This is a genomic window from Cupriavidus sp. 05L411, assembly GCF_056398045.1.
This window is the reverse complement of the sequence record NZ_JBFTOQ010000046.1, coordinates 1-55,994: the sequence shown is the minus strand read 5'-3', so window position 1 is coordinate 55,994 and position 55,994 is coordinate 1. Positions and strand designations below refer to the sequence as shown.

Annotated in this window: 53 protein-coding genes and 1 tRNA gene; 11 read left to right on the top strand and 43 right to left on the bottom strand. The window is 65.8% G+C overall.

Going from position 1 to position 55,994, the window contains the following annotated elements; genetic code table 11:
* Nucleotides 1-158 precede the first annotated feature (158 nt).
* Both argA and AC1DQR_RS33340 read left to right on the top strand, forming a co-directional pair.
* On the top strand, nt 159-1,595 hold the full coding sequence (gene argA, locus AC1DQR_RS33345) for an amino-acid N-acetyltransferase (protein WP_174423289.1): 1,437 nt from the start codon (nt 159-161) through the stop codon (nt 1,593-1,595).
* Nucleotides 1,596-1,705: 110 nt separating this feature from the next.
* Nucleotides 1,706-1,981 carry an oxidative damage protection protein gene (locus tag AC1DQR_RS33340; RefSeq protein ID WP_043347409.1) on the top strand — a complete coding sequence of 92 codons (276 nt, stop codon included), beginning with the start codon at nt 1,706-1,708 and terminating at the stop codon, nt 1,979-1,981.
* A gap of 100 nt (nt 1,982-2,081) precedes the next feature.
* Here the strand turns inward: AC1DQR_RS33340 and rpiA are convergent, their stop codons facing one another.
* Entirely contained in the window at nt 2,082-2,768 is a 687-nt protein-coding gene (gene rpiA, locus AC1DQR_RS33335) for a ribose-5-phosphate isomerase RpiA (protein WP_416049054.1), read from the bottom strand.
* Between the two features lie 174 nt (nt 2,769-2,942).
* Between rpiA and tal the strand changes: the two genes are divergently transcribed.
* The gene (gene tal, locus AC1DQR_RS33330) at nt 2,943-3,881 is read left to right on the top strand and encodes a transaldolase (protein WP_416049055.1); all 939 of its coding nucleotides are present in this window, start codon (nt 2,943-2,945) and stop codon (nt 3,879-3,881) included.
* 61 nt (nt 3,882-3,942) lie between these two features.
* On the opposite strand, the gene AC1DQR_RS33325 is transcribed toward tal, so the two are convergent.
* From AC1DQR_RS33325 to rnr, 3 genes are all read right to left on the bottom strand, one after another.
* Nucleotides 3,943-4,701 (bottom strand): SIR2 family NAD-dependent protein deacylase, encoded by a 759-nt coding sequence (locus AC1DQR_RS33325; protein ID WP_416049056.1) that lies wholly within the window; start codon nt 4,699-4,701, stop codon nt 3,943-3,945.
* Between the two features lie 17 nt (nt 4,702-4,718).
* Nucleotides 4,719-5,462, bottom strand: a complete 744-nt coding sequence (gene rlmB / locus AC1DQR_RS33320) for a 23S rRNA (guanosine(2251)-2'-O)-methyltransferase RlmB (RefSeq protein WP_043352050.1) — start codon at nt 5,460-5,462, stop codon at nt 4,719-4,721.
* A gap of 88 nt (nt 5,463-5,550) precedes the next feature.
* Nucleotides 5,551-8,142, bottom strand: a complete 2,592-nt coding sequence (rnr, locus tag AC1DQR_RS33315; protein ID WP_174423294.1) for a ribonuclease R — start codon at nt 8,140-8,142, stop codon at nt 5,551-5,553.
* Between the two features lie 69 nt (nt 8,143-8,211).
* Here rnr and AC1DQR_RS33310 point away from each other — a divergent pair.
* The 3 genes from AC1DQR_RS33310 (at nt 8,212) to AC1DQR_RS33300 (ending at nt 9,873) form a co-directional block, all read left to right on the top strand.
* Nucleotides 8,212-8,298: transfer RNA gene (locus AC1DQR_RS33310), tRNA-Leu, on the top strand.
* Nucleotides 8,299-8,756: 458 nt separating this feature from the next.
* Nucleotides 8,757-9,191 carry an Rrf2 family transcriptional regulator gene (locus AC1DQR_RS33305; RefSeq protein WP_416049057.1) on the top strand — a complete coding sequence of 145 codons (435 nt, stop codon included), beginning with the start codon at nt 8,757-8,759 and terminating at the stop codon, nt 9,189-9,191.
* 70 nt (nt 9,192-9,261) lie between these two features.
* Nucleotides 9,262-9,873 (top strand): NAD(P)-dependent oxidoreductase, encoded by a 612-nt coding sequence (locus tag AC1DQR_RS33300; protein WP_416049058.1) that lies wholly within the window; start codon nt 9,262-9,264, stop codon nt 9,871-9,873.
* Nucleotides 9,874-9,939: 66 nt separating this feature from the next.
* Here the strand turns inward: AC1DQR_RS33300 and oxlT are convergent, their stop codons facing one another.
* From oxlT to ndk, 19 genes are all read right to left on the bottom strand, one after another.
* A complete protein-coding gene (oxlT, locus tag AC1DQR_RS33295; RefSeq protein ID WP_416049059.1) occupies nt 9,940-11,229 on the bottom strand; it encodes an oxalate/formate MFS antiporter in 1,290 nt (429 codons plus the stop codon).
* Between the two features lie 148 nt (nt 11,230-11,377).
* On the bottom strand, nt 11,378-12,943 hold the full coding sequence (locus tag AC1DQR_RS33290; RefSeq protein ID WP_416050350.1) for a gamma-glutamyltransferase family protein: 1,566 nt from the start codon (nt 12,941-12,943) through the stop codon (nt 11,378-11,380).
* A 197-nt stretch (nt 12,944-13,140) separates the two neighbouring features.
* A complete protein-coding gene (locus AC1DQR_RS33285) occupies nt 13,141-13,908 on the bottom strand; it encodes a GntR family transcriptional regulator (protein ID WP_477134542.1) in 768 nt (255 codons plus the stop codon).
* A 19-nt stretch (nt 13,909-13,927) separates the two neighbouring features.
* Nucleotides 13,928-14,488, bottom strand: a complete 561-nt coding sequence (locus tag AC1DQR_RS33280; protein WP_043347431.1) for a phosphoribosyltransferase — start codon at nt 14,486-14,488, stop codon at nt 13,928-13,930.
* Nucleotides 14,489-14,640: 152 nt separating this feature from the next.
* Nucleotides 14,641-15,981 (bottom strand): adenylosuccinate synthase, encoded by a 1,341-nt coding sequence (locus AC1DQR_RS33275; protein WP_174423299.1) that lies wholly within the window; start codon nt 15,979-15,981, stop codon nt 14,641-14,643.
* Between the two features lie 114 nt (nt 15,982-16,095).
* Entirely contained in the window at nt 16,096-17,259 is a 1,164-nt protein-coding gene (locus AC1DQR_RS33270) for an ATP phosphoribosyltransferase regulatory subunit (RefSeq protein ID WP_416049061.1), read from the bottom strand.
* Between the two features lie 234 nt (nt 17,260-17,493).
* On the bottom strand, nt 17,494-18,402 hold the full coding sequence (gene hflC, locus AC1DQR_RS33265; RefSeq protein ID WP_150992386.1) for a protease modulator HflC: 909 nt from the start codon (nt 18,400-18,402) through the stop codon (nt 17,494-17,496).
* Between the two features lie 11 nt (nt 18,403-18,413).
* Entirely contained in the window at nt 18,414-19,820 is a 1,407-nt protein-coding gene (hflK, locus tag AC1DQR_RS33260; protein ID WP_174423301.1) for an FtsH protease activity modulator HflK, read from the bottom strand.
* 104 nt (nt 19,821-19,924) lie between these two features.
* Entirely contained in the window at nt 19,925-21,172 is a 1,248-nt protein-coding gene (hflX, locus tag AC1DQR_RS33255) for a GTPase HflX (RefSeq protein ID WP_416049062.1), read from the bottom strand.
* Nucleotides 21,173-21,467: 295 nt separating this feature from the next.
* Nucleotides 21,468-21,707 carry an RNA chaperone Hfq gene (gene hfq / locus AC1DQR_RS33250; RefSeq protein ID WP_006157757.1) on the bottom strand — a complete coding sequence of 80 codons (240 nt, stop codon included), beginning with the start codon at nt 21,705-21,707 and terminating at the stop codon, nt 21,468-21,470.
* Between the two features lie 207 nt (nt 21,708-21,914).
* Entirely contained in the window at nt 21,915-23,258 is a 1,344-nt protein-coding gene (gene der, locus AC1DQR_RS33245) for a ribosome biogenesis GTPase Der (RefSeq protein ID WP_416049063.1), read from the bottom strand.
* A 225-nt stretch (nt 23,259-23,483) separates the two neighbouring features.
* Nucleotides 23,484-24,671, bottom strand: a complete 1,188-nt coding sequence (gene bamB / locus AC1DQR_RS33240; protein ID WP_416049064.1) for an outer membrane protein assembly factor BamB — start codon at nt 24,669-24,671, stop codon at nt 23,484-23,486.
* Between the two features lie 104 nt (nt 24,672-24,775).
* The gene (locus tag AC1DQR_RS33235; protein WP_416049065.1) at nt 24,776-25,408 is read right to left on the bottom strand and encodes a tetratricopeptide repeat protein; all 633 of its coding nucleotides are present in this window, start codon (nt 25,406-25,408) and stop codon (nt 24,776-24,778) included.
* Nucleotides 25,409-25,493: 85 nt separating this feature from the next.
* Nucleotides 25,494-26,774, bottom strand: coding sequence for a histidine--tRNA ligase (gene hisS, locus AC1DQR_RS33230; RefSeq protein ID WP_416050351.1), 1,281 nt, complete (start codon nt 26,772-26,774; stop codon nt 25,494-25,496).
* Nucleotides 26,775-26,921: 147 nt separating this feature from the next.
* Nucleotides 26,922-28,214 carry a flavodoxin-dependent (E)-4-hydroxy-3-methylbut-2-enyl-diphosphate synthase gene (ispG, locus tag AC1DQR_RS33225; RefSeq protein WP_043347462.1) on the bottom strand — a complete coding sequence of 431 codons (1,293 nt, stop codon included), beginning with the start codon at nt 28,212-28,214 and terminating at the stop codon, nt 26,922-26,924.
* A gap of 50 nt (nt 28,215-28,264) precedes the next feature.
* The gene (locus AC1DQR_RS33220; protein WP_416049066.1) at nt 28,265-29,269 is read right to left on the bottom strand and encodes a helix-turn-helix domain-containing protein; all 1,005 of its coding nucleotides are present in this window, start codon (nt 29,267-29,269) and stop codon (nt 28,265-28,267) included.
* Nucleotides 29,262-30,041, bottom strand: a complete 780-nt coding sequence (gene pilW, locus AC1DQR_RS33215; RefSeq protein ID WP_416049067.1) for a type IV pilus biogenesis/stability protein PilW — start codon at nt 30,039-30,041, stop codon at nt 29,262-29,264. Before pilW ends, AC1DQR_RS33220 begins: the two co-directional genes overlap by 8 nt.
* Nucleotides 30,038-31,192: a dual-specificity RNA methyltransferase RlmN gene (gene rlmN / locus AC1DQR_RS33210; RefSeq protein ID WP_477134541.1), complete on the bottom strand. Its 1,155-nt coding sequence runs from the start codon at nt 31,190-31,192 to the stop codon at nt 30,038-30,040. Before rlmN ends, pilW begins: the two co-directional genes overlap by 4 nt.
* 53 nt (nt 31,193-31,245) lie before the next feature.
* Entirely contained in the window at nt 31,246-31,671 is a 426-nt protein-coding gene (gene ndk / locus AC1DQR_RS33205) for a nucleoside-diphosphate kinase (protein ID WP_006157747.1), read from the bottom strand.
* A gap of 341 nt (nt 31,672-32,012) precedes the next feature.
* Between ndk and AC1DQR_RS33200 the strand changes: the two genes are divergently transcribed.
* Nucleotides 32,013-32,714, top strand: a complete 702-nt coding sequence (locus AC1DQR_RS33200) for a Bax inhibitor-1/YccA family protein (protein ID WP_006157746.1) — start codon at nt 32,013-32,015, stop codon at nt 32,712-32,714.
* Between the two features lie 105 nt (nt 32,715-32,819).
* On the opposite strand, the gene rlmD is transcribed toward AC1DQR_RS33200, so the two are convergent.
* The gene (gene rlmD / locus AC1DQR_RS33195) at nt 32,820-34,154 is read right to left on the bottom strand and encodes a 23S rRNA (uracil(1939)-C(5))-methyltransferase RlmD (RefSeq protein WP_477134543.1); all 1,335 of its coding nucleotides are present in this window, start codon (nt 34,152-34,154) and stop codon (nt 32,820-32,822) included.
* 298 nt (nt 34,155-34,452) lie between these two features.
* Here rlmD and AC1DQR_RS33190 point away from each other — a divergent pair, with 298 nt between their 5' ends.
* Nucleotides 34,453-35,322: an endonuclease/exonuclease/phosphatase family protein gene (locus AC1DQR_RS33190; protein WP_416049068.1), complete on the top strand. Its 870-nt coding sequence runs from the start codon at nt 34,453-34,455 to the stop codon at nt 35,320-35,322.
* A 21-nt stretch (nt 35,323-35,343) separates the two neighbouring features.
* Here AC1DQR_RS33190 and AC1DQR_RS33185 read toward each other — a convergent pair whose 3' ends face one another.
* The 5 genes from AC1DQR_RS33185 to surE are packed head-to-tail and all read right to left on the bottom strand — an operon-like array spanning nt 35,344 to nt 39,914.
* The gene (locus AC1DQR_RS33185; protein WP_477134540.1) at nt 35,344-36,192 is read right to left on the bottom strand and encodes a 3'-5' exonuclease; all 849 of its coding nucleotides are present in this window, start codon (nt 36,190-36,192) and stop codon (nt 35,344-35,346) included.
* Nucleotides 36,189-37,367, bottom strand: coding sequence for an RNA polymerase sigma factor RpoS (rpoS, locus tag AC1DQR_RS33180; RefSeq protein ID WP_150992413.1), 1,179 nt, complete (start codon nt 37,365-37,367; stop codon nt 36,189-36,191). The genes AC1DQR_RS33185 and rpoS overlap by 4 nt, the downstream gene beginning before the upstream one ends.
* 6 nt (nt 37,368-37,373) lie before the next feature.
* Nucleotides 37,374-38,228: a peptidoglycan DD-metalloendopeptidase family protein gene (locus AC1DQR_RS33175; RefSeq protein ID WP_416049070.1), complete on the bottom strand. Its 855-nt coding sequence runs from the start codon at nt 38,226-38,228 to the stop codon at nt 37,374-37,376.
* An 8-nt stretch (nt 38,229-38,236) separates the two neighbouring features.
* A complete protein-coding gene (locus AC1DQR_RS33170; RefSeq protein WP_416049071.1) occupies nt 38,237-39,133 on the bottom strand; it encodes a protein-L-isoaspartate(D-aspartate) O-methyltransferase in 897 nt (298 codons plus the stop codon).
* Between the two features lie 28 nt (nt 39,134-39,161).
* Nucleotides 39,162-39,914, bottom strand: coding sequence for a 5'/3'-nucleotidase SurE (gene surE / locus AC1DQR_RS33165; RefSeq protein WP_416049072.1), 753 nt, complete (start codon nt 39,912-39,914; stop codon nt 39,162-39,164).
* Nucleotides 39,915-40,147: 233 nt separating this feature from the next.
* On the opposite strand from surE, the gene AC1DQR_RS33160 reads away from it, so the two are divergent.
* Nucleotides 40,148-41,122 (top strand): NADPH:quinone oxidoreductase family protein, encoded by a 975-nt coding sequence (locus AC1DQR_RS33160; protein WP_416050353.1) that lies wholly within the window; start codon nt 40,148-40,150, stop codon nt 41,120-41,122.
* Between the two features lie 108 nt (nt 41,123-41,230).
* Here the strand turns inward: AC1DQR_RS33160 and AC1DQR_RS33155 are convergent, their stop codons facing one another.
* Nucleotides 41,231-42,289, bottom strand: a complete 1,059-nt coding sequence (locus AC1DQR_RS33155) for a porin (protein ID WP_416049073.1) — start codon at nt 42,287-42,289, stop codon at nt 41,231-41,233.
* A 262-nt stretch (nt 42,290-42,551) separates the two neighbouring features.
* On the opposite strand from AC1DQR_RS33155, the gene AC1DQR_RS33150 reads away from it, so the two are divergent.
* Together AC1DQR_RS33150 and AC1DQR_RS33145 are read left to right on the top strand one after the other, a co-directional pair.
* Complete coding sequence (locus tag AC1DQR_RS33150) at nt 42,552-43,250, top strand: response regulator (protein ID WP_416049074.1); 699 nt, start codon at nt 42,552-42,554, stop codon at nt 43,248-43,250.
* Nucleotides 43,247-44,686 carry a sensor histidine kinase gene (locus AC1DQR_RS33145; RefSeq protein ID WP_416049075.1) on the top strand — a complete coding sequence of 480 codons (1,440 nt, stop codon included), beginning with the start codon at nt 43,247-43,249 and terminating at the stop codon, nt 44,684-44,686. Before AC1DQR_RS33150 ends, AC1DQR_RS33145 begins: the two co-directional genes overlap by 4 nt.
* A gap of 121 nt (nt 44,687-44,807) precedes the next feature.
* On the opposite strand, the gene AC1DQR_RS33140 is transcribed toward AC1DQR_RS33145, so the two are convergent.
* The 13 genes from AC1DQR_RS33140 to AC1DQR_RS33080 all read right to left on the bottom strand — a co-directional run.
* Nucleotides 44,808-45,536, bottom strand: coding sequence for a hypothetical protein (locus tag AC1DQR_RS33140; protein ID WP_416049076.1), 729 nt, complete (start codon nt 45,534-45,536; stop codon nt 44,808-44,810).
* A 9-nt stretch (nt 45,537-45,545) separates the two neighbouring features.
* On the bottom strand, nt 45,546-45,995 hold the full coding sequence (locus tag AC1DQR_RS33135) for a DUF2975 domain-containing protein (RefSeq protein WP_416049077.1): 450 nt from the start codon (nt 45,993-45,995) through the stop codon (nt 45,546-45,548).
* A 145-nt stretch (nt 45,996-46,140) separates the two neighbouring features.
* Nucleotides 46,141-46,932: an ABC transporter permease gene (locus AC1DQR_RS33130; RefSeq protein ID WP_043347500.1), complete on the bottom strand. Its 792-nt coding sequence runs from the start codon at nt 46,930-46,932 to the stop codon at nt 46,141-46,143.
* 63 nt (nt 46,933-46,995) lie between these two features.
* Nucleotides 46,996-47,808: an ABC transporter ATP-binding protein gene (locus AC1DQR_RS33125; RefSeq protein WP_150993113.1), complete on the bottom strand. Its 813-nt coding sequence runs from the start codon at nt 47,806-47,808 to the stop codon at nt 46,996-46,998.
* Between the two features lie 198 nt (nt 47,809-48,006).
* The gene (locus AC1DQR_RS33120; RefSeq protein ID WP_416049078.1) at nt 48,007-49,053 is read right to left on the bottom strand and encodes an ABC transporter substrate-binding protein; all 1,047 of its coding nucleotides are present in this window, start codon (nt 49,051-49,053) and stop codon (nt 48,007-48,009) included.
* A gap of 232 nt (nt 49,054-49,285) precedes the next feature.
* Nucleotides 49,286-50,323 carry a Bug family tripartite tricarboxylate transporter substrate binding protein gene (locus AC1DQR_RS33115; protein WP_416049079.1) on the bottom strand — a complete coding sequence of 346 codons (1,038 nt, stop codon included), beginning with the start codon at nt 50,321-50,323 and terminating at the stop codon, nt 49,286-49,288.
* Between the two features lie 110 nt (nt 50,324-50,433).
* On the bottom strand, nt 50,434-51,414 hold the full coding sequence (locus tag AC1DQR_RS33110) for a hydroxymethylglutaryl-CoA lyase (RefSeq protein WP_416049080.1): 981 nt from the start codon (nt 51,412-51,414) through the stop codon (nt 50,434-50,436).
* Nucleotides 51,411-52,607: a CaiB/BaiF CoA transferase family protein gene (locus AC1DQR_RS33105; protein ID WP_416049081.1), complete on the bottom strand. Its 1,197-nt coding sequence runs from the start codon at nt 52,605-52,607 to the stop codon at nt 51,411-51,413. Before AC1DQR_RS33105 ends, AC1DQR_RS33110 begins: the two co-directional genes overlap by 4 nt.
* Before the next feature lie 207 nt (nt 52,608-52,814).
* Nucleotides 52,815-53,720 carry a LysR family transcriptional regulator gene (locus AC1DQR_RS33100; protein ID WP_043347514.1) on the bottom strand — a complete coding sequence of 302 codons (906 nt, stop codon included), beginning with the start codon at nt 53,718-53,720 and terminating at the stop codon, nt 52,815-52,817.
* 52 nt (nt 53,721-53,772) lie between these two features.
* Nucleotides 53,773-54,387: a recombination mediator RecR gene (gene recR, locus AC1DQR_RS33095; protein ID WP_150993105.1), complete on the bottom strand. Its 615-nt coding sequence runs from the start codon at nt 54,385-54,387 to the stop codon at nt 53,773-53,775.
* The gene (locus AC1DQR_RS33090; protein WP_416049082.1) at nt 54,384-54,701 is read right to left on the bottom strand and encodes an antibiotic biosynthesis monooxygenase family protein; all 318 of its coding nucleotides are present in this window, start codon (nt 54,699-54,701) and stop codon (nt 54,384-54,386) included. The genes recR and AC1DQR_RS33090 overlap by 4 nt, the downstream gene beginning before the upstream one ends.
* An 18-nt stretch (nt 54,702-54,719) precedes the next feature.
* On the bottom strand, nt 54,720-55,052 hold the full coding sequence (locus AC1DQR_RS33085; protein WP_006157727.1) for a YbaB/EbfC family nucleoid-associated protein: 333 nt from the start codon (nt 55,050-55,052) through the stop codon (nt 54,720-54,722).
* An 82-nt stretch (nt 55,053-55,134) separates the two neighbouring features.
* Nucleotides 55,135-55,994 (bottom strand): DNA polymerase III subunit gamma/tau C-terminal domain-containing protein (locus AC1DQR_RS33080; RefSeq protein WP_477134539.1); only part of this gene is annotated, 860 nt, incomplete at its 5' end.

The following is a 55,994-nucleotide window of genomic DNA, read 5'->3' as shown; positions in this document are numbered from 1 at the left end:
GGCCGGCGCGCGCGCCGGCCTGGCGACAGGCTGCACTGCGGGCTGGGCTGGCGAAGGGGCGGCCTTGGGCGCGGGGCGGCCGGCATCGGTTTTCCGATCCGGCGACAAAGGTTTGGCGGGGCGTTGTGCTGACATTGGCCGGGATTATAATCCGCGGCATGAATGCAAGAACCGACACGCCAGCCGACGCGCCCGCGCCGTCCGAAATGGACGAGCCCCTGCCCGTCACCGACCCTTCCACGCTGCCCGCGCCCGCTACCGGCGCCGACCCCGTCGAGCGTGGCGCCCCCGACCACCAGCAGTTCGTCGACTGGCTGCGAGCGGTTGCGCCCTATATCCACGCCTTCCGCGGCAAGACCTTCGTGATCGCCTTCGGCGGTGAGTTGGTCAAGGCCAACATCCTCAACGCCCTGGTCAATGACGTGGCCCTGCTGCACGCCATGGGCATGCAGATCGTGCTGGTGCACGGCTCGCGCCCGCAGGTGGAAGAGCAACTGGCGCTGCGCCACGTCGAGTCGCAATTCGCCGACGGCGTGCGCGTGACCGACAACGCGGCGCTGGAGTGCGCCAAGGAAGCCGCCGGCGAACTGCGCCTGGATATCGAGGCCGCCTTCAGCCAAGGCTTGCCTAACACGCCCATGGCTGGCGCCCAGTTGTCGGTGATCTCCGGCAACTTCGTCACCGCCCGCCCGCTCGGCATCGTCGACGGCGTGGATTACCAGCACACCGGGCTGGTGCGCAAGATCGACGGCGAGTCGGTTCGCATGTCGCTGTCGCACGGCAAGATCGTGCTGCTCTCGCCGCTAGGCTTCTCGCCCACCGGCCAGGCCTTCAACCTGTCGATGGAAGACGTGGCGAGCGCCACCGCCATCGCCCTGAAGGCCGACAAGCTGGTATTCATCACCGAAGTGCCCGGCGTGCAGGACCCGGTCGGCAAGCTGATGCCGGAAATGTCGCTGCGCACCGCCATCGAGCGGCTGCAGAACAACCACCTGCCGCCTGATGTCTCCTATTACCTGGAACACCTGGTCAAGGCGCTCAAGGGCGGTGTGCCGCGCGCCCACCTGATCCCCTTCCAGCTGGACGGCTCGGTGCTGCTCGAGCTGTTCCTGCACGACGGCGTCGGCACCATGATCTCCGACACCGACCTGGAAAGCCTGCGCGAAGCCACACTGGACGACGTCGGCGGCATCCTGCAGCTGATCGCCCCGCTGGAGCAGGATGGCACGCTGGTGCCACGCGGGCGCCACCTGATCGAGCGCGACATCGCCAACTTCTCGGTGATCGAGCACGATGGCGTGCTGTTTGGCTGCGCCGCGCTCTACCCCTACCCGCGCGAAGGCATGGCCGAGATGGCCTGCCTGACTGTGTCGTCCGAAGCCCAGGGCACCGGCGACGGCGAGCGCCTGCTCAAGCGCATCGAGCGCCGCGCCCGCAGCCTCGGCCTTGACCGCCTATTCGTGCTCACCACCCGCACGGAGCACTGGTTCCTCAAGCGCGGCTTTGTCCACGCCACCGTGGACGACCTGCCGGAAGACAAGCGCAAGCTCTACAACTGGCAGCGCAAGTCGATGGTGCTGATGAAGAAGCTGTGACGGCGGTGGGGGTAGCCTGAAGGCCGGCCCCTGCTTCGTTACAATAGCGGCACCGCAACGGCCGGCCCCTCGCCGCGCCGGCCACATCACACGACAACAAGGAGTTCCCCATGGCCCGCATGGTTCAATGCGTCAAGCTCAACAAAGAAGCCGAAGGGCTCGACCTGCCGCCGCTGCCAGGCGAACTCGGCAAGAAGATCTGGCAAACCGTGTCGAAGGAAGCCTGGGCTGGCTGGCTCAAGCACCAGACCATGCTGATCAACGAAAACCGCCTGAACATGGCCGATGCCCGCGCTCGCCAGTATCTGCTCAAGCAGACCGAGAAGTACTTCTTCGGTGAAGGCGCGGACCAGGCACAGGGCTACGTGCCGCCGCCGGCTGCCTGATCTGGCTGAGCGCGGCTTCGCGCCGCGCGGTGGAAAACAAAAAGGGTGCCTGTTACGGCACCCTTTTTCATGCAACGATCCTCCAGCGGGACCGGCAGACTCAATAATCGCTGCGCTTCACGCCCTCCGGCGTGCCCAGCAACAGTACGTCCGCGCCGCGCAGGGCAAACAGCCCCACCGTGACCACGCCCGGCATGTGATTGATGGCTTCTTCCATCGACTTCGGATTGCTGATCTTCAGGCCTGCCACATCCAGGATCACATTGCCGTTGTCGGTCTTGAAGATACCGCCTTCCTTGGTCATGCGCAGGCGCGGCTGGCCGCCAAATGCAGCCAGTTGACGGGCGACCGCAGCGCGTGCCATCGGGATCACTTCCACCGGCAGGGGAAACGCGCCCATCACATCCACCAGCTTGCTACCGTCGGCGATGCAGACGAAGCGCTTGGCCACCGAGGCCACGATCTTCTCGCGCGTCAGCGCGCCGCCACCGCCCTTGATCATGGCGCCGCTGGCGTCGATCTCGTCCGCGCCGTCGACGTACACGGGGATCTCGTCGACCTCATTCAGGTCCAATACCTGGAAGCCGTGCTGCTGCAGGCGGCGCGTGGACGCCTCCGAGCTGGAGACCGCGCCGGAAAAGCGTTCCTTGAACGCCGCCACCGCATCAATAAAGAGGTTGGCCGTGGAGCCCGTGCCCACGCCCAGCACCGCACCCGTCGGCACTACCTCTTTGACATAGTCGGCCGCGGCTTGCGCCACCAGCGCCTTGAGTTCATCCTGTGTCATGACAACAGCCCATCTGCTTTGGGGGAAACCGCATAGTGTACCGGAATGCCGTGACATCCCCGGCGTGGGCGCGAGCCGACGGTACAATGACCCGAGGCATGCATCAGCGCGGCGCCCGGGGCCTGCCGTTTTGGTCCTGCGCCATCACCAACCCTTAAAAGCAACTCACTGACCATGAACCAGCTCGATCAGCTCAAGCAGTTCACCACCGTGGTGGCGGACACCGGCGATTTCCAGGTGATGAAGCAGTACACGCCGCAAGACGCCACCACCAATCCCTCCCTGATTCTGAAGGCCGTCCAGAAGGCCGAGTACCGCCCCCTGCTGGAAAAGGCCGTGCGCGGCAATGAAGGCACCGACGCCGTGATGGACGCCCTGCTGATCGCCTTTGGCTGCGAGATCCTGGCCATCGTGCCGGGCCGTGTGTCAACCGAGGTCGACGCCCGCCTGTCCTTCGACACTGAAGCCACACTGGCCAAGGCCCGCCACCTGATCTCGCTGTATGAGCAGCGCGGCGTGGCCCGCGAGCGCGTGCTGATCAAGATCGCCTCCACTTGGGAAGGCATCCGCGCCGCCGAAGTGCTACAGCGCGAAGGCATCAACTGCAATATGACGCTGCTGTTCTCGCTGGCACAGGCCGTTGCCTGCGCCGAGGCCGGCGCGCAACTGATCTCGCCCTTCGTTGGCCGCATCCTGGACTGGCACAAGAAGCAAGCCGGCGACAAATGGGACGCCGCCGCCAACGCGGGCGACAACGATCCCGGCGTGCGTTCCGTGCGCCAGATCTACGACTACTACAAGAAGTTCGGCCACCCCACCGAAGTGATGGGTGCCAGCTTCCGCAGCACCGAGCAGATCCTGGCGCTGGCCGGCTGCGATCTGCTCACCATCAGCCCGGACCTGCTGGAGCAGCTCGCCGCCAGCGAAGGCACCGTGGAGCGCAAGCTGTCGGTCGACCAGGCGCAGGCCGGCAATATCGCCCGCATCGAGTGTGGCGAGGCGGCTTTCCGCTGGCAGCTGAATGAAGACGCGATGGCGACGGAAAAGCTGGCAGAGGGGATCCGCGCATTTGCGGCGGATGCGGTCAAGCTGGAGGCGTTGATTACGGCTTGAGAGGGGGAATTGAGAGGGAGAAAACAGGAACCGCCCGGGAATCCAGGCGGAGGGCCGCGGTTCAGGCTGGTGTCGCGCTCACACTGTCCCACAGCAAGGGCAAGACCACGCCGGCCGGGCCGCGCAGCACGATGTCGGCGGTCTGATCCAGCGCCGAGGGTTCAGGATTAACCACGATGACGTGCGCGCCGTGATCCTTGGCGGCGCCGGGCAAGCCGGCTGCCGGATAGACCAGGCCGGAGGTGCCCACCACGATGCACAGATCGCACTGCTCGGCCGCGTGCTCGGCGCGATAGCGGGCCACGCGCGGCAGTTCCTCGCCGAACCACACCACGCCGGGGCGCATCATGGCATTGCAAAGGGAGCAGCGCGGCGGCATGCCCGGCACGGCGGTCGCCGGGTCGCAACGGCCGCAGCCGTCAAGCCACTTGTTGGCGAACAGGTTGCCGTGCAGCTCGATCACATCGCGGCTGCCGGCGCGCTGATGCAGGCCATCCACGTTTTGCGTGACCAGGGTCACGGCCTTCTGCGCGGCGAGCGCCACCAGGGCGATATGCGCCGGGTTGGGATCGGTGGCCGCCACCAGCTCGCGCCGGTGCAGGTACCACTCCCAGACCAGCGCGGGCTGGCGCCGGTAGGCGTCTTCCTGGGCCAGCTCCTCGGGATTGAAGCGCGACCACAAGCCGGTCATGGCATCGCGGAACGTGGGCACGCCGGACTCGGCGGATACGCCCGCGCCGGTGAGCACCATGATATTGGTCGCTTCGCCGATCAGGCGGCGCGATGCCGCGAGCGCCTGCGCGTCGATGTACGCCGTCATGGATGCCGCCCCAGCGCTTAGCGCTTCAGGCGGCGCTGGCGCACCGCCTCATACAGGCACACGCCGCTGGCCACGGAAACGTTCAGGCTTTCCACGCCGCCGGCCATCGGGATGCTCACGAGCTCGTCACAGGTTTCGCGGGTGAGGCGGCGCATGCCCTCGCCTTCGGCGCCCATCACCAGGGCAACCGGTCCCTTGAAATCGACGTCATAGAGCGTCTTTTCCGTGCCGTCGTCCGTGCCGATCACCCAGATGCCGCGTTCCTGCAACTCGCGCAGCGTGCGCGCCAGGTTGGTGACAGTGATGTAGGGGACGGTCTCCGCCGCGCCGCTGGCCACCTTGGCCACCGTGGTGTTCAAACCCACGCTGCGGTCCTTCGGAGCGATCACGGCGTGCGCGCCAGCGCCATCGGCCACGCGCAGGCAAGCGCCCAGGTTGTGCGGATCGGTSACGCCGTCGAGCACCAGCAGCAAAGGCGTGCCCTCGATGCCGTCGAGCAGTTCGTCAAGATTGAGGGCCAGCGCCACATCTTCGGCGCGGGCGACGACGCCCTGGTGACGGTCGGTGCCGGCCATGCCGCGCAGGCGCTCGGCATCCACCGGATGCAGGCGGACTTTGAGGCTTTCGGCAAGGCGGATGAAGTCCTGCATGCGGCGGTCACGCCGCGCGGATTCTACGTAGACATCGGTGACGCCAGCGGCGTCCTGGCGCAGGCGCGCGGTGACGGCGTGAAAGCCGATCAGGAGTTTTTGTTTAGCCATGGCGAGATTGTACATTCCCGCCGGAGCTTGCCCCGTGTCCGCAGCCATGGCGCCGGAACCGGGCAAGCCGGTGCCGGCGCCATGGCCGTCAGGTGCGCTTGCGCGAGGCGCGGCTGCTCTTGCCGGCCGGCTTGGCGCCGCCCTTGTGCGTCGAGCCCAGATGCTGCGGCTTGGGCTTGGCGGCCCGCTTGGCCGGCTTGCCGCCGGCCTTGGCGCCCTGCCCCACGTGCGGTTTGACCGGCGTCATGACAGCTTCGAACACCGGCTGCTCTTCGATCACGCGGTCCAGCGTTTCGTCGAACGACTCTTCCGGCTTGGAGCTGCCACCCAGCAGCGCGGCCAGCTGACGGCCCTTCTTGCGCGCGGGCACGGCGTGCGCGGCGGGCACGCGCGGCGCGGCATCGACGGTCGGGGCGCGGCCACGCAGATTCTTGGCTGAGGGTTCCTGCACCAGGCGGAAGTCGATCTTGCGCGCATCGAGGTCCACGCGCGAAACCTGCACGCGAACGCGGTCGGTGAGGCGATAGCGGATGCCGGTACGCTCGCCGCGCAGCTCATTGCGCGCTTCGTCGTACTGGAAGTAATCGCTGCCCAGCTCAGTGACATGGACCAGGCCCTCGACATAGAGCTCGTCGAGCTGCACGAAGATGCCGAACGAGGTAACCGAGCTGATGGTGCCCGAATACTCGCTGCCAAGCTTGTCGCGCATGAAGTAGCACTTGAGCCAGGCTTCCACATCGCGCGAGGCTTCATCGGCGCGGCGCTCGTTGGCCGAGCAGTGCAGGCCGAGCTCGTCCCAGATGGCTTCGTTGCGCTGGGCGCGCGCGGCGCTGCGCTCTGCCTTCTCGGCGGCGTCCTTGGCCTGCATGCGGCGTGCCTTGGGCGCGATCGCGGTGTTCAGCGCGGTGCCCGGCGCAAATGCCGGCCGGTACTTGGTATGGGCCAGCACGGCCTTGATGGCGCGGTGCGTGAGCAAGTCCGGGTAACGGCGGATCGGGCTGGTGAAGTGGGCGTAAGCCTCGTACGACAAGCCGAAGTGGCCGATGTTGTCCGGGCTGTAGACCGCCTGCTGCATCGAGCGCAGCAGCATGGTCTGCAACATCGGCGCATCGGGACGGCTCTTGATCTTGTCCATCACGTCGGCGTAGTCGCCCGCTTGCGGCTTGTCGCCACCGGCCAGCGAAAGCCCGACGGTGCGCAGGAACTCGCGCAGGTTCTTCAGCTTTTCCTCGCTCGGGCCGGCGTGGATCCGGTACAGCGTGGGATGCTTGAAGCGTTCGAGAAAATCGGCGGCGCACACGTTGGCGGCCAGCATGCATTCCTCGATCAGGCGGTGGGCGTCGTTGCGGGTGCGCGGCAGGATCTGCTCGATCTTGCCCTGCGCATTGCAGACGATATAGGTTTCGGTGGTATCGAAGTCGATCGCGCCACGCTCACGCCGCGCCTTGAGCAGGACCTGGAACAACTCGTACAGGTTCTGCAGGTGCGGCACCAGGTCGGCACGCTTGTGCGCCTCCGGGCCCTTGGTGTTGGACAGCACCGACCAGACCTCGTTATAGGTCAGACGCGCCGCCGAATGCATCACGGCGGGATAGAACTGATAGCCCTTGAGCTCGCCCTTGGCGGTGATCACCGCATCGCACACCATGCACAGGCGGTCGACTTGCGGGTTCAGCGAGCACAGGCCGTTGGAGAGCTTTTCCGGCAGCATCGGGATGACGCGGCGCGGGAAGTACACCGAGGTGGCACGATCCAGCGCATCGGCGTCGAGCGCCGTGCCTGGGCGCACGTAGTGCGACACATCGGCAATCGCCACCACCAGGCGCCAGCCCTTCGAGCGGCCGATCTTGACGGGTTCGCAGTAGACAGCGTCGTCGAAGTCGCGCGCGTCCTCGCCGTCGATCGTCACCAGCGGCACGTCGCGCAGGTCGATGCGGTGCTCCAGGTCGGACTCGCGCACCTCGTCGGGCAGGCCGGCGGCTTCCTTGGCGCAGGCATCCGAGAATTCATGCGGCACTCCGTACTTGCGCACGGCGATTTCGATTTCCATGCCGGGATCGTCGAAGTCGCCCAGCACTTCCACCACACGGCCCACGGGCTGTACGTAGCGATCGGGGTAGTCGATGATCTCGACGCTGACCACCTGGCCGACTTGCGCCTTGCCTTGCGACTTCGGCGGGATCAGGATGTCCTGGCTGATGCGCTTGTCTTCGGGCGCCACCACCAGCACGCCGCCTTCGCTCAGCAGGCGGCCGATCACGTAGCGGTTGGCGCGCTCGAGGATCTCGACGATCTGGCCTTCGGGCCGGCCGCGCCGGTCGTAGCCGATCACGCGCACCTGGGCGCGGTCGTTGTGCATGGCCTTCTGCAGCTCGCGCTCCGGCAGGAAGATGTCGTCATCGCCATCGTCGCGGATCAGGAAGCCGAAGCCATCGCGGTGGCCCTGCACACGGCCGACCACAAAGTTAGGCTGGTTGGCCAGCTCGTAGCGGCCCTTGCGGTTGAGTTCGATCTGGCCGTCGCGCTCCATGGCGGCGAGGCGTTTCTGGAAGCCGTCGTGTTCTTTGCGCGTGACAGCGAGCGCCTTGGCGATATCGCCGCCCGACAAGGGCGACCCCGACGTCCGCAGGACGCCAAGGATTTCTTCCCGACTAGGGATCGGATAGTTATTCTGATTCAATTTTTTCTAGAATTATTTGACAAACGATTTGCGGTCGCTATAATGAGCGCTTCGGTTGTTTCGACGCCCGCCCAGGTGGCGAAATTGGTAGACGCACTAGGTTCAGGTCCTAGCGGTGGCAACACTGTGGAGGTTCGAGTCCTCTCCTGGGCACCAGATCAAACGGAAAACCCGCAGCGCTTTCGAGCCCTGCGGGTTTTTTGTTTTCCGGCGTCTGATCTTGCAACTTGGCACTCCCGATTCGATATTGGCGCGACAGCGCGACTTAACAATTGACTAAATACCAGTCGCAGCAACGACCGCTCCGGGGCGTGGAATCCGCTCTTGCCTGTAGAGGCAGAGGCATCCACACGGCCTGGCGCTCACACGAACTGCCAGGGCGCGGCCGGAGCAGCAGCCGACTGCTGCGCTGCGGGTGAGTGTATCAGTTTCAGTGGCGCTCCCGGCATTCTTCCACCATTCACACGCTGGAATGTCGCGTTTTCCGACGTTTTCAGGCGCAAACCACCCTATTGCTGCAGGCGCATGCCACACCGGCATGCCTGCGTGGCCCGCCAGTCGCTTGACAGCGATGCCATCTGTAACTAAGATAGTTTCATATTGCCTCGCCCACCATGACCACCAGCAGCCGATTCGCCGTTGCCGTCCATATCCTCACCTTGCTGGCCAGCGCCGCAGAGCCCTTGCCGTCGTCGCTGATCGCGGGCAGCGTGGGCACGAACCCGGTCCTGATCCGCCGCCTGGTCAGCCAGTTGGCCGAGGCGGGGCTGGTGAGCACGGTGATGGGGAGCAACGGCGGCGCCTCGCTGGCGCGTGCGGCGGCATCGATCACGTTGCTCGATGTGTTCCGTGCGGTGGAGTCGGCCACGCTGATCGCCCCGCACCACAGCGTGCCCAATCCGGCGTGCATGGTGGGACGGGAAATTACCGGCGCGCTGAAGCACGCCGCGGACCGCGCCCAGGCCGCGATGGATGGTGCGCTGGCCGAGATCACGATTGCCGGCATGCTCGCCGATGTGGAGCGCGCAGCCCGGCAACGCAAGTCGTAAAAATTTTTATCCCGATATGTAACTAAAATAGTTTCATATCGATATTCAACAGCGCAACAAAGGAGTCAACATGAAGATCGCAATCATCGGCGCCACCGGCCGTGTCGGCACCCGCCTCATCGACGAAGCCCTGAGCCGCGGCCACACGGTCACCGCCATCGCACGCCAGGCCGACAAGCTGGCCGCGCGGCCGGGCCTCGCCACGATCAATGCGGATGTCGCGGACACCAAGGCCCTGGCGGCCGCGCTCGCCGGCCAGGACGTGGCAATCAGCACAGTGCGTTTCCTGCAGACCACGACGAAACAGATCACCTCCGCGGTCAAGGCCGCCGGCGTGCCCCGCCTGCTGGTGGTGGGCGGCGCGGGCAGCCTCTTTGTAGCACCAGGCGCGCAACTGGTCGATACGCCGCAGTTCCCGGAAGCCTATAAGGCGGAGGCCCTGGCCGGACGCGACTTCCTCAACGCCCTGCGCAACGAGACAGCGATCGACTGGACCTTCCTGTCCCCCGCGGCCCTGTTCGAGCCGGGCACGCGCACGGGCAAGTTCCGCGTGGGCGAGGAGACGCTGCTCTCCGACGCCAGCGGCAAGAGCTGGATCTCGATGGAGGACTATGCCATCGCCATGATCGACGAAGTGGAAAAACCGGCGCACTCGCGCCAGCGCTATACGGTCGCTTACTAAGCCGGACACGGGCAGCAACTGCGGGGGCCGCGGCAAGCCGCCCTCGCCGTCTTCTGCAGGCCCGGGTCAGCACCCCGGCCGCGCCAGATAGCCGCGACGCCAGGGCTTTAGCACCGCAATGGCAAGCAGCGCGGTCACGATATCCAGCGTGATTGCCACGCCGAACACCGGCATCCAGCTGCCCAGCCTCTCGTGCATCAGCGCCGCCAGCGGGCCGCCGAAGATCGAGCCGATGCCCTGCGAGATGTACAGCCAGCCGTAGTTGGTGGTGGCGTAGCGCGTGCCAAAGGTATCGGTCAACGTGGAAGGAAATAGCGAGAAGATTTCGCCCCATCCCAGGAACACCACGCCCGACAGCAACACGAACAGCACCGCGTTGTCCCGGGTGAGCAGCCACAGCGCCATGGCCACGGCCTCCAGCGCGAAGGCGAAGCACATCGTGTTCTCGCGCCCCCAGCGGTCCGACACCCAGCCGAACAACGGCCGCGTGAGGCCGTTCGTAAAGCGGTCGATGGTCAGCGCCAGCGGCAAGGCAGCCATCCCGAACACCACGGCGCCGGACACACCGAAGTCCTTGGCGAACGAGGCCATCTGCGAGGTGACCATCAGCCCCGACGTGGACATCATCGTCATCATCACAAATAGCAGCCAGAACAGCGGTGTGCGCAGCATCTGGCGCGTCGGCACATCGGCCACGCTGGGCGCCGCCACCGCACGCGGGCACGTGGGCGCGAGCTGCTCGCCGGCAGCCGGCGCGCGCAGCCCCTGCGAGGCGATGAAGCCGATCACCGCGAACAGCAGGCCGAACTGCCACAGCGTGGTTTCCAGCCCCTTGCCAGCCAGGGCCGACGCGATCGGGAAGGTGGTGAGGATCGCGCCCATGCCATAGCCGGCCGCCACCAGGCCCACCGCAAAGCCGCGCCGGTCCGGGAACCAGCGCACCATCTGGCCCACTACCCCCACATAGACAATGCCCGTGCCCAGGCCACCCACCACGCCGTAGCTGAGATACAGCATGCCCAGGCTGTGCACCTGGGCTGCCAGCACCCAGCTCAGGCCAGACAGGACCGTGCCGAGCGCAATCAGCCGGCGCGGACCAAAGCGCTCGATCAGCACGCCCTGGAACGGTGAGAAGAACGTCTGCAACACGATCAGCAGGGAGAAGGTGACCTGTAGCTCGGAGAGCGGCACGCCGAGCTTGGCCGCGAGCGGCTTGGTGAACAAGGTCCACACATACTGCGGGCTGGAGATCGCCATCATGCACGCGACACCCAGCGCCAGCTGGATCCAGCGCGTACGCGCCAACGGCAAGGCAGGCGACATGCCGAGTGCCGGGTTATCTGCAACTGAACGCATCGAACCACTCCTTGGAACGGATTTCGAGGAAACCGCAGGCTCTTTGCCAGAGCCTCGGGGAACCAGGCCCGGCGGCAAACCGGGGACGGCCCGCCCAGACCTGGAGAAAACCGAGCGTCGCCGCACCGGCACGCGCACGGTGGCGTGCCTACCAGCTGGCCACCGCGCCGTCGCTGCGCGGATCGAACCCGCCTTCATAGAGCCCGTCCGCATGCAGCACGATCGCGCCGGCATGCCCCATGGCCTCGTCGTAGGGCTTGAGCATTTCCACCTCGTGGCCAAGCGCGCGCAGCGCGTCGCACGTGGCCGCGGGAAAGCGCGCCTCGAGCTTGAGGGTGTCGCTGGTCTGGCCCCAGGTCCGCCCCAGCAGCCAGCGCGGCGCGTCGATGGCGGCCTGCGGATTCATGCCGAAATGCACGATGCGCGAGAACACGGCGCTCTGCGATTGCGGCTGGCCGTCGCCGCCCATATTCCCGTAGACCAGCGTGCGTCCATCGGCCAGGCGCGCCAGCGCCGGGTTGAGCGTATGGAACGGCTTGCGCCCCGGCATCAACGGATTGCGCGCGGCCGGATCCAGCGAAAAGCTGCAACCACGGTTTTGCCAGTTCACGCCCGATGCCGGCAGCACGATGCCGCTACCGAACTCGTGATAGATGCTCTGGATAAAACTGACCGCCACGCCATCGCCGTCAACCACGCCCATCCACACGGTATCGGCCGGCCCGAGGCCGTTGCCCCACAGCAGCACGGCGTCCGGGCGGATCCGGGAAGCGGCGCCGTCCAGCCAGGGCGGCGCCAGCAGGTCTTGCGGCTCGATTTCCATGTAGGCCGGATCGGTGATATAGCGGTCGCGCACGTTGAATGCCTGCTTGGTGGCCTCCACGCAGGCGTGCACAAATGGCGCGCCGCTGGGGTCCATACCCCTATCCAGCAAGCGGTCCAGCTGACCAAGGATCAGCAGCGAAACCAGGCCCTGGGTCGGCGGCGGCATGTTGTAGATCGTGCCGAACGAATGGGCCAGCGACAGCGGCGTCTTCCACACCGCGCGGTGCGCGCGCAGGTCATCGAGCGTCAGCGGGCTGCCCACGTCCGCAAGATCGCGCGCCATGCTTTGCGCGAGTTCGCCCTGGTAGAAATCATCCAGCCCAGCCCACGCCAACTGCTCCAGCGTGGCCGCCAGACGGGGTTGCCGGAACCGGCTGCCGGGGGCCGGCACGCCGTTGGCGAGGAAGGTTTCGGCAAAGCCAGTGATATCGGCAAGTTCGTCCCTCTTGTCGGCGATGCATGCGGACTGGCTGTGCGTCACGGGCACGCCGTCGCGCGCGTAGGCGATGGCATCGGCCAGCAGCCGCGACAGCGGCAGACGCCCGCCGAGCGCTTCGTGCGACCAGGCCCGCGCCGCTCTCCATCCGGAGATCGTGCCGGCCACAGTGTTGGCCGCCATGCCGCCCCGGAAAGGAATCGTGCTCAGGCCGGCGTCACGATAGCGCGCAATGCTGGCCGCTCCCGCGGCGGCGCCGCAGGCTTCCAGCCCTCGCGGTGCCTCGCCCGGCCGGGCGATCAACCAGAAGCTGTCGCCGCCGATGCTGTTCATATGGGGATAGGCCACCGCGATGGTGGCTGCCGCGGCGATCATTGCCTCGACGGCATTGCCGCCCTCGCGCAAAACGGCCAGCGCGCTCTGCGATGCCAGCGCATGAGGCGCCACGGCCATGCCTCGGCTGCCGCGGATGGGATTCAGGTAATGGCTCACGGGACGTCCTGTGATTTATGTATACATAATCGTACTCACAGGAGTCGTTGCAACATGCGTGCCACGGCGCATGGCCATCACGCGGTGCATTAAGAAAGCCACAAAGAACAATGGCCGCCCTGCGGGCGGCCATTAGCGGCGGGTCATGCAAGCCGGCGTCAGCCGAAACGCCTGCGCCGCTGCGGTGCGTTGCGCACCGCCTGCTCGGTGGGCAGCACAAGACTGGTGCGGGCCTTTTCGAGCCGCTCGGTGGTGAGCCGGCTCACCTCGGCACGGCCATCCTCGATATGCGCGGCCAGCAAGGAAACCGCCCGCGGCGCATCGTGCGCGGCCAGGGCATCCAGGATGGCGGCGTGTTCGTCATAGGCGAGCGCGACACGATCGCCGTAGGCGAAATCCATCCGGCGGATGATGCGGATGCGGTCGGTGACCTGCTGGTGAACCGCGGCAGCCTCCGGGTTGCCAGCGGCATGCATGAGCGCCATATGGAAGGCTTCGTCCAGTGCGGCCACCGTGTTGCCATCGGCAAGGCGCTCGGCGCGCGGCACGCGCCAGATAGCATCCAGATTGCCCAGGCCAGCAAGGTCGACTTGCCGCGCGGCAGGTTGCTGGCACAGCCGCGTCACCGCGTGGGTCTCCAGCACGGTGCGCAGTTCATAGAGCGCCTCGAAGCGGCCCAAGTCGAGCGGCACGACTTCCCAGCCATTGCGGAAGTAGCCGCGCACCAGACCGTCGCCCTGCAGGCGCTGCAGGGCCTCGCGCACCGGCGTGCGCGAGATGCCGAGCCGCTCGGCAACGTCGTTCTCGGTGAATCGGTCGCCGGGCAGCAGGCGAAAGGCAAAGATATCGTCGCGCAGGCTGTGATAGGCCACCTGCGAACGCGATGCTCGCGCGGCAGCACCCTGCCCGCTCGTTTGCTTGCTCATTTGCCCGGATCGCCCGGAATCAGGCCTGCGAGCTGCCGGCGGCGTGCTTGCCGCGCTTGAGCCAGGCCGCCAGGTTGTGCGGACGCAGCGTGTCGTACTCTTCGAACGGCTGGTGAATCCAGGGATTTGTCGGCAGGAAGGTCACGTGGTAGTCCGGCTTGACCTTGGAGCAGGCCTTGTACCACAGCACGGACGAACGCACTTCCGTCACGGCGGGATAGCGCTCCTGCAGATGGCGGCCCACGCGCTCCAGCGTGACACCAGAATCCACCAGGTCATCGACCAGCAGGATCTTGCCGGAGAGGTCGCCCTTGGTCATGGTGATGTACTGCGCGATATCGAGGTCGCCCTGCTGTGTGCCCGCTGCCTCGCGGTAGCTGCTGGTGGCCAGGATGGCGAGAGGCACGTCGAAGATACGGGACATCTGGTCGCCGACGCGCAGGCCACCGCGGGCCAGGCACAGGATCTTGTCGAACTTCCAGCCCGACTCGTGGACGTTCAGCGCCAGGCGCGCGATCAGGCTGTGGTAATCGTCCCACGAGATCCACAGGTTCTCTTCGTCGTTCGATGGCAGGGTCATGATTGTTTCAGCTCTTCGGCTTTAGGCATAAGGTCTGTCGACCGATAAAGTTTCGGCCCGCTTGCGCGGGCCGATTTGCTCTTGTGCAGCTGCCGTCCTTTATCGGGCGCGGCTTCGTTCAGCCGCGCGGCGCCCTTACTGGCAAGACAGCATCAGGCTACGTACGGGTGACGCAGCAGGATGGTTTCGTCGCGGTCCGGGCCGGTCGAGATCATGTCGATCGGGATGCCGACCACTTCCTCGACGCGCTTCAGGTAGGTGCGAGCCTGTTCCGGCAGCGCATCCCAGGCCTTCACGCCGAAGGTGGATTCGTTCCAGCCCGGGAATTCCTCGTACACCGGCACGCAGCGCGCCACGGCATCCGAGCCGCGCGGGAGGATATCGACGGTCTTGCCGTCCAGCTCGTAGCCCACGCACAGCTTGAGGGTTTCCAGGCCATCCAGCACGTCGAGCTTGGTCATGCAAAGACCCGACACACCGTTGATCTGCACCGAACGCTTGAGCGCGGCGGCATCGAGCCAGCCGGTACGGCGCGGTCGCCCGGTCACCGAGCCGAATTCCTTGCCGACGTTGGCCAGGCGCACACCCACCGGGTCCTGGCGCTTGGGGTTGTCGTTGTCGTACAGCTCGCTGGGGAACGGGCCTGCGCCCACGCGGGTGCAGTAAGCCTTGGTGATGCCCAGGATGTAGTTCAGGCGGCCCGGGCCAACACCAGCGCCGGCGGCGGCCGCACCGGCCACGCAGTTGCTGGAGGTGACGAACGGATAGGTGCCGTGGTCGACGTCGAGCAGCGTGCCTTGCGCGCCTTCGAACATCAGGTTGCCGCCGGCAGCGTTGACCGCGTAMAGCTCGGCCGACACATCGGCCACCATCGGGGCCAGGCGCGGCGCGTAGGCCAGCATTTCGTCCAAAGTCTGCTGGAAGTCGACCGCTTCCGCGCCCAGGTACTGGGTCAGCATGAAGTTATGCAGGTCGAGGTTCTCGCGCAGCTTCTCGGCGAAGCACTTGGGATCGAACAAGTCCTGCACGCGCAGCGCGCGGCGGGCCACCTTGTCTTCGTAGGCCGGGCCGATGCCGCGGCCGGTGGTGCCGATCTTGTCGGCGCCACGGCGCACTTCACGGGCCTTGTCGATGGCCACGTGGTACGGCAGGATCAGCGTGGTCGCTTCGGAAATGCGCAGGCGGTTCTGCACCTGCAGGCCGGCGGTTTCCAGTTCCTCGATCTCACGGAACAGCGCCTCCGGCGACAGCACGACGCCGTTGCCGATGTAGCAGATCGTGCCTTCACGCATGATGCCCGAGGGGATCAGGCGCAGGATGGTCTTCTTGCCGCCGATGATGAGCGTATGGCCGGCATTGTGGCCGCCCTGGAACCGCACCACGCCCTTTGCATGATCGGTAAGCCAATCGACGATTTTTCCCTTGCCTTCGTCACCCCATTGGGTGCCGATCACGACGACATTGCGTCCCTGGCTTACTGCAGAAGCGGACATGTTGATTTTGGTCAGTGGGTTAAAAACGTATTTTACTCTCGTTGCAGGTCAACTCCCCGATTTTGGGGAGATCGGCCTGCAACGCGGGGGAATTCCGCGGCCTGGCGCTTGCGCTCAGGCTCCGGCGCTGCGTGGAATCACCGTCCAGCCGCCATCCTGGCGGACCAGTTGGCGGTCGCAGTTGAACTCATCGAGCTGGTGCGTGTGCCCCGGCAGCGACTGGATGACGATCTCGCCGGCGGCGCGCAGCGCGGTAATCGCGGCACGCAAGGCAGGATCCGCATCCCACGGCGCGAAAATGGCAAAAGCACGCACTTCCAGCGGAGAAAGCGAGGCAACTTCGCGCAAATCCAGCGAAAAACCAGTTGCCGGCCGCGCGCGGCCAAAGGCCTCGCCGACCTTGTCATAGCGGCCACCGCGTGCCACGTAGTTGGGCAAGCCAGCCACATAGGCAGTGAACATCACGCCACTGTGATAGTGGTAACCGCGCAGGTCGGACAAGTCGATATTGACGCTCGCCCCGCTCACTTCCGCGGCCAGTGCCGCCAGTTCGTCCAGCGCACGGCCAATCGCCGGGCTCGCCGGCAGCGTCGCGCGGGCGCGCTCGATCACCTCCACGCCGCCGTACAGCGTCGGCAGCGCCAGCAGCGCATCGCGCTCGGCCTGCGGCATGCCTTCGGTCAGCTCGCGCAGCGCCGACACATCCTTGGTTTCCAGGGCCGCAAACAACACGTCCTCGATCTTGCGGCTGGACGGCAAGCCGTCCAGCAAGGCCTCCAGGATGCCCGCGTGGCAAAGGTCGAGGCGAATCTCGGTCAGGCCGGCAACCTGCAGCGCGGCCAACATCAGGGCCTGGATTTCCACATCCGCTTCCAGGCCGGCATGGCCGTAGATCTCCGCGCCAACCTGGATCGGCTCGCGGGTCGCGCGAAAGCCGGCCGGGCGAGCGTGCAGCACATTGCCGGCGTAGCACAGGCGGGTCACGCCGGAGCGGTTCAGCAAGTGGGCGTCGATGCGGGCGACTTGCGGGGTAATGTCGGCGCGCAGGCCCATGGTGCGGCCGGAGAGCTGGTCGACCAGCTTGAGCGTGCGCAGGTCGAGGTCGTGCCCGGTCCCGGTGAGCAGCGATTCCAGGTATTCCAGCATCGGCGGCATGACCAGCTCGTAGCCGTAGGTGCGGAACAAGTCCAGCATGCGGCGGCGCAGTTCTTCGATCTTGCGGGCCTCCGACGGCAGCACGTCGGCGATGTTTTCAGGCAGGAGCCAGTGATTGGACATGGTAAATCTCTTCACTTCACACAGTTGCCGGGGGCCTTGAGCCACCCGTTGAAATTCGATCCCGCCGCGCGCTGTGCCGGGAGTGCCAGCCGCAAGCGGGGAGCCGGTCACCTGGCATGGCGGATGAGACGGCAGCGACGCCCCTCAGGAGCCTCTCTTGCCGCCCCTCCAGCCGGACAAAACCCCGGCAAGCCGGGGTTTTGTCGAAGCGCCTGGCGGATGGAACCGCCTAGCTTAGCGACGGCTCGCCGGAGGCGCTGCCGCCGGCGCCGCTGCGCCGCCCGACGACCGCATATAGCGGAAGAAGTCGGAATTGGGCTCCAGCACCAGCACGTCGCGCTTGTCGCGGAACGTATTGCGGTAAGCCTCCATGCTGCGCCAGAACTGCGCGAACTGGGGATCTCGGCCAAACGATTCGGCGTAGATCTGCGACGCGCGGGCATCGCCCTCGCCCTTGATCTTCTGCGCATCGCGGTAGGCTTCCGCCAGCACGACTTCACGCTGACGATCGGCATCGGCGCGGATCTTCTCGCCCTCGGCCGCGCCGGTGGAGCGCAGCTCGTTGGCCACACGCTTGCGCTCGGCTTCCATGCGGCGATACACCGATTCGCTGATTGCGGGCAGCAGGTCGACACGCTTGAGGCGCACGTCGATGATCTCGACGCCAACGGACTGCGCGTAGTCAGCCATCGCGGAGCGGATATTCTGCATCACCTTCTCGCGCTCGCCGGCCACCAGCTCCGCCACCGTGCGTTTGCCGAATTCCTCGCGGGCAACGGAGTCGATACGCTGAGTCATGCGGTCCTGCGCGCCGCGGATGTTGCCATTGAAGGCCACGTAGAACTTGCGCGGATCGGTGATGCGCCATTTGACGAACCAGTCCACCACCATGCTCTTCTTCTCGGCCGTGAGAAAGCGCTCCGAAGCGGCCACGTCGATCGTCAGCAGGCGGCGATCCATGAAAATCACGTTCTGCAGCGGCGGCGGCAACTTGAAGTGCAGGCCCGGCTCGTTCACCACCTGCTTGATCTGGCCAAAGGCGAACACCACGGCGTACTGACGCTGGTCCACCACGAACACCATCGAGGAGCCGATCGCCAGCGCGATGAAGAGGCCGATTACTACGGAAATCAGTCGGTTCATGTCGGGTCTCCTCAGCGCGAATCGCGGTCACGGTTGCGCAACAGCTCGCGCGACCGGTTATCGCCGCTGGCATCGGGCGCGGGAGACGTGCCGCTGCCCGCGGCAGGGGCCTGCGCGGTGCCGGAAGCCGGCGCGCGCGCATCCACCGCCGATTGCGACATCAGCTTGTCCAGCGGCAGGTAGAGGAGATTGTTGCCCTGGCGTGAATCCACCAGCACCTTGGTCGAATTGGTATAGATCTGCTGCATGGTCTCGATATAGATGCGATCACGCGTCACCTGCGGGGCCTTGGCATACTCGGCCTGGACCTGGCGGAAACGCGAGGCATCGCCTTCGGCCTGGGCGGTCACTCGCGCCTTGTAGGCTTCGGCTTCTTCGTTCAGGCGCGCGGCGGTACCCTTGGCGCGCGGAATCACGTCATTGGCGTAGGCCTGGCCTTCGCTGATGGCGCGTTCGCGGTCCTGGCTGGCCTTGTTGACATCGTCAAAGGCTGCCTGGACCTGCTCGGGCGGCTGCACGCTCTGCACGTTGACGGAAATCACGCGGATGCCGGTCTTGTACGCGGTCAGGATCGACTGGATCGACTTGGCCAGGTTCTGGGCAATCTGTTCACGGTTCTCGTAGAGCACCGCGTCCATCTTGTTGCGCCCGACGATCTCGCGCACCGAGGTCTCGGCAGCCTGGGTCACCAGTTCTTCGTCGCCACCACGGTCGGTCTTGTTGTAGAACAGGAATTCGCTCGCGTCCTGGATGTCGTACTGCACCGTGAAGCGGACGTCGATGATGTTCTCGTCCTGCGTCAGCATCGACGCGTCCTTCAGGTTGCTGTCCTTGATCGAGGTGGAACGACCCACTTCAACCGAGCGCACACCCGACAGGTTGACGATTTCAGCGGACTGGATCGGGTATGGCAGGCGCCAGTTGATACCCGGGCCCGTCGTGTACTTGAACTTGCCGAACTGGAGGATAACGGCGGTCTGGCCTTCCTGCACCATGAAGAAACCGCTGGCCAGCCAGATGCCGACCGCTGCGATCACCACCACGCCCGCGCCGATCCCCGAGCCTTTGCCCGGCGTGCGCGCACCGCCGCCAAAGCCCTGGTTGCCGCCACCGCCGTTGTCCTTGCGGCCAAGCAGGCCATTCAGGCGACGGTTGAAATCGCGCCAGAGCTCGTCGAGGTCGGGCGGACCATCCTGAGGCGGACGCTGGTTTTGCTGGCGATTGTTGTCGCGGCTATCCTTGTCCTTGTCTTTGTCCTCGTCATCCGGGCCGCCCCTACCCCATCGGGGATCGTTCAAAGACAGGATCGCGCGCAAACGCTGCCAGGCCGTTCGCGACGGTGCATGGCCGCCGTTGCGGCCACCTGCGCGGCTGCCAAAGGCATGGCTCGATTCAGAATTCCGGGGAAACAGGGGCATGAAGTGCACGGGTCCGGGATAGTTGGAACAAGGGGATTCTAACAGTCATCGACGCCACTTTTACCCATTTGGGGCAATCTGGCTGCGATTTCCGTCGAACTGGCTCACTGCGTGTCGGGTTCTTCCGGATCCACCCGGGTGTCATCGCCGTCAAAATCGCTGTCGAGATCGTCGTCCGGGTAAGGCTGTGCGCCTGCAAGGCGCGGATCCAGCGGGGGGCGCTCTGGCGGGCGCTCGGCCAGCCAGCGCGCCACTTCCACCAGCGCCTCGCGCAAGGCATCCAGGCCAATGCCGTCGCGCGCGCTGACGAACACGCGGGTCGGCACACCCTCCTCGTTGCGCTCCACGCGGGGGCCCTGCTCGAGCAGTTCCGGCGACGCGTCGATCTTGTTCATCACCACGATCTGCGGGATGTCGTCGGCATTGATTTCGGCCAACACACGGTTGACCTGCTCGACCTGCTCATGACGCACCGGGCTGGAAGCATCGACCACATGCAGCAGCAGGTCCGCGTGCACGGTCTCCTCCAGCGTGGCGCGGAACGCGGCCACCAGCTGGGTCGGCAGGTCGCGGATGAAGCCCACGGTATCCGACAGCACCACGTTGCCCACGCCTTCCAGGTACAGCCGGCGCGAAGTGGTATCCAGCGTGGCAAACAGCTGATCGGCAGCGTAGGCCCGAGCCTTGGTGAGGGCGTTGAACAGCGTCGACTTGCCMGCATTGGTATAGCCGACCAGCGAGATGCTCAAGGTGTCGTTGCGCGCGCGCGCGCGCCGCTGGGTGCTGTGCTGACGCTGCAGTCGCGTCAGGTCAGCTTTCAGCCGCTTGGCGCGCTCGTCCAGCAGCCGGCGGTCGAGCTCGAGCTGGCGCTCGCCCGGGCCGCCACGCATGCCAATGCCCCCCTTCTGCCGCTCCAGGTGGCTCCAGGCGCGGACCAGCCGCGAGGCCTGGTACTGGACCTGGGCGAGCTCGACCTGCACCTTGCCGACGTGGCTCTGCGCCCGCTGGCCGAAGATGTCCAGGATCAGCCCGGTACGGTCGATGACATGGCGCTGCAGGAAGCGCTCGAGATTGCGTTGCTGCGCAGGGCTGAGCGAGTGGTTGAACACCACCACGTCGGCATCGAGTGCATCGGCGGCCTCCTTCAGTTCCTCCGCCTTGCCGGAACCGATGAACAGCGCCGGGTCGGGACGGGACCTGCGTCCGGTCAGCGTGTGCACCGGCGTGGAACCCGCGGTCGACGTCAGCAACGCCAGCTCGCTCAGGCTTTCCTGGAAATCATGCTTGCCGAAATCGACACCAACGAGGATGGCGCGGGAAGACTCGGAATTGGAAGTGGCTCTAGATTGCAAACGGGAGGATCGCGAAACGCGAGAAAGGAAAACGGGTTGGAGGCTACTGGGAGGCAGCGGCTGGCGCCGTTAGGCAGGAGCCCTGGCCTGGGGAGACGCTTGAAGCGGGGGTGCTGTCCGTGGCGGAATGCACCAGGGTGAAGCATGTCCGTGCCCGTGGCCGCTTTGCAGCCAGGATGGGCTGGCGTCTTTTGGTGCCGCGCCGGAGCATCTGGCCCCTGCGCGACACCGGCACTGGCGGCCGTGTCGTGGTACGACTGGCCCGCCGGAAAACTGCGGTGCTATCCGCGATTGATCAGCCTTCAGCCGTTTCGTCCACGCGGAAATTCACGGCGCGGGCCGGTACGACGGTGGAAATCGCATGCTTGTAGACCATCTGCGTCACGGTGTTGCGCAACAGGACGACGTACTGGTCGAACGACTCGATATTGCCTTGCAGCTTGATGCCATTCACGAGGTAGATGGAAACCGGTACGTGCTCTTTGCGCAGCGCGTTCAGGAACGGGTCTTGTAGCAATTGCCCTTTGTTGCTCATGGCACACTCCAAATTTATAGATTTAGTGATAGATGATGGGGACGGTAATCCCCGATTCAAGTCAAACGGCGCAAACCGCGCCAAAAAAAGATCAAAACGGTACCAAGCTAGCATCGCCTCGCAGGGAACCCCCTGCTACCGTGAATTTAGCCTCAGTTCCAAACGAACGCAAACGAAACTTGCCCGCCCGGGCTCCCGTCGACTGACTCAATCCTTCGAGTCGGCATATGGGTTTTTGTTCGTTCTAAATTCGATGCGAAGCGGTGTGCCCTTCAGTTTGAAAGCCGAGCGGAAACGGTTTTCGAGATAGCGCCGATAGGTGTCGGCGATGCCGGAAAGCGAATTGCCGTGCACGATGATGATGGGCGGATTGGATCCGCCCTGGTGCGCGTAGCGCAGCTTGGGCCGGGTCGCGCCGACGCGCCGCGGCTGCTGAAACTCGACCGCCTCCTGCAGGATCCGCGTGAGCTGCGGCGTGGGCAGCTTGACCATCGCCGCGGCATACGCATCATCCACCGAGCGCAGCAGCGCGCTGATGCCCGTGCGCTGCTGCGCGGACACAAAGTGGAAGTTGGCGAAGTCCAGGAACTGCAGCTTGCGCTCCAGATCGTGCTTGATACGGTCGCGGCTATGGCCGTCAAGGCCGTCCCACTTGTTGACGCCAACCACCAGCGCCCGCCCGGATTCCACGATGAAGCCAGCGATGTGCGCATCCTGCTCTGACACGTCCTGCTGCGCGTCGAGCAGCAGCACCACGACGTTCGCATCAGCAATCGATTGCAGCGTCTTGACCACCGAGAACTTCTCGATGGCCTCGAACACCTTGCCGCGCTTGCGCAGGCCGGCTGTGTCGATCAGCGTATAGGGCTTGCCGCCGCGCTCGAACTCCACATAGATGGCATCCCGCGTGGTGCCGGGCATGTCGAACGCGATCACGCGTTCTTCGCCGATCAGGGTGTTGACCAGCGTGGACTTGCCCACGTTCGGCCGGCCCACGATAGCGATCTTGACGCCGCGCTGGGCGCCCTCGTCTTCCTCGGCAAGTTCCGGACGCTCTTTCACCGCCAGTTCCAGCGCCTCGTCGACCAGCTCGCGCACGCCGTCGCCGTGGGTCGACGAAATGGCATAGGGGTCGCCCATGCCAAGCTCGTAGAACTCCGACACCACGGTCGCGTACTTCATGCCCTCGGCCTTGTTCACGGCCAGCATGACGCGGCGCCCGGTCTTGCGCAGGTAATCGGCGATCACGCGGTCCTGGGGCGCCAGCCCGAGGCGGCCGTCGACGAGGAAGATCACCACGTCGGCCTCGACCACCGCCTGGCGGGTCTGCTTGGCCATTTCGGCAACGATGCCTTCCTTGGCCACCGGCTCGAAGCCGCCGGTGTCGATGGCGATGAACGGACGTTCACCGATGCGGCCTTCGCCATAGTGGCGATCGCGCGTGAGCCCAGGCAGATCGGCGACGAGCGCGTCGCGCGAACGGGTCATGCGGTTGAATAGCGTCGACTTGCCCACATTGGGACGGCCGACCAGAGCGATAACTGGTTTCATGCAATAAACGGAAATGGGGGCCGGCAGATGCCGCCCCCCAGGAACTCCGGAGTGATATGGGTCCGACGGCCAGGCGTCGCGCGCCTGGCCACTTTTCCTGTCGGGTGGTCAGGTTTGCATTGCAACCCGACCTCGTTCACCTGCACGGCCAGAAGGGCCGCGCTACCGGATTGGCGCCGCCCGTGCCGACAGGTGCACGGACAGTCGCCATGAGTGTCGGCCGCCTCAGTCCGGCACGAAGCCGTAGAGGTTGCCGTCGCGTGTCTGCACCACCAGCGACGGGCCCGCCACCACCGGCGCAGCGGTAATCTCGCTGCCATCGGTCTTCAGGCGTGCCACAAACTGGCCGTCCTCGCGCGACAAGAAGTGTACATAGCCTTCGTAATCGCCCGCCACCACCGAACGCCCCACCGCCAGCGGCGTGCCGAGACGGCGGTACAGCAGTTGATCGTTCTTCCAGCGTTCCGTGCCGTTCTGGCGGTCAAATGCATGGACCACGGAGCGCTCGTCCCCGGCGTACAGCGAAGTGTCATCCTGCGCGGGGCCGGTCGGCGAAGAGAAATCCTTGCCCCACTGCGGCTGGCCATTGGCCAGCTCAAGACAGGCGATCCGGCCCTGGAACGTGGTCGCGCAGACCTGGCGGCCATTGACCATGGGCTGGCCCGTCACGTCGTTGAGCCGTTCAATCTCGGACACGCCCTTCGGATAGGAAACCGTACTCTCCCAGCGCAGCACGCCGTTGCCCGGAGCCAGCACACCCAGCTTGCCGCCGGGGAAACCCATCACGATGCCGTCGCCGGCAAACGCCATCCCCATCGAGGCGCGCAGGTTGAGCGGGGTCTGCGAGCGCTGGTAGATCCAGCGGCGCTCGCCGGTCTGCGCATCCAGGCCAAGCACCCGGGTATCGGTCGTGCGCACGACCACCAGGCCGTTGCCGACCAGCGGCGCGGAGAGAACCTCACCATTGACCTGCTTCTTCCAGATCTGCTTGCCGCTGGCGTCAAAGGCAAAGACCGCGCCCTTCTCGCCCGCCACCGCCGTGACGGTGCCGTCGCTGCCGGGGCCGGAGGTCAGGTCGATGTCGGTCTTGGCCTCCCACAAGGTGCGTCCCGTGACGCCATCGAGCGCCAGCACCTTGCCGCCATTGGAAGATGCATAGACGGTGCTGCCGGAGACAGAGGGTTGCAGCGAGTACGGGCCGCTCTTGCCGACGCTGGCCTTCCAGGCCTGGCGCACCGACAACGTCTGGGTGATCGGCTTGAGTTCGACCGGCGTGCGCTTGTCAGCCTTGCTGAACAGCGAGCAGCCGCCCAGGCTGGCGACGCTGGCCGCACAAGCGGCGGCCACCACCAGGCCGCGGACAAATTTGCCGTGTTGCTGGTTCTGGGCCGTGCCGGAAAACAATGACTTCATGAGGTTCCGATCCTGATTTAAGTTGAGGCGCAAGGGTGCGGGCAAGCGGGGCATGCGTGGCATGCGAATCCCGCGGGCCTGTCGGCGAGCCGGGCCAACCGCCTTCAGGCGGTGCCCAGCGCGTCAAGCTTGAACTGAATGATCTGGCGCATGGCAGCGTCGTTGGCGCTCAGCTTGTCGAGCGCCTTCTGGTAGGCCGTGCGGGCTTCCGGGCGCTTGTCCTGGGCAGCCAGCAGATCGCCCCGGCGGTCCGCATATAGCGCCACGAACGGTGCCGGCGGCTCGTCCTTGAGCAGTGCCAGGCCCTGGTCGTAGGCCTTCTCGTCAAGCAGCACGCCAGCCAGGCGCACGCGCGCCAGGTGAGCATACTCGCCATCGCCATGGTCGATCGCCCATTGCAACTGGGCCTTCGTACCAGCCAGGTCGCCTGCATCGTACAGCACCTTGGCCGATACCAGCGCGGTCATGGGGCCATAGGCGGTCTTGCCGAACTTTTCCTCTAGGTCGCCGGCGGCGCGCTTGATCCGTTCGACATCGCGGCTCTCGGCAGCCTTGACCACCTGCTCGTACAGCAGCGCCGCTTCTCCGGCCTGCTTGCGTTGCCAGTAGTTCCAGCCACTCCACGCAGCGAAGGCCAGCAAGCCGGCGATCAAGGCCCAGGTCACGGTATTGCCGTACTGGCGCCACCAGGCCTTGAGGCTCTCAAGCTGTTCCTGTTCTTCTAGATCGTAAGCCATGTCGAGGGATCCACCCGCGTTTGTTTGTATGAAGGACCGCGCTCTTGCGGCCCCTGGTTCCGATGCTGCGTGCTGACCTGCAGGCTTACTCGCTGGCGCCAACCATGGCGTCGATGATGTGGTCGACCAGCTTTTCAGCCTCTACCGTCACCTGCGCGCCGCCGCCTTCGGCCTGCGCGCCCTGGCGCAGGTCCTTGACCTGTGCCGTGCCCGCCACCACTTCATCCTCGCCAATGATAACGGCATAGGCCGCACCGCTGCCGTCGGCGCGCTTCATCTGCGACTTGAAGCTGCCGCTCTTGCCGTCGGGCGTGGCATGCAGCAGCACGTCAAGGCCGGCATCACGCAGGCGCTCGGCGATGATCATGGCCTGCTGGCCAGCTGCTTCGCCCTGGTGGACGAAGTACACATCGGCGCCTTCCGCCTGCGGCACGAGCTTTTCCTCGCGCAGCAGTTCGATGATGCGCTCGATGCCCATCGCCCAGCCACAAGCCGGTGCCGCCTTGCCGCCCATCTGCGCGATCAGCGGATCGTAGCGCCCGCCACCGGCGATGGTACCCTGCGCGCCGAGCTTGTCGGTGATCCACTCGAACACCGTCAGGTTGTAGTAGTCCAGCCCGCGCACCAGGCGCGGATTGATCTTGAACGGGATGTTGTTGGCCTTGAGCAGGCGCTGCACGCCGTCGAAGTGGGCAAGCGACTCCGCGCCCAGGAAATCGATCAGCTTGGGCGCGTTGCTCGCCATTTCCTGCAGCGCGGGATTCTTGGTATCCAGCACGCGCAGCGGGTTGGTGTACAGGCGGCGCTTGCTGTCTTCGTCAAGAATGTCCTGGAAACCTTCCAGGTATTTGATCAGTTCTTCGCGGTGCGCGGCGCGCTCTTCGGCCTGGCCCAGCGAGTTGAGCTCGAGGCGCACGCCGACCAGGCCCAGGTCATCCCACAGGCGCTGACACATCATGATGATCTCGGCATCCACGTCCGGGCCGGCAAAGCCGAGGGCCTCGGCGCCGAGCTGGTGGAACTGGCGATAGCGCCCGCGCTGGGGACGCTCGTGACGGAACATCGGGCCGGTGTACCACAGGCGCTTTGGGCCGTCGTACAGCAGGTTGTGCTCGATGGTAGCCCGCACCGCGGCAGCCGTGCCCTCGGGGCGCAGCGTCAATTGCTCGCCGTTGAGCGCATCGGTGAAGGAATACATTTCCTTCTCGACGATGTCGGTCACCTCGCCGATGCCGCGCACGAACAGCTGCGTGTGTTCAACGATGGGGGTGCGGACCTGCTGGTAGCCATAGGCACGCAGCATCGCGCGCGAGGCGTTCTCGAAATGCTCCCACAGCGGCGCGTCGGCGGGCAGCATGTCGTTCATGCCCTTGACGCCCTGCAGTGCTTTCACTGCCTTGCTCTTGCTCTCTGCCTTGCTGTCGGCAGCCTTGGCGCCATCACTGGCGGCCGCCGGATTCACGGGTTGGTTCATTGTGTCTTGTCTTTCCCTGTAGCGCCTGGCCGCAACGGCTCAGGCTGCCACCTCATTGCCGGCGCTCCCGGCCTTGTTGCCGTAGTGGGTGCGCACATAATCGTCCACGATCGCCTGGAATTCCTCGGCGATGCGATCGCCGCGCAGCGTTTTGACCTTCACGCCGTCGACAAACACCGGCGCCGCCGGCGATTCGCCCGAGCCCGGCAGCGAGATGCCGATATTGGCATGCTTGCTTTCACCCGGCCCGTTCACGATGCAGCCCATCACGGCCACATCCATTTCTTCTACGCCGGGGTAGGCGGTCTTCCAGGTCGGCATCTGCTCGCGCAGGTAACTCTGGATGCTGGACGCCAGTTCCTGGAAAGTGGTGCTGGTGGTACGGCCACAGCCCGGGCAGGCAATCACCATCGGGGTGAAGTTGCGCAGGCCCATGGTCTGCAGGATCTCCTGCCCCACGTAGACTTCCTTCTCGCGCGCAGCGCCGGGTTCCGGTGTCAGCGAAATCCGGATGGTGTCGCCGATGCCTTCCTGCAGCAGCACCGAAAGCGCGGCGGTGGAGGCCACGATACCCTTGCTGCCCATGCCCGCCTCGGTCAGCCCGAGGTGCAATGCATAGTCGCAGCGCTTGGTCAGCTCGCGATACACAGCGATCAGTTCCTGCACCTGCGAGACCTTGCACGACAGGATGATCTGATCACCCGAAAGCCCGATTTCCTCGGCCTTCTTCGCCGACTCGATCGCGGAGGTGATCAACGCCTCGACCATCACGTTCTGCGCCGGCCACGGCTCGGCGCGCAGGGCGTTCTCGTCCATGATGCGCGCCAGCAGCGACTGGTCCAGGCTGCCCCAGTTCACGCCGATGCGCACCGGCTTGTCGTAGCGGCAGGCCATTTCGATCATTTGCGCGAATTGCGTGTCGCGCTTGGCGCCCTGCCCCACGTTGCCGGGGTTGATGCGGTACTTCGACAACGCCTGGGCGCAGTCGGGATAATCGCGCAACAGCGTGTGGCCGTTGTAGTGGAAGTCACCCACCAGCGGCACGTTCACGCCCATGCGGTCCAGTTGCTCGCGCAGGGCGGGCACCGCAGCCGCAGCTTCCGGCGTGTTGACCGTGATGCGCACGATTTCGGAACCGGCACGCGCCAGCTCCTTGACCTGGATCGCGGTACCGATGGCGTCCACCGTGTCGGTGTTCGTCATCGACTGCACGCGCACGGGAGCGTCGCCACCGATCGTGACCACGTTGTCGCCCCACACCACGCGCGCCTGGCGCGTTTTGCGGCGGGGCAGCGGGCCGGGCAGCACCGGCATACAAGCCTGTTGATTCATAGCATTACCACCTTGCAATGCGGCATGGCGCATGGCTGGAGAAACGATGTTCAGGGCAGCGTCAGGCGCGCCACGTTATTGCGGTTGGCCGCCTGCAGGTCGACCGGCGTGCCGTTGCGCGTCAGCGACTCGACGCCCTTGACGTTGCCGATCACGATTTTGTACGGCGGCGTACCGCCGCCGCTGAGATCCTGGCCCGCGCGCGCAGTACCGCCGAGCACGACCTTGCCACTACGGTCGCGGATCTCGTACCAGGTATCCGATGCGAAACGGATGCGCAGCTCTGCCGCACCATCCGCCGCTGCGGGGGCAGGCACTGCCGCTGAAGCAGCTACCGCGGGGACGGCGGCCACGACGGCCGGAACCGGCGCTGCCGAAGGTGCGGGTGCTGCCGAAAGCGCTGGCGCCACCGCTACCGGGCCGCTGGCGGGCAGCGACTCGGATGGCGCGGGGGCATCGGACGCGGCCATCACCGGCGGCAGTGCGGCCGTGACGGTACCGGGCTCGCTGCCTTGCACCGTGGCTTCCGCCGCCGGGGGCGCCGTGAGGGTTTCCTTGCGCGCCTCGATCCATTGCTTGAAGTGGTCCAGCCCGAACAGCACCCCGCCACCGATCACGGCGACCACCAGGGCCAGCCAGATCCACCGGCCACCGGAGCCGCCGGAGCCAAAGCGGTTACGGTCGTCGAAGCTCTCGTTCAGGCCACCTTCGCGGTGCATGCCGATTTCCACCACCGGCACAGCCTGCGCGTGGAAACGCGCCAGCAAGGCGTCGATGTCGATCTGGAGCATGCGCGCGTAGGCGCGCATCACGCCCTTGGCAAAGGTCACGTCGGGCAGCGCCGCGACGTCACCCTGCTCGATGGCGGCCAGCTTGTGCGAGGCGACCTTCAGCCGCGCACTGACATCTTCCAGCGAGAAACGCTGATCCTTGCGCGCTTGCGCCAGGCGCTCGCCAATCTCGCGCGCCACCGCCTCGCGCCCGGCATCCGCAGGGGTACCCCCCGCATGATGCGTCGCTGCAGTCTGGCCTTCGGCGCGCTCGTGCTCACTCATCCCATGCTCCTTGTTCGTATGCGGTCAACTCACGCGAATCGGGGAAACGGCTGCGCAACTGTGCCACCAGGGCATTCTGCGCCGCTACATCTCCCTGACGGCGGGCAATGCGCGCACCCAGCCAGAGGGATTGCGCGCTGACGAAATTGCTGCTGTTGATGCGGCCGACATACTGCTGGGCACGCTGGTAGTCCCCGCGCTGGTAATACAGCAGCGCCAGATTGTTGTTGGCTACCGGGTTGTTGCGATCGTAGCGCAAGGCGCCAAACAAGCTCTTCTCGGCTGCCTCGCTGTTGCCATTGCGCAGCTGGCAGGCGCCAAGGCTGGTCAGTGCCTTGCCGGGCCCGCTTGCCGAGGGCGCGTTGACCGCGCGCTCCAGATAAGGCACGGCCTCGGCATAGCGCCCGTTCACGCACAGGAACCAGCCGTAGTTGTTCAGCACGTCGCCATCGTCGGCGCGCATGGCCAGCGCGCTACGGAAGCTCTCTTCCGCCAGCACGCGCTCGTTCATGTTCATGTAGACCAACGCGCGGATATGGTACGCGTCGACCAGCGTCGGGTCGATGGCAATGGCCTGCTTGGCCTCGTCCAGCGCGACGGTGTACTGTCCGGCTTCAAGGTAGCTGGTTGCCAACTGGAGACGGATGGTGGCACGCCGGCTCATCTCGGTCTGGTCGGATGCGGTTTGCAACTCGGGCTTGACCGGCGGCGGCAACTGGCACGCGGACAACAGCACCAGCCCCATCAGGACCGCAACTATCAGACGGGTCATGCAGGCCGGGCCTCTTGCGGCTGGCCGGCCGCGGGCGCCGCCACGATCGGCGTGATCTTGCCGAACTTGCCGCGCTGAGCCAGGCGGGTACGGTCCTTGACTTCGCCCGCGAGCTGGCCGCAGGCAGCATCGATATCGTCGCCGCGCGTCTTGCGSAYGGTGGTGACGATGCCGGCGTCCATCAGGACCTGGGCGAAGCGGCGGATCTGCTCGTTGTTCGAGCGCTTGAGGCCCGACTCCGGGAACGGGTTGAACGGGATCAGGTTGAACTTGCAGGGCACGTCGGCCACAAGCTTCAGCAGTTCCCGGGCATGCTCGACACCGTCATTGACGCCATCCAGCATGCAGTATTCGAAGGTGATGAAATCGCGCGGGGCGAATTCCAGGTAGCGGCGGCAAGCCGCCATCAGCTCGGCGAGCGGGTACTTCTTGTTGAGCGGCACCAGCATGTCGCGCAACGGATCGTTGGACGCGTGCAGCGATACCGCCAGCGCCACGGGCAAATCCTTGGCCAGCCGGTCCATCATCGGTACCACGCCAGAGGTGGACAGCGTCACGCGCCGGCGCGACAGCCCGTAGGCATGGTCGTCCAGCATCAGGCGCATGGCCGGCACAACCTGGTCGTAGTTGAGCAGCGGCTCGCCCATGCCCATCATCACCACGTTGGAGATGACGCGGTCGTCCTTTGCGCCACGGCCCAGTTGAGCACGCATGGCAAACTCGGCCATCCACAGCTGGCCAATGATCTCGCCAGTGGACAGGTTGCGCGAAAAGCCTTGCTTGCCAGTCGAGCAGAACCGGCAATTGACGGCGCACCCCGCCTGCGAAGACACGCACAGCGTGCCGCGCGTCTCCTCAGGGATGTACACCGTCTCCACCGCATCGCCGGCGCCAACGTCCAGCAACCACTTGCGCGTGCCGTCGGCCGACAAGTTGTCGGTGATGACGGCAGGCGAGCGGATCTCGGCGCGCGTGGCGAGCTTTTCGCGCAGCGACTTGGCGAGATCCGACATGGCATCGAAACGGCTGGCGCCGAACTGGTGAATCCAGCGCTGCAACTGCCGCGCACGAAACGGCTTCTCGCCGAGCTCGCCGCAATAGGCGGTAAGCGCGTCCGCATCCAGATCGAGCAGGTTGACGAGAGTGTTCATGACGGCAGTATCAACTTCTATGGCAGTCTAGTCTTGTGGAATAGACCAGACAATCAGCGGCTGTAAACGTTCATGCCGGGGAAGAAGAAAGCGATTTCGACGGCAGCGGTTTCTGCTGCGTCCGAGCCGTGAACGGCGTTGGCGTCGATGCTGTCAGCGAAATCAGCGCGGATCGTGCCGGCTTCAGCCTTCTTCGGGTCGGTTGCGCCCATCAGGTCGCGATGCTTGGCGATGGCGTTTTCGCCTTCCAGGGCCTGGATGATGACCGGGCCGGAAACCATGAAGTCCACCAGGTCCTTGAAGAACGGGCGCGCAGCGTGGACTGCGTAGAATTGCTCGGCTTCACCGCGCGACAGGTGAACCATCTTGGCTGCCACGATCTTCAGGCCTGCGGCCTCGAAACGAGCATAAATCTGACCGATGACATTCTTTGCCACGGCATCCGGCTTGATAATCGACAGGGTGCGTTCGATCGCCATAAAAACTCCAAAAAATGAAGGGGTTACAATTCAAGTAAACGTGCAATTCTAGCACGAGACGGTTATGGTTTCGAGAAGGCCCATGGCCGCAGGTTCCCGGGAGTCGGCCAAGGCGCGGCACACACCAAAAAGATGCCCAAAGATCACTTAAAGTGACACGCCATGTGCAGGGAACGCAGGAGGCCGGTTGCGATCCAATCACCACTGGCAGCGCGAACATTTGCAAAAAATGTGGCTGATGCGTTTCCCCAACCCTTGCAATTCCGTTACTGCGATGCCACATTGGCGTTGTGCCCGCCTGGGTTACCCCGGCGCCTCACCGTTTTGAGACAGGAGTCACCATGGATAACAAGCTGAACACATACAGTTTCGGCAGCGGCACCGCGACGAGCGACGTCGTGGTGCGTAATCGGGTCATGCGCAACACCTACTGGTTGCTTGCCATTTCGATGATTCCCACCGTCATCGGTGCGTGGATCGGCGTCACCACGGGCTTCAGCCTGATGAAAGGCAGCCCCGGCCTGTCGATGATCCTGTTCCTGGGCATCGCGTTCGGCTTCTTCTATGCCATCGAGAAGACCAAGAACAGCAGCATGGGCGTGGTCCTGCTGCTGGCATTCACCTTCTTCATGGGGCTGATGCTGTCGCGCCTGATCGGGTCGGTGCTGCAGTTCTCCAATGGCCCCGCACTGATCATGTATGCCTTTGGCGGCACAGCGGCGGTGTTCGGCGCTATGGCCACCATCGCTACCGTCAGCAAGCGCGATTTCTCCGGGCTGAGCAAATTCCTGTTCGTCGGCGTCATCCTGCTGATCCTGGCCAGCGTCGCCAACATCTGGCTGCAACTGCCGTCGCTGATGATCACGGTTTCGGTGATCGCCATCGGCATCTTCTCCGCCTACATCCTCTTTGACGTGCAGCGCGTGCTGAACGGCGGCGAGACCAACTACATCACGGCAACGCTGGCGATCTACCTGGACGTGTACAACGTCTTCGCCAACCTGCTGGCGCTGCTGGGCATTTTCGGCGGCAACCGCGACTAAGGCGGGCGGCGCGGCCGCCCTGCCCCGGACTAGAAAGGCCAGCGCATCCGCGCTGGCCTTTTTCTTTGCCGCGGCCGCAAGGCCGCGCCCGGCTTCCTCAGCCGCTCAGCCGCGGTCGAACACCGCGATCGATTCCACGTGCGAGGTGTGCGGGAACATGTTGACCACGCCAGCACCGGAAAGCCGGTAGCCGGCCTCGTGCACCAGCAAGCCGGCGTCGCGCGCCAGCGTGGCCGGGTTGCACGAGACGTAGACGATGCGCTTGGGCAGCACGTCGCTGCCAGCCTGGGCCAGTTCACCGAGCGCCTTGCTGACCGCCAGCGCACCTTCGCGCGGCGGGTCGATCAGCCAGCGGTCGAAACGGCCCAGCGCGGCGATGTCTTCCGCCCCCACCTCGAAGAGGTTCCTGCAGGCAAATTCGGTTTTGTGGTCCAACCCGTTGATGACCGCATTGGCCAGCGCCCGGGTGGTCAGGACCTCGCTGCCTTCGATGCCCATCACCGAGCGGCCGCGCGTGGCCAGCGGCAACGTGAAATTGCCAATGCCGCAGAACAGGTCGAGCAGCCGGTCATCCGGCTGGGCATCCAGCAAGCGCAGCGCCCGGCCAATCAGCGTGCGGTTAATCTGGTGGTTGACCTGGGTAAAGTCGGTTGGCTTGAACGGCATGCGGATATTGAATTCCGGCAGCGTGTAGGCCAGTTCGCGGTCCAGCGGGTAGAACGGCACCACGGTGTCCGGGCCCTTGGGCTGAAGCCAGAACTGCACGCCGTGCTGGTCGGCGAAGGCGCGCAGCAGCGCCTCGTCGGCCTCGGTGAGCGGCATCAGGATGCGCAGCACCAGCACCGTCACATCCTGCCCCACCGCCAGCTCGACCTGCGGCAGGCGGTCGCGGATCGACAAACCCGTGATCAGCTCCCGCAGCGGCACCAGCAGGTCCGATACGTGCGGCGGCAGAACTTTGCAGCTCGCCATATCGGCCACATAGCTGCTCTTGCGCTCATGGAAGCCGACCAGCGCCACGCCTTTCTTTGCCACGTAGCGCACCGTCAGGCGCGCCCGGTACCGGTAGCCCCAGTCCGGGCCGGCGATCGGGCGGAACACCACATCCGGGTGCAGCTTCGACAAGTGCCAGAGATCGTCTTCCAGCACGCGCTGCTTGATGGCCACCTGCGCGCGTGCGTCCAGGTGTTGCATCGAACAACCGCCGCAAACGCCAAAATACTCGCAGCCCGGCTTCACGCGCATCGGCGAGGCCTTCTTGATCATGCCCAGGTTGGCCTGCTCGAAGCTGGCCTTGCGCTTGAAGCTGCTGTAGCTGACGGTCTCGCCGGGCAGTGCGCCCTCGACAAAAATCACCTTGCCCGGGCTGCCGTCCTCATTGACCAGCCGGCCAACGCCGCGCGCCTCCATGTCGAGGCTGTGGATCTGCACGACGGGCAGCTGCACAGGCGCAGGCTTGACCGGTGCGGGTACGGCCGGGGAGGCGAAAACGCCACCTTCCGGCGCAGAATGGGCTTGCGAAAGAGTCACGGCTTGAGACACCTGGGGAACCTGACGTATTGTTTTGTGAAAGCGCGATTGTAGTCCAGACGCACTGCGGGCGACCCTGCGGCAAGCCCGGCGGCATGAAGACCGGGACAAGCGCGCGAGATAGGCGCAACATGGGTGCAGCACGCGCGTGGCACTCCCGGCACAGAACACCGGCACCGCGCGCCGCGGCAACCGAGCAGGGGGCGACATGGAACTGATTTCCTGGAACATCCAGTGGGGTCGTGGCGCCGACGGGCGCGTCGACCTGGCCCGCACCGTCAGGACGCTGCATGCGATCGCCGACGCCGATGTCATCTGCCTGCAGGAGGTAACGCGCGGCTACTCCGACCTCGCAGGCGAGCCTGGGCCCGACCAGGTTGCCGAGCTGACGGCGCTGTTGCCCGGCTACCGGATCCTCTACGCGCCAGCGGTGGACCGTTTCACCACAGACGGCGCGCCACGCCAGTTCGGCAATCTCATTGCCACCCGCCTGCCCTTGCTCGAAGTGTTTCGCCACGCCCTGCCCTGGCCCACCGATCCGACCGTCCCGTCGATGCCGCGCGTGGCGCTGGAAGCGACGGTAATGGCGGGAGAGTGTCGCCTGCGCGTGATCTGCACCCACCTGGAGTATTACTCGACGCATCAGCGCGCTGCCCAGACCGACGCGCTGCGTGCCTGGCACCGCGAGGCCTGCGAGCACGCCAGCCAACCCGGCCTGCGCGAGACCGGCCCCGGCCCGTTCACGCCCGAAGCGCGGCCCGCTTCCGCCGTGCTGTGCGGCGATTTCAACGGCGCGCCGGACGATATTGCTTACCTGCGCATGTTGGCGCCATACGACGGATGCCACGAAACCGGCATCATCGGCTGGCACGACGCCTGGACGCATACCCACCCCGGCAAGCCCCACGCGCCAACTTGCGCCTTGTATGACAGGGAGCAATGGCCGCAGGCGCCGTTTGCCTGTGACTTCGCATTCCTGACGGAGGACCTGCTGCCGCGCGTGCTGTGCTGCGAGGTGGATGGCGAAACGCGGGCATCTGACCACCAGCCAATCTACCTGTCGCTGGCGGACGAATAAGGGCCTGTCACGGAGGGGCGCTTAGATTTCCGGTTCTTCGTCGTCATCGCCGCCGGCATACACCGGCCTGATGCGGAAAGACTGGAGGTACTGGATCCACTGGGAGCCCGGCAACTCGGCGAGCGACTCCTGCACGAATTCGATTTCGGTATCGAACTGCTTCGGCGTCAGGCCGCCACGCATCAACTGGAAGCGGCAGTACACCAGGTAGGTATTGACCACGTCGGTCTCGCAGTAATCGCGGATCGCGGGCAACTGGCCGTCCTGGTAGGCCTGCCAGACCTTGCTGCCGTCCATGCCCATCTTGCCGGGAAAGCCGCACAACTTGGCCAGATCGTCCAGCGGTGCACTGGCACGCGGCTGGTACATCGCCAGCAGGTCCATCAGGTCCAGGTGCCGCATGTGGTAACGACTGATGTAGTTGTTCCACTTGAATTCGCGGCTGTCGGACTCGCTGCCTTCGCCCATTTCCCAGTAGCGCGGCGCCACGATGCCATGCACCAKCCCGCGGTAATGCAGCACGGGCAGGTCGAAGCCGCCACCGTTCCACGACACCATCTGGGGCGAGTAGCGCGCCACCAGGTCATAGAACTTCTGGATCAGCACCGCCTCGCCGTCTTCCAGCGTGCCAAGCGAGCCCACATGGAAAACCGGAGTGCCGTCGCGCTGGTTACGGCGCRGCACGCAGGAAATAGCCGCGATGCGCTGCAGGTAGTGCGGCAGGAAATCGGTGCCGTTTTTCTCGCGGCGGGCCGCGAAAGCATGTTCGGCGACCTCGGCGTCGGTCATGGAATCGGGATGGTCGTGCAGACGACGCAAACCATCGACATCGGGAATCGTCTCGATGTCGAATACCAGCACAGGTGTCATAGAACAGCGTCCTTGCGCACGCCTTGCGAAGCAAAATGGCGTTTGAGCTTGACCAGCGCCTCTTGCTGGATCTGGCGCACACGCTCGCGCGTCAGCCCCATTTCCTCAGCAAGTTCTTCCAGCGTGGCCGGCTCGATGTGATTAAGCCCGAAGCGGCGCTCGACAACATAGCGGTGCTTTTCGGACAAACGCGCCAACCATTGTTTCATCAGGTTTTCCAGCTCGCGGTGGGCGACTTCCTGGTCGGGCGCGGCGTTGTGTTCGTCCGAGAGGAAATCAAGCAGGCTGGATCCGGGATCGAGATCGAATGGCGTGTCGAGCGAGGTGGTGTGCTCGTTGAGCGCGAGCACGTCTTGTATTTCGTCAGGGGTCTTGCCCAGCAGGTGGGCAATGTCTTCCAGGCTGGCATCGCGGCCGTCGGTGCCGCCCTTCTCCAGATGACGCTTGGCGCGCAGCACCTGGTTGAGTTCGCGGATGACGTGGACCGGCAGGCGCACGGTGCGCGCCTGGTTCATGATGGCGCGCTCGATGCTCTGGCGGATCCACCATGTGGCGTAGGTCGAGAAACGGAACCCGCGGGAGGGGTCGAATTTCTCGATGGCGTGCATCAGGCCGAGATTACCTTCCTCGATCAGGTCCAGCAGCGGCACGCCGCGATTGAGATAGCCCTTGGCGATGCTGACCACCAGCCGCAGGTTGCGCTCGATCATGACCTGCCGCGCCGAGAAATCGCCGCCCTTGGCCAGGGTAGAAAAATGCAGCTCCTCCGGCGCAGACAGCAGCGGCTTGATGCTGATGCGATTGAGGTAATGCTGGACGGTGTCGGCTGCCAGTTCGGTGTGCAGCACGGTGCGGAAGTCGTCATGATCGGGCGCAGCCGGCTCGGCTGCGGCCTCGCCTTCTTCTTCGTCCTCGGACTCTTCTTCGTCCTCGTCGCGGGCCTGGCGCTCGACTTCCTCGACCATCAGGTCGGCCTCGCGCAGGCCTACGGCCGTACCCGTGGTGATGGGCTCATCGGTGAGCGGCACCAGGTCGGCGGCCGGGTCCTGGCCGTAGGCCTCGGAATCTGCATCGGCATCGGCTTGCGCCACGCCAGTGGACTGCTGCAACTCCGGCTGCTTGGGACGCCGAGCGCGGCTGGTGCTTCCGGTGGAGACAGTTTTCTGGCGTGGCATGAACCCTCACTGTGGCGGCAGATACCGCATCGGATCGACTGGTTTCCCGTTCTTGCGTACCTCGAAATGCAGCTTCACACGATCGGTGTCACTGTTACCCATCTCTGCAATCTTTTGTCCCTTGCGGACCGTTGCCTGCTCCGTCACCAGCACCTTGTCGTTGTGGCCGTACGCAGTGAGATATGTATCGTTGTGTTTGATGATGACAAGATTCCCGTAGCCGCGCAAGGGGCCAACGTGAATCACGCGGCCATCGTCGGCTGCTTGCACCGGATCGCCCTTTTTGCCGGCAATATCGATGCCCTTGTTGCCTTTTTCGTCGAAACGCCCGATCAACTGACCGGTGACCGGCCAAGCCAGCCTGACCGAGCCATCGGCGGCGGGCGCGGAGGCCGCCGCCACGGGCGTGGAAGCCCCGCCAGCAGTGGCTGTCGGCGGAACCGGCGTGGGCACAGGGCGCGCCTGGTCGATTGGCTGGCCCTGCACGCCGCCCGGCGTCACCGGCATGGTGGCTACGCCGGTGCCCGCGTTGACGTCGGCGCCTGGAGGCGCCACGCGCAACAATTGACCCACTTCGATCTGGTTGGCGTTGGCCAGGGAATTCCAGGCCGCGACATCGCGATAGGACTGGCCGTTCTCGAGCGCGATTCGATAAAGCGTATCGCCTCGCTTGACGCGATAGTACCCAGGCGGCGCGGGTTCCAGCGGGACCACACCGGCGACGCCGGCTCCGGAGGTGCGGTCCACCACGGGGGCCGGCATGGGCGAGGAGGCGCAGGCGGCCAGCAAGGCCAGCAGCAGGGAGGCGGTAGCGAGCTGCCCGGCGCGGGCGAAACGTTCCGTGTTCACGATATTGTGCATAGTTCGACTCAGATAGTGCCCGATTTTAATGGCACAAAGAAAACGGCTTCAAGCGCGGTCCGGTGAAACCGATGCCGGTTACGCCGCTCGATCAACAATAATTGCTGTGTGACGGTCTGCCCGGGGCCGCCGGCGGAGGGAGGCACTGCCACGGGCGCGATCAGCCGCCCGCCAATGGCAAGCTGCTCCAGCAACGCCTGAGGCACCTCCATGCCGGCCGCCGCCAGGATAATCGACGAAAATGGCGCCGCCTGGGGTAAACCCAGCATGCCATCGCCATAGTGCAGGCGCAGGTTTGGCACCCGCAGCGGCCGCAAGTTCGCCTTGGCTTGTTCGTGCAGCGGACGAATCCGCTCGATGGAGAACACTTCCCGCGCCACCAGGCTCAGCACGGCCGCCTGATAGCCGCAGCCGGTGCCGATTTCCAGCACACGCTCCAGCGGCTCATCCGCGCCGAGGCCTTCGCGCAACAGCTCGATCATGCGAGCCACCACCGACGGCTTGGAGATGGTCTGCTGGTGGCCGATCGGCAACGCCGCATCTTCATACGCCTGCGACGACAGGCCGGGCTCGACAAACAGGTGGCGCGGGATGGTGGCAATCGCGTCGAGCACACGGTCGTCGCGGATGCCGGCCGCGCGCAGCCGCGCCGCCAGCGCGCCACGCGCGCGTTCCGAGGCCATGCCACCGCCGCCCGCCGTGGCGGCACTGGCGCGCGCCTGCACGGCGCTCGCTGCCGGGGTGGGCGCAGCGGGCGCCTTGGCCGCACGCGATTTGGCGGCCATCGCCGCGCCGCGCGCGCCGCCCACGGCAGGCATGCCGGCGGTACGCGCCGGCGCGGGCTTGCGCTCGACCACCGCGTCCAGCGACAGGGGAAATTTTGGGCGACGCGGGACGGAACTCATGACGGCCGGCTACTACGCGGGCAAGAGCTTATGCCAGCCACTGGTTGATCTGCTCGAGCTGCCCGCGATGAGTCAGGTCGAGCTGCAAAGGGGTCAGCGACACGAAGCCTTCGCCCGTGGCATGGAAATCCGTGCCCTCGCTCGCATCGCGCGCATCGCCGGCGGGGCCGATCCAATAGTTGGTATCGCCGCGCGGGTTGACCTGCGTGATCACCGGCTGGGACGGATGGCGCTTGCCGAGCCGGGTGGCACGGTAGCCTTTGATGTGTTCAAACGGCAGGCTGGGAATATTGACGTTGAGCAGGAACGGCTCGGCCGAGGGCCTGGCGATATAGCGCTCAACGATGTCGCGTGCCACGCGCGCGGCGGCGTCAAGATGAGTCCAGCCCTTGTCCACCTGCGAAAAGGCGATCGAGGGAATGCCGAGCAAGAAGCCCTCGATGGCGGCGGCGACGGTGCCGGAATACAGTACGTCCTCGCCCATGTTCTGACCCTGGTTGATACCGGACACCACCAGGTCGGGTTTCTCGTCTAGCAGGCCGGTCAGCGCGATATGCACGCAATCGGTCGGCGTGCCGTTGACGAAGCGGAACCCTTTCTGCACGCCCTCCCGGGCTTCATAGATGGACAGTGGCCGCTGCAAGGTCAGCGAGTTGGATGCACCGCTGTGGTTTTGCTCAGGTGCAATCACCGTGATGCGCGCCAGCGGCGCCAGCGCGGCATGTAGCGCGGCTAGCCCCGGCGCCAGGTAACCGTCATCGTTTGCGAGGAGGATATGCATGGCCGGGATTGTACCTGACAAGGCTGCCGCAAGCGGCCTGTCCGCAGCGCAAATCCTGCCGCAAAACCAGTACCCGGCGGCGGCTCGCCAGCTTGTAACAGAACGACCGTGCTATTTTTGCGCTACACTTGCCCGGGCCTGCCTGGCGCAACTGGCATGGACCACGCGTGCACCGCGCATGCACCCTTTTGCGCCATCTTCTGCCGGGCATCGAACATATCACCGGAGACATGATGAAAGCCGTACTTTGCAAAGCCTGGGGCCCGCCTGATTCGCTGGTGCTCGAAACCCTGCCTGACCTGGTGCCCGGCGCGGGCGAAGTCGTCATCGATGTGAAGGCGGCTGGCGTGAATTTTCCCGACGTCCTCATCATCCAGAACAAATACCAGGCCAAGCCGCAACTACCCTTCTCGCCTGGCTCGGAACTGGCCGGCGTGGTCAACGCGGTGGGCGAAGGCGTGACGCACGTCAAACCCGGCGACAATGTTATCGCCTACCTGGGCAACGGCGCCTTCGCCTCGCAGGCCAAGGCCCCCGCCGCCGCGGTGGTGCCGATGCCGCCGGGCATCGACTTCGAGACCGCCGCGGCGTTCACCCTTACCTACGGCACCTCGCATCACGCGGTGATCGACCGCGGTGAGCTGAAAGCGGGCCAGACCATGCTGGTGCTCGGCGCTGCCGGCGGCGTGGGCCTGGCCGCCATCGAAATCGGCAAGGCCATCGGCGCGCGCGTGATCGCAGCCGCCTCCACCGACGAAAAGCTCGCGGTCTGCAAGGACCATGGCGCCGATGCGCTGATCAACTACAGCACCGAAGACCTGCGCGAGCGCGTGAAGACACTGACCGATGGCCGCGGCCCCGACGTCATCTATGACCCGGTGGGCGGCATCTACGCCGAGCCGGCGTTCCGCTCGATCGGCTGGCGCGGCCGCTACCTGGTGGTGGGCTTTGCCAATGGCGAAATCCCCAAGCTCCCGCTGAACCTGGCGCTGCTCAAGGGCGCCTCGCTGGTGGGCGTGTTCTGGGGTGACTTTGCGCGGCGCGAGCCCAAGGCCAATCAAGCCAACATGGCGCAGATGCTGGGCTGGATGAAGGAAGGCAAGATCCGCCCGCACATTTCCGCGCGCTATCCGCTGGACCAGGCGCCGCAAGCCCTGAAAGACATGGAAGCCCGCAAGGTCACCGGCAAGATCGTCATCGTGCCCTGACTTGGTGCGCCTCTGGCGCCGTGCAAGAGTAAATAAAGCGCCTGGTGCCGTAGCACCAGGCGCTTTTTTCTTGCGCTGCGGCGCTTCACGCAGCCATCACTGCGCGCATCAGAAGCGATGCTGCAAACCGGCGGTCACCCCCACCTGGTTGTTTGCATAGCCGATGAAGTCCCGGGACAAGCTCACGTTCTGCCCGTTGCGCGCCTTCGCATAGCCACCCGACAGGTAAGCCGTGGTGCGCTTGGACAGCGCGTACTGCGCGCGCATTGAGAACAGGATCGGATCGGCATCGCTGCCGCCCTTGATATTCTGCTTGTAGACCGCGCCATACAACGTGAACGCCGGCGTGAAGTCATACGACGCACCGCCCCAGTACATATCGCTGCGGTGAGACGCGGCTGCCGTGGTGAAGGTCCGCTTGTAGTTGCGGTAGCCCGCGTAAAGCTTCAGGTCGCCGAAGTCATAGCTGGCGCCAGCGTGGATGCCCTGAATGTAGTCCGTGACATCGGCCGGCGTCGTGCTGGTGCCTGCGCCGTTCTGGCGGTCCCAGGTGGCGGCCGCGGCAAAGCCGCCCGCACTGTAGCCCACGCCGAGATCGTACTTGGACGAGCTCTTGAAGCTGCCGGCCACTTCGCCCAGTGCCATCGTGGCGCCCAGCTTCACACCACCAAAAGTGCCGTCGTAGCGGATCGCGTTGGACGCGCGCGAGAACAAGCCATCCTTGCGGTCGCCAGTAGCGGTCGCCGAGGTCGCCCACGAATAATTCGGCGCGTAGCCCATCGGGTCGAACGGCAGCATGAAATCGTAGGTGGTGGTGAAGGTGCGGCCCAGCACCACTTGGCCGTACTTGCTGGACAAGCCAACAATGGCGCGCCGATCGAACAGCGTGCCATCGGAATCCAGCCGGCCTGTATCGATGGCGATGCCGCTCTCCAGCTGGAACAGTGCCTTGAGCCCACCGCCAAGATCCTCGCTGCCGCGCATGCCCCAGCGCGACGTGTTCTTTCCGCCCGAGGTCATCTTGACCACCGAACCATTCGGGCCGGCATGGCTGGCATACTCGATGCCGGCATCCATGATGCCGTACAGGGTCACGCTGGATTGCGCCGCTGCGCCACCGGCCAGGCTCATGCCGACTGCTGCCAGCGCGATCGATTTCAGCTTCATGCTGTCTCCTCTTGTGATTTGTGACTTGCGATTGTTGTGGTGATGTCCGGGCAGGCCCCCGGGATGGCACGCATGGTATGGCAGGCGCACTTTCAGTTCGCTTTCGAAATTCGACGGATTTCATCACCGCGCCGGCGTTCGAGGTTGGGAGTTTCCCTAGCTTCAAAGTCGGGCCGGATACCTGTATTTCTCAGCGCGGCCCGCCTTCGCGGCCCTCCCCCGCTTTTACCGATTTCACCCGGGCGCCCTGCCCGCCAAGAGAATGCGAATCCTGCTCGTTGAAGACAATGTGATACTGGCGAATGCCCTGGTCGAGGCGCTCAGCCAGGCGGGCTTCGCCGTGGACTGCATGCACGATGGCCGCGCGGCCGATCACCTGCTCTCGACCCAGGACTACGCGCTGGTCATCCTCGACCTGGGCTTGCCCAAGCTCGATGGCCTGGAGGTGCTGCGGCGCCTGCGGCAACGGCGCAATGCCATGCCCGTGCTGATCCTGACCGCGCACGGCTCGGTCGAGGACCGTGTGAAGGGGCTCAATCTTGGTGCGGACGACTACCTGTCCAAGCCGTTCGACTTGTCTGAGCTGGAGGCCCGCGCGCGCGCGCTGATACGCCGCAGCTTTGGTCACGAGAGCACGCAACTGCAATGCGGCCCGCTGCGCTATGACGGCATCAGCCGCGCCTTCGTGCTGGGTGGCGAGCCCCTGGCGCTGACCCGGCGGGAGCGCGCCGTGCTCGAGGTGCTGATGCTGCGCGACGGGCGCGCTGTCAACAAGGAAGCCATGTCGGAGAAGATTTTCGGCATCGACGAATCGGTCAACCCGGACGCCATCGAAATCTATGTGCACCGCCTGCGCAAGAAGCTCGAAGGCAGCGGCGTGGCCATCGTGACCCTGCGCGGGCTGGGCTACCTGCTCGATGCCTGCGCACAAGCGGACATGGCCACGCCGGCTGCCCGATGAGAGTCCCGAGCCTGCGCCTGCAGCTGTCACTCTGGCTGCTGCTGCCGTTGCTCGCCCTGCTGGCAATGGACGCATGGATGACCTATCACCGTGCGATGGACGCCGCCCACGTGGCGTTCGACCGCACGCTGGAAGCCTCGCTCAAATCGATGCGCGAAGGCATCCGCCTGCATGAGGGCCGCTTCGCCATCGACGTGCCTTACCTGGCGCTGGAGATCTTCGAGTCCGAGGCCGGCAGCCGGATCTACTACGTGATTCGCGACGAGCACGGCGCCACGCTGACCGGCTACGACGACCTGCCGATGCCGGCCACGCCAAAGCAGCCGCTCTACAAGACCGTCTTCTACGACGCCGTTTTCCGCGGCGAGCCGGTGCGCATGGCAGCGCAGCCGCTGCCGGTGCGCGACATGCCGTCGGGGCAGGCGCGGCTGGTCTGGGTGCTGGTCGGCGAGACCATCGAGCCGCGCCAGTCGCTGGCGCACGAGATCCTGGCCGGCTCGCTGCAACAGGAAATGGTACTGGTCACGCTGGCGCTGGGCATCGTGTGGTTCGGCGTGCGGCGCGGCCTGCGGCCGCTGCACCGGCTCAGCGCCACGGTGGCCGAACGTGGCGCCGACGACCTGGCGCCGCTGGAGCAAAAAGACCTGCCCGCAGAAATGAAGCCCCTGGTCGAGGCGATCAACCAGTACGTCGCGCGCCTGCACCGCATGTTGCTGGCGCGCAAGCGCTTCTTTGCCGATGCCGCCCACCAGCTGAAGACCCCGCTGGCCATCATGCAGGCGCAGTCAGAACTGGCGCTGCGCGAGCGCGATGGCGAACGCATCCTTCGCCACCTGCGGCCGCTGCACGATACCGTGCGCCACGCCGCCAAGGGCGTGCAGCAACTGCTTTCGCTATCGCGCCTGGAACCGGACAGTGGCTACGCGCCGGCGTTGCTGCCCTTGCGCCTCGATACGCTGGCCAGGGACGTGGCCCTCGAATGGGCACCGGTGGCGCGGGCCGCCCAGGTCGACCTGGGCTTCGAAGCCGATGCGCCGGTGCAAGTCTTGGGGCAAGCGGAACTGCTGCAGGAGTTGGCCGGCAACCTCGTGGACAACGCGATCCGCTATGCCGGCCCCGGCGCGCAGGTGACGGTCCGCGTGGCGGGTCCGGAGAACCAGCCGTTGTTGCAAGTGGTGGATAGCGGCCCGGGCGTTGCCGACGACGAACGCGACAAGGTATTCCAGCGCTTCTATCGCGGCGAATCCACCCCGGGGCAGAATGGCAGCGGCCTGGGCCTGCCGATCGTGCGCCAGATCGCGCGCGCCCATGGCGCCACGGTGGCGCTTGAGGAAACCCCCGGCGGCGGCCTGACCGTCAGTGTGCGCTTCGCGGTGACCGCGGTGGCAGGCGCCGGGGCCGGGCTCGCGTCGCGCCAAAGCTGGCGGGACCACTAAGAGGCGGTTTCAAAATGAAGCGAATCGGTTCTGGCCAGGCGCGCGGCCGCAGACAGTACAAGTGGTACGGCCAAGGCCGTGCAACGACGCCAGCATCTTTTTGAAATGGCCGAAATGGCCACTAAGGCGGGCAATTGGCCGGCAGCGCCAGCTCCTGCCGAAACGGATCGACCTTCAGGCTTGGATCCTTCATGCGCAAGCAGTAAGTCCCTGCAGCGCCGCGCACGCGCGCGGTACGATTCGTGCTCACATGCGACTCGACAAGGGCTTCGCCCTGCGCGGCAGCTGCCATGCCCGCGGCAAGCCGCTGCGCAGGCGAGGCCACCGCGTCAGAGGCGGCGCGCTCGAAGACGGCCTCGCCCCGCTGACGACTGCGGGCGATATTGTCCCGCGCAACGCCAGTGGCAGATGCCGTATCTGCGGAGCGCGTCGGTGCCAGCGGCAGCATGGGCACGCTGGCCGCGCTCGAACTGTTGAAAGGTGCGCCCGCCCCGGGCGGCAAAGCCATCGCCGCGACTGGCTCCCGGCCGGGCTGTCCTGCCGGCGCGGCGCGATTCGCAACGGCGGACGCACGCTCGGGCCGAGGCGCAGACAAGGCCTGCGGCTTGCGGGAGGATACAGCGGGCTTGGCGGTGGCAGCGGGCGTGGGCAACCTGGCATTCGGCAGCACAGCCACCCACTGCATGGCCCGCTGGTCCCGCTCGCCCGGCCGAGGCAACGAGAACGAGGCCTGCCGTGCCGGCCAGGGCACCGGACCCAACACGAGCCCATGCGCCACCAGCACCAGCGCCACCACGATCGACCACTGCCGGCGGCGCGTGGCGTGCGCGCCGCGGTCAGCATTGGGCATCACGCTGGCTTAGACGAACTGGCGGTGTTCCTGCTCCAGGTCGCTGGCTTGGCGCAGGATATGCGCGATCGCGGTAATGCAGGCAGCCAGGAACAACGCCAGCACGGCCCGCCCGACATTGCCGAAGTGATCGGCCGCGGCCGCCGAGAAATACTCGCCGCGCGCATAGCGCTGAAACAGCGCGCGCAAGTTAAGCAACGCAAGGGCCAACGCCAGCAGCGGAACACTCGACAGCAACGCGGCGCCTAGCCGCTGCCATTCGCCAAGCGCCACCAGGTCCAGCGCAAGCCGCGACACGATCCGTGCGCTCAGGCCAAAGCGAAGGCCACCCAGGCGCGCCACCACCGGCATCAGCCAACTGGCGGCGTTGAGCAACAGCATGACCACCACCACCAGCAGGCTCAGCGCAGCCAGGCGCTGGCTGACACGGACGATGCGTGAGGAAACAGGGGGATGCATGGCAACTCCGGCGACGGTGAGCAAGCCGTGATTCTATGTGGAAATGATTGTTTCACAAACAATTATTATTGCAAAACAATAATTTTAAACCAGTCTCCACCATGCTCCAGCTCGCTCTCGCCCGGGCGCCAGGCCGACAGCTGGCTTACAGCCGCTCGGTCTCTCCGCTCTTGGGCTGCCACTTCATCAGCCGCTTCTCCACGCTGCCGACCAGCGTATCCAGCATCAGCGCCGCCGCGGTCAGCACCACGATGCCCGCAAACACGGTGTTGATGTCGAAGGTGCCCTCGGCCTGCAGGATCAGGTAGCCGACGCCGCGCGCCGAGCCCAGGTACTCGCCCACCACCGCGCCCACGAAGGCCAGGCCGACTGACGTATGCAACGAGGAAAACACCCAGCTGGTCGCGCTCGGCAGGTAGACATGGCGCAGCAGCTGCTTGCGGTTCGCGCCCAGCATGCGCACATTGGCCAGCACCACGGGACTGACTTCCTTGACGCCCTGGTAGACGTTGAAGAACACGATGAAGAACACCAGCGTCACCGCCAGCGCTACCTTTGACCATATGCCCAGGCCAAACCAGACGGCGAAGATCGGCGCCAGGATCACGCGCGGCATCGAGTTCATCGCCTTGATATAGGGATCGAGGATGGCCGAGGTGAGCGGGCTGAGCGCCAGCCACAGGCCAACGCCGAGGCCCGCTGCCGTGCCGATGCCGAAGGCCAGCAGCGTCTCGATCAGGGTCACGCCGAGGTGGACGTAGATGTCGCGCTCGACGACGAACCAGTTCCAGATGCGCTGGGCCACCATCAGCGGCTCACCGAAGAAGAAGGCAACCTGCTGCGAGCGCGTGGCGGCATGCCAGGCGCCGAGGATCACAACGAGGACGAGCAGCTGCCAGAATCGCAGCATGCCCTTGGAGTCGGGACGGAAAGCCATGGGAATCGAAACTCGAATTGAAATCAGACCGGATTGAATGGGAACGAAGCGCGCCTGGCCGTCTCAGGCCACCTTGCGCTGCTGCGCATAGCCCTTGAGGACTTCCTCGCGCAGCACGTCCCAGATGGCCGCGTGCAGCTCGATGAAGCGAGGATGGTTGCGGATCTCGGCCACGTCGCGCGGACGCGGCAGGTCGATGGCAAACTCGCCGATCGGGTGCGTGCCGGGACCTGCCGACAGCACCACCACGCGATCGCTCATGGCGATGGCCTCGTCAAGATCGTGGGTGATGAACAGTACTGCCTTGCGCTTGGCCGCCCACAACTCCAGCACCTCGTTTTCCATCAGCTGGCGGGTCTGGATGTCGAGCGCGGAGAATGGCTCGTCCATCAGGATGATGTCCGGATCCAGTATCAGCGTCTGGGCCAGGCTCACGCGCTTGCGCATGCCGCCGGAGAGCTGGTGCGGGTAGCGGTCGCCAAACCCGCCCAGGCCGACGCGGCGCAGCCAGGCCTCGCCCTCCTGCTGCGCTTCGGCACGCGCCATGCCGCGGAACTCAAGCCCGGCAATGACGTTGTCGAGCGCGCTGCGCCACGGCATCAGGGCTTCGGCCTGGAACATGTAGCCGGCGCGGGTGTTGATGCCGCGCAGCGGCTCGCCGAACACCCGTACCTCGCCGATTGAGGGCTGCAGCAAGCCGGCCCCCACATTCAGCAAGGTGGACTTGCCGCAGCCGGTCGGCCCCACCACGGAGACGAACTCGCCGGGCTGGATGTCCAGGGTGGTCTCCTTGACGGCGGTATAGCGCTGGCTGCGATCGTCGCGGGAGACGAAGGTGCAGGTGACGTTGTCGAGAGAAAGTGCGGGAGTGCTCATGGCAGGCTCTTGGCGGATACGGTGCTGAATGACGCGACGGGTGCGATCGATGCAGGCACGGTGGCTCCGCGCGATAGTAATGACGTGGAAAACAGGCTCAGGACGGCGCACCGGATGCCATGGATGGCATCGGCAAGCGCCAATGCAAAGGCCCGCTGCACGCAGCGGGCCGCCGGCACCCAGGGCGCAGGCGATGCCTTACTTGTACTTGGCGTTCGCCTTCTGCACGAAGGTGTTGGTGAAGGTGTTTTCCAGCTTGATGGTCTTGCCCTTCAGGTCCGGGTCGAACTGTTGCAGCGTGTTGAGCGCGGTCTTGGGACCGTCGGCCGGCATGGTGCCGTCCGGCGAGATGGCTTCCTTGACCTTTTCCCAGGCGGACAGGTACAGCGCGCGATCGCCCAGCAGGTAGCTTTCCGGCACGGTCTTGACGATGTCCGACGGGCCAGCCTTCTGCAGCCACTTGAGCGCGCGCACCATGGCGTTGGTCATGGCCTGCGTGGTGTTCGGATTCTGCTGGATAAAGGTGGTGGACGCGTACAGGCAACCCGACGGCATATTGCCGCCGAAGACAGCCTGGGTGTCCTTCAGCGTGCGGGTGTCAGAGGCGATGTGCACTTCGTTCTTCTGGGTCAGCATCGACACCACCGGATCGAGGTTGGCCATCGCGTCGATCTGGCCGGAGCGCATGGCCGCCACCGCGCCAGCGCTGGCGCCGACACCGATGAAGGAGACGTCCGATGCCTTCAGGCCCGCTTTTGCCAGCACGAAGTTGGCCATCATGTTGGTGGAGGATCCCGGCGCGGTCACGCCAATCTTCTTGCCCTTGAGGTCGGCCACCGACTTGAAGTTGGGCATGGTCTTGTTGGAGACCACCAGCACGATCTGCGGGGCGCGGCCCTGCAGCACGAATTCCTGATACTGCTGGCCCTTGGCCTGCAGGTTGATAGTGTGCTCGTAGGCGCCTGAAACCACATCGGCGCTGCCGCCCACCACGGCCTGCAGCGCCTTGGCACCGCCGGCGAAGTCGACGATCTCGACGTCGAGCCCTTCATCCTTGAAGTAGCCGAGGCGCTCGGCAATGGTCAGCGGCAGGTAGTAGAACAGGTTCTTGCCGCCCACGGCGATGGTGACCTTGGTCTTCTCGGGCTTGCCCTGTGCCTGGGCGTAGCCGCCAAAGGTGAACCAGCCCGCAAGGAACAGCGCCAGCGCGAGCAGCGCCTGCTTCCAGAATTTCTTGTTATACATTTCTCTCTCCTACCTGATTACCCGTCAACTGCAGCTCTCGCGCTGATGCATGCCGCATGTGCTACGGCTTGCGTCGTGCCGCGTAGCGGCAAGTTGCGATGCTAGCCGATGCCGCAAAGGGCCGCATCGGGATCAACACCTATGCCACGCCGGCATCCGCGCCGGCGTGTGGGCATCGAAGATACAGGGTGCGCCTTTCGGCCGGCTTACTACCGGCCCCTGGGCACAGGCATCATTCCGCGTGGATATCGGCCGCCTTGATGACCTTGGCCCAGCGGACCAGCTCGTTGCGCTGATAGGTCGCGAGTTGCTGCGGGCCCATGAACTTCGCCTCCGCGCCGAGCTCTTCCGCCTTCTTGCGGAAGGCCTCGGTCTGCATGATGCGCTCGATCTCGCCGGCGAGCTTGTCGATGATCGGCTTGGGCGTGCCGGCAGGCGCGTACATGGCGAACCAGGACGACACGTCCAGATCGGGGTAGCCGGCTTCCGGCGCGGAGGGCACGTCCTTCAGGCTGGGCAGGCGCTGCTTGCTGGTGACCACCAGCGCTCGCAGCTTGCCGCCCGCGATATGCCCCATCAGGGGCGGCGGCGTGGTGATGGTGAGATCCACCGAGCCGCCCAGCAGGTCGGTCATGGCCGGGCCGGTGCCTTTGTACGGGACATGGGTGATCTGGATGCCGGCCATCTGGTTCAGCAGCTCGGTGGAGACATGCTGCAGGGAGCCGTTGCCCGACGAGGCGTAGTTAAGCTTGTTGGGGTTGGCCTTGGCATAGGCCACCAGTTCCTTGAGCGTCTTCACCGGCAGGCTCGGCCGCACCACCAGCACCTGCGGGGCCGAGAGGATGTTGGCGACCGGCGCGAAGTCCTTCACGGGGTCCCACGCGTTCTTCATCAGCAGCGGCGAGATGACCTGGTAGCCCGAGTACTGCACCATCAGGGTGTAACCGTCCGGCTTGGCGCGCGCCACCGTCTGCGCAGCAATGCCGCCCGAGCCGCCGGGGCGGTTGTCCACTACCACCGGCTGGCCAAGGGCCTTGGACAGGGGCTCGGAGATCATGCGTGCGGCCAGGTCGGTCGTGCCGCCGGCAGCGGCGGACACCACCAGCGTGACCGGGCGCGTCGGGTAGGCGCCGTCCTGCGCCCATGCGGCCGTGCCGGCCAGGCCGGCGGCTGCCAGCGCCACGGCAGCGGCGAGCGTCTTGCGGCGCGCGCCGGATGCGCACAGGGAAGATTGGGGACGTGCGATGGCAGATGCCGGATTGCGAGGCATGAAGTGTCTCCTGCTTGGTGCTTGTTGATCTTGGTTTTCTGTTCTGCGCCCGCCGGCCCTCGCCGTGCGGTGCGCACCCGTCCTTCGGGATTCCTGCGGCGGGCCCGCTGTCAGCCCTGATGTCGGCCCTGCCCGGCGAAATGCTCGGCCAGCCAGCCCGGCGGCTGGTGCGTGCGCAGGCGCGTGCCCGCGCGCAGCAACTGGCTGGCGGTGTCACGCTGGACCAGCGCGGGCAAGCCAGCCACCACGTCGAGCAAGCGCGCCAGGTCCACGCCGGTGTCCACGCCCATGGCATCGAACATATGCACCAGCTCTTCGGTGCTGACGTTGCCGCTGGCGCCGGGCGCAAAGGGGCAACCACCGAGACCGCCAGCGGCGGCGTCGAAGCGGGTCACGCCCGTCTGCCAGGCGGCCAGCGCGTTGGCCAGGCCCATGCCGCGGGTGTTATGCAGGTGAATGGTGAGGCCCGCCTGCGGCAGGCTTCGCTGGAAACGCTCGCACAGCGCGGCCACCTGCGTGGGATACGCCATGCCGGTGGTGTCGCACAGCGTGATACCGGCCGCGCCGGCATGGGCGAAGGACTCGGCCAGCGCCATCACGGCATCGGCATCGACCTCGCCCTCGAAGGGGCAGCCGAACACGGTGGACAGCGAAACATTGACCGGCACACCTGCCGCGTTAGCCGCCTCGATCATTGCCAGCAACTGCGCTTGCGACTGGGCGCGCGTCATGCGCAGGTTGGCGCGGTTATGCGTCTCGCTGGCCGACATCACCAGGTTGAGCTCATCGGGCCGGCACGACAACGCGCGCTCCAGGCCGCGCAGGTTCGGCACCAGCGCGGTGTAGCGCACGCCCGCGCCGCGCTGCATGCGGTGCATGACCGCCTCGGCATCGGCCAATGCGGGGATGGCCTTGGCCGAGGTAAATGACGTGGCTTCGATGCGGGCAAAGCCACAGGCGGACAAGGCGTCGAGGAAGGCGACCTTGGCATCGGTGGGCACCACGGCCGGCTCAATCTGCAGGCCATCGCGCGGTGCGACTTCGTTGATCTCGATGCGGGCCGGGCCGCGCAGCATGGATGACGCGCTCATGCCACCACCCCGCGTGCGCGCATGCCAGCGATGGTGGCAGCGTCGAAGCCGGCCGCCTCCAGCACGCTGTCCGTGTGTTCGCCCAGCGTGGGCGCACGGTCGTGGATGGCGCCTGGGCTGGCCGAAAGTTTGGGCATGATGCCCGGCACTTCGACGGTCAGGCCGCTGGCCGCGGTCACGCTCTCGATCACGCCGCGCGCACGGTAGTGCGGGTCTTCCGAGATGTCCTTGACGGTGTAGATGCGCCCGGATGGCACTTCGGCCTGCTTGAGCACCACCAGCGCGTCTTCCACGCTTTGCGTGCGGGTCCACGCGGTGATGGCGGCATCGATCTCGTCGACGCGTTTCACGCGGCCATCGTTGCGCGCGAGCGCCGGGTCGTCGCCCAGGTCGGCGCGGCCGATCGCGTGCATCAGGCGCTTGAAAATGGCGTCTCCGTTGGCGGCCACCAGCACGTACTCGCCACTGGCGCAGGGATAGGCGTTGGACGGCGCAATGCCGGGCAAGGCGCCGCCAGCCGGCTGGCGCACGGCACCAAACGCCGAATACTCCGGCAGCAGGCTTTCGCTCAGGTTGAACAGCGACTCGTACAGCGCCACGTCGATCACCTGCCCTTCACCGCCGCGCGCATCGCGTTCGTACAGCGCCAGCAGCACGCCGAGCGCGCCATGCAGCCCGGCAATGGTGTCGCCTAGCGACAGGCCGGCGCGCACCGGGGCACGGCCCGGCTCGCCCGTGAGGTAGCGCAGGCCGCCCATGGCCTCGGCCACCGCGGCAAAGCCCGGCTCATCCTTCTTCGGGCCGGTCTGGCCGTAGCCGGACACGCGCACCATGATCAGGCCGGGGTTTTCCGCGCGCAGCGCTTCATAGCCCAGGCCCCATTTTTCCATGGTGCCCGGGCGGAAGTTCTCGATCAGCACGTCGGCCTCGGCGGCCAGCTTGCGCACCACCGCCTGCCCGTCCGGATTGCGCAGGTCGATGCAGATGGATTGCTTGTTGCGCGATTGCGCTTCCCACCAAACGGAGGTGTCCTCGTAAAGCATGCGCCATTTGCGCAGCGGGTCGCCCTGTCCGGGCGGCTCCACCTTGACGACGTGAGCGCCGAAATCGGCGAGGGTCTTGGCGGCGAAGGGGCCGGCAATCAGTTGCCCGAGTTCGAGGACCCGAATGCCTTCAAGGATCTGTCGCGCCATGGTGGGGGTGTCTCCGTGCGGTGTGAGTTACAGCGGGCGTGTGCCGATGGGAAGCCCCGCGGCCGGTGCGGCCGGTGCGGCTGGCAGCACGCCTTGTTTCGACGCAGTGTGCCCCAGCCGGGCGGCTGGCGGAATCGGCATTCGGAGAAGCGGGCCTTCTCGGAACGCGAAAGCCCCGAACGAGCCACGACAAAGCCTGCCAGGGCGTCAGAACGGCGCGCGGTCGCCGCAGAGATGGGTAATGAGCAGCCGCGCCGACACCGTCAGCCCCGCGGGGTCACGCATGCCGATCAGCAGCGTGCGGCGGGCCCACGCATCTTGCAGCCCCACCAGCGACAAACCCATCGACTGCACGTGCGGCTCGGCCGCGATGCGCGGCAGCACGCCCACGCCCAGCCCCGCCATCACCATGCGGCACATGGCGTCGAAGCTGCGCACCTGGATGCGCAGGCGGAAAGGCCGGTCCAGCCGGCTGCTTTCCTCCAGCAAGCGGGCGGCCAGCGATGTGACCTGCGGCAAACTGACGAAGTCGTACTCCAGCGTGTCCGCATAGCGCACGGGCCCGCGCTCGGACAGTGGATGGCCCGGCGGCGTGACCAGCACCAGTTCGTCCTGCCGGTACTCCACCGTGACCAGGCCCGCGCTGGGCGTGCGGTCGGCAAAGATGCCCACGTCCGCGCGGTTTTCGACCAGCGCGGCCACGATCTCGCTGCTGTTCTGCTCTTCGAGCTCGATGCGGATGGTGGGATGCAGCGCCATGAAGGTCGCCAGGTCGTCGGGCAGGAACTGCGTGATGGCCGAGGTATTGGCGCACACGCGCACCTGGCCGCGCACGCCGCTGGCGTAGTCCGACATCACGCCGGCCATGCGCTCCACGTCCTGCAGGATAGTCAGCGCATGGTGGAAGCAGGCCTGCCCGGCCTCGGTCAGCTGCACCCCGGCCGCGTGGCGAAAGAACAGCGGCGCGCCAACGGCGGCTTCCAGGTCGGAAATGCGCTTGCTGGCCGCCGCCACCGCTAAGTGCGACTGGCGCGCGCCGGCGGAAATGCTGCCCTGGCGGGCCACGGCCACGAACAGGCCAAGCGTGACAAGGTCAAAACGGGCGAGATTCATGYGGTTGTGGCCCCGCGCACGGACCCAGGCGTGGCAATGCGATCGGGCACGGCTACACCGCGCGCCGGTCCATCACCGCGCGGGCAATGGTGCCGGCATCGACGTATTCGAGTTCGCCGCCCACCGGCACGCCGCGCGCCAGGCGCGACACCTTGAGGCCGCGCGCTTTCAGCATCTCGCCAACATAGTGCGCCGTGGCCTCGCCTTCGCTCGTGAAATTGGTGGCGACGATCACCTCCGTCACCGGGCCGCCCATGGCGGGGTCGGTGGCGCGCGCCAGCAACCGGTCCAGGTGGATCTCGCGCGGGCCGATGCCGTCGAGCGGAGAGAGCCGGCCCATCAGCACAAAATACTGGCCGCGATAGGTCAGCGTCTGCTCGATCATGATCTGGTCGGACGGCGTCTCCACCACGCATAGCAGCGAGGCGTCGCGCCGCTCGTCCAGGCAGGTCGAGCAGATTTCCTGCTCGGTGAAGGTATTGCAGCGCGAGCAATGCTTGATGCCGTCGGCCGCGCCGCGCAAGGCGTCGCCCAGCTTGCGGGCACCTTCGCGGTCGTGCTGCAGCAGGTGATAAGCCATGCGCTGGGCCGACTTCGGCCCCACGCCCGGCAAGACCCGCAGCGCCTCGATCAGCGCCTGCAGCGAGGTCGGGGGGGCACCCTTCATGCCGCCCCCCCGGATGCAGCCATGCTCACCACCGGCAAGTGATGCAGCACGGTGGGAAACGGCTCATAGAAATGATGCAGCAAGGCTTTCCACCGCTGGTACTCGGGCGAGCCGCGGAAACCCTCGGTGTGGTCTTCCAGCGTGCGCCAGCGCACTGTCAGCAGGTACTCCGACGGCTGCTCGATGCCGCGATGCAACTCAAGCCCAAGAAAGCCCGGCATGCCCGCGATGATATGACGCGCCTGCCCGAAGGCCGCTTCAAAGGCGGCTTCCTGGCCGGGGCGCACCGGCAGCACTGCGGATTCGAGAATCATGCGGGCTCCGTGTCAGGCTCAGAACGGCAGCTTGAAGCCCGGGGGCAACGGCAGGCCGGAGGTCATCGAGCCCATCTTTTCCTGCGAGGTGGCCTCGGCCTTGCGCACGGCGTCGTTGAACGCAGCGGCGACCAGGTCTTCCAGCAGTTCCTTGTCTTCGCCTTCGGCGAGCAGGCTGGGGTCGATGGAGACGCGCTTGACGTCGTTCTTGCAGGTCATCACCACCTTGACCAGGCCGGCGCCGGACTGGCCCTCGACCTCGATCAGGGCAAGCTGCTCCTGCATTTTCTTCATGTTTTCCTGCATCTGCTGGGCTTGCTTCATCAGCCCGGCCAGTTGGCCCTTCATCATGGAGTGCTCCTGATTAGCGTTTGGATAGAAGTTACGGGCCGCCGCGCGTCATGGGCGCCGGCGGCCTGGCAAAAATAAGAGGTCAGGCGGCGCGCGGCTGGATCGATCCCTCCAGGATCGTGCCACCGAACTCGCGCAGCAGACCCTGCACGAAGGGATCCCCTTCGATGGTGGCCTCGGCTTCGCGCTGGCGCTCGGCGCGAGCCTGCGCATCCGCGGCGGCGGCGGTATCGGCTACCGCACCAATCTCGCACTGCACCCGCACGTCGGTGCCGAAGTGCTCGGCCAGCGTCTGCTGCAGGCGCTCGACGACGCCGGCCTCGGTAATGGGCGCCACCGGCGCGCGCAGGTGGAAGGTACGGCCCACGACCTGGACAAGCTCGCTCTGGTAGGCCAGTTGCTGCGCAAGGCCCTTGAGCGGCAGGCTGGCAGCCAGTGCCGGCCACGCGCCGGTGAACACCGGCGGCGTGCCATCTTCGCCGGCCACCGGCGGCTTAGGCGGCGTGAGCCGCACCGGAGCCACCGGTTCGGCCGGTGCAGCTTGCACGGCAGCGGGAGCAGGCGGTGCGGCGCGCGGGGCAGGTTCGCGCCGGGGCGCGGCCTGGCGCGAGGGCATCGGCTCGGGATCGCTGTCGTACGGCCCGATCACGGGCAGGTCGGGCGGGAGGTCTTCCCAGGGCGGCACGTCGCTGCTGCCTGCGTGTTCCCACGGCGGGACGTCGTCGCTCGGGCCGCTGTCGCGGGCATGGCGCGCATCCGTGGCCGCTTGCCGCGCGGGCGCAGGCTCCCGGCGCGCTGGGGCTGCGGCCTGGGCGGCAGGCATCGGGGCCGCCGGCCTCGACACCGCAGCGGGTGGGCCGGGCGGACGCAAGGGCTGGGCCGAGGGCGGGCGCGCAGCCGGCGCAGCAGGAGCTACGGCTGCAGGCGGCGGCATGCGCGGGC

Excerpts from the sequence above, each read along its gene's own strand:
- argA (WP_174423289.1), top strand. The coding sequence starts at position 159 with ATGAATGCAAGAACCGACACGCCAGCCGACGCGCCCGCGCCGTCCGAA.
- AC1DQR_RS33340 (WP_043347409.1), top strand. The coding sequence starts at position 1,706 with ATGGCCCGCATGGTTCAATGCGTCAAGCTCAACAAAGAAGCCGAAGGG.
- rpiA (WP_416049054.1), bottom strand. The coding sequence starts at position 2,768 with ATGACACAGGATGAACTCAAGGCGCTGGTGGCGCAAGCCGCGGCCGAC.
- tal (WP_416049055.1), top strand. The coding sequence starts at position 2,943 with ATGAACCAGCTCGATCAGCTCAAGCAGTTCACCACCGTGGTGGCGGAC.
- AC1DQR_RS33325 (WP_416049056.1), bottom strand. The coding sequence starts at position 4,701 with ATGACGGCGTACATCGACGCGCAGGCGCTCGCGGCATCGCGCCGCCTG.
- AC1DQR_RS33305 (WP_416049057.1), top strand. The coding sequence starts at position 8,757 with ATGACCACCAGCAGCCGATTCGCCGTTGCCGTCCATATCCTCACCTTG.
- AC1DQR_RS33300 (WP_416049058.1), top strand. The coding sequence starts at position 9,262 with ATGAAGATCGCAATCATCGGCGCCACCGGCCGTGTCGGCACCCGCCTC.
- oxlT (WP_416049059.1), bottom strand. The coding sequence starts at position 11,229 with ATGCGTTCAGTTGCAGATAACCCGGCACTCGGCATGTCGCCTGCCTTG.
- AC1DQR_RS33290 (WP_416050350.1), bottom strand. The coding sequence starts at position 12,943 with ATGGCCGTGGCGCCTCATGCGCTGGCATCGCAGAGCGCGCTGGCCGTT.
- AC1DQR_RS33285 (WP_477134542.1), bottom strand. The coding sequence starts at position 13,908 with ATGAGCAAGCAAACGAGCGGGCAGGGTGCTGCCGCGCGAGCATCGCGT.
- AC1DQR_RS33280 (WP_043347431.1), bottom strand. The coding sequence starts at position 14,488 with ATGACCCTGCCATCGAACGACGAAGAGAACCTGTGGATCTCGTGGGAC.
- AC1DQR_RS33270 (WP_416049061.1), bottom strand. The coding sequence starts at position 17,259 with ATGTCCAATCACTGGCTCCTGCCTGAAAACATCGCCGACGTGCTGCCG.
- hflC (WP_150992386.1), bottom strand. The coding sequence starts at position 18,402 with ATGAACCGACTGATTTCCGTAGTAATCGGCCTCTTCATCGCGCTGGCG.
- hflK (WP_174423301.1), bottom strand. The coding sequence starts at position 19,820 with ATGCCCCTGTTTCCCCGGAATTCTGAATCGAGCCATGCCTTTGGCAGC.
- hfq (WP_006157757.1), bottom strand. The coding sequence starts at position 21,707 with ATGAGCAACAAAGGGCAATTGCTACAAGACCCGTTCCTGAACGCGCTG.
- der (WP_416049063.1), bottom strand. The coding sequence starts at position 23,258 with ATGAAACCAGTTATCGCTCTGGTCGGCCGTCCCAATGTGGGCAAGTCG.
- bamB (WP_416049064.1), bottom strand. The coding sequence starts at position 24,671 with ATGAAGTCATTGTTTTCCGGCACGGCCCAGAACCAGCAACACGGCAAA.
- AC1DQR_RS33235 (WP_416049065.1), bottom strand. The coding sequence starts at position 25,408 with ATGGCTTACGATCTAGAAGAACAGGAACAGCTTGAGAGCCTCAAGGCC.
- hisS (WP_416050351.1), bottom strand. The coding sequence starts at position 26,774 with ATGAACGACATGCTGCCCGCCGACGCGCCGCTGTGGGAGCATTTCGAG.
- ispG (WP_043347462.1), bottom strand. The coding sequence starts at position 28,214 with ATGAATCAACAGGCTTGTATGCCGGTGCTGCCCGGCCCGCTGCCCCGC.
- AC1DQR_RS33220 (WP_416049066.1), bottom strand. The coding sequence starts at position 29,269 with ATGAGTGAGCACGAGCGCGCCGAAGGCCAGACTGCAGCGACGCATCAT.
- pilW (WP_416049067.1), bottom strand. The coding sequence starts at position 30,041 with ATGACCCGTCTGATAGTTGCGGTCCTGATGGGGCTGGTGCTGTTGTCC.
- ndk (WP_006157747.1), bottom strand. The coding sequence starts at position 31,671 with ATGGCGATCGAACGCACCCTGTCGATTATCAAGCCGGATGCCGTGGCA.
- AC1DQR_RS33200 (WP_006157746.1), top strand. The coding sequence starts at position 32,013 with ATGGATAACAAGCTGAACACATACAGTTTCGGCAGCGGCACCGCGACG.
- AC1DQR_RS33190 (WP_416049068.1), top strand. The coding sequence starts at position 34,453 with ATGGAACTGATTTCCTGGAACATCCAGTGGGGTCGTGGCGCCGACGGG.
- rpoS (WP_150992413.1), bottom strand. The coding sequence starts at position 37,367 with ATGCCACGCCAGAAAACTGTCTCCACCGGAAGCACCAGCCGCGCTCGG.
- AC1DQR_RS33175 (WP_416049070.1), bottom strand. The coding sequence starts at position 38,228 with ATGCACAATATCGTGAACACGGAACGTTTCGCCCGCGCCGGGCAGCTC.
- AC1DQR_RS33170 (WP_416049071.1), bottom strand. The coding sequence starts at position 39,133 with ATGAGTTCCGTCCCGCGTCGCCCAAAATTTCCCCTGTCGCTGGACGCG.
- surE (WP_416049072.1), bottom strand. The coding sequence starts at position 39,914 with ATGCATATCCTCCTCGCAAACGATGACGGTTACCTGGCGCCGGGGCTA.
- AC1DQR_RS33160 (WP_416050353.1), top strand. The coding sequence starts at position 40,148 with ATGAAAGCCGTACTTTGCAAAGCCTGGGGCCCGCCTGATTCGCTGGTG.
- AC1DQR_RS33155 (WP_416049073.1), bottom strand. The coding sequence starts at position 42,289 with ATGAAGCTGAAATCGATCGCGCTGGCAGCAGTCGGCATGAGCCTGGCC.
- AC1DQR_RS33150 (WP_416049074.1), top strand. The coding sequence starts at position 42,552 with ATGCGAATCCTGCTCGTTGAAGACAATGTGATACTGGCGAATGCCCTG.
- AC1DQR_RS33145 (WP_416049075.1), top strand. The coding sequence starts at position 43,247 with ATGAGAGTCCCGAGCCTGCGCCTGCAGCTGTCACTCTGGCTGCTGCTG.
- AC1DQR_RS33140 (WP_416049076.1), bottom strand. The coding sequence starts at position 45,536 with ATGCCCAATGCTGACCGCGGCGCGCACGCCACGCGCCGCCGGCAGTGG.
- AC1DQR_RS33135 (WP_416049077.1), bottom strand. The coding sequence starts at position 45,995 with ATGCATCCCCCTGTTTCCTCACGCATCGTCCGTGTCAGCCAGCGCCTG.
- AC1DQR_RS33130 (WP_043347500.1), bottom strand. The coding sequence starts at position 46,932 with ATGGCTTTCCGTCCCGACTCCAAGGGCATGCTGCGATTCTGGCAGCTG.
- AC1DQR_RS33125 (WP_150993113.1), bottom strand. The coding sequence starts at position 47,808 with ATGAGCACTCCCGCACTTTCTCTCGACAACGTCACCTGCACCTTCGTC.
- AC1DQR_RS33120 (WP_416049078.1), bottom strand. The coding sequence starts at position 49,053 with ATGTATAACAAGAAATTCTGGAAGCAGGCGCTGCTCGCGCTGGCGCTG.
- AC1DQR_RS33115 (WP_416049079.1), bottom strand. The coding sequence starts at position 50,323 with ATGCCTCGCAATCCGGCATCTGCCATCGCACGTCCCCAATCTTCCCTG.
- AC1DQR_RS33110 (WP_416049080.1), bottom strand. The coding sequence starts at position 51,414 with ATGAGCGCGTCATCCATGCTGCGCGGCCCGGCCCGCATCGAGATCAAC.
- AC1DQR_RS33105 (WP_416049081.1), bottom strand. The coding sequence starts at position 52,607 with ATGGCGCGACAGATCCTTGAAGGCATTCGGGTCCTCGAACTCGGGCAA.
- AC1DQR_RS33100 (WP_043347514.1), bottom strand. The coding sequence starts at position 53,720 with ATGAATCTCGCCCGTTTTGACCTTGTCACGCTTGGCCTGTTCGTGGCC.
- recR (WP_150993105.1), bottom strand. The coding sequence starts at position 54,387 with ATGAAGGGTGCCCCCCCGACCTCGCTGCAGGCGCTGATCGAGGCGCTG.
- AC1DQR_RS33090 (WP_416049082.1), bottom strand. The coding sequence starts at position 54,701 with ATGATTCTCGAATCCGCAGTGCTGCCGGTGCGCCCCGGCCAGGAAGCC.
- AC1DQR_RS33085 (WP_006157727.1), bottom strand. The coding sequence starts at position 55,052 with ATGATGAAGGGCCAACTGGCCGGGCTGATGAAGCAAGCCCAGCAGATG.